Genomic DNA, 57,671 nt, shown 5'->3' on the forward strand with positions numbered 1-57,671 from the left:
CGGCCTGGGGGGGGGGGGGCGGGGGGGGGGGGGGGGGAGGGGGGGGGGGGGGGGGGGGGCCCCCCCCCCCACCGGCCCTTCACCGCGTCCCCGATGCTCAGAGGACCTTCGACAGGAACGACTTCGTCCGGTCGTGCTGCGGGTTCGTCAGCACTTCGCGCGGGTGGCCCGATTCCACCACCACGCCGTCGTCCATGAACACCAGCGAGTCGCCGACCTCACGGGCGAAGCCCATCTCGTGGGTGACGACGATCATCGTCATGCCGTCCTCGGCGAGGTCCCGCATGACGTCCAGGACCTCACCGACCAGCTCCGGGTCGAGCGCCGAGGTGGGCTCGTCGAAGAGCATCAGCTTCGGCTGCATGGCCAGCGCGCGGGCGATCGCGACGCGCTGCTGCTGACCGCCGGAGAGCTGCGCGGGGTAGTGGCCCTTGCGCGGGCCCAGTCCCACCCGGTCCAGCAGCCGCTCGGCGCGTTCCCGGGCCGTCGCCTTGGACTCGCGCTTGACCTGGACCGGCGCCTCCATGACGTTCTCCAGGGCCGTCATGTGCGGGAAGAGGTTGAAGCGCTGGAACACCATGCCGATGTCCCGCCGCTGTGCCGCCACCTCCCGCTCCTTCAGCTCGTGGAGCTTGTCGCCCTTCTGCCGGTATCCGACCAGGTCGCCGTCGACGTACAGCCGGCCGGCGCTGATCTTCTCCAGGTGGTTGATGCACCGCAGGAAGGTCGACTTGCCGGAGCCGGACGGGCCGATCAGGCAGAAGACCTCACGCGGGTTCACCTCCAGGTCGATGCCCTTGAGGATGTGCGCCAGCCCGAAGGACTTGTGCACGCCTTCGGCCTTGACCATGGGGCCGTCGCTCGTCCGGGCGACGTCCTTGCTGAGACTGCTCATCGGGCCACCTCCGGGCGGCGGAACGAACCGAACAGACGGAGGTTCTTCTTCAGGCGCTGGAACGGGGTCGGCGGCAGGCTGCGCGTCGAACCGCGGGCGTAACGGCGCTCCAGGTAGTACTGGCCGATGCTGAAGACCGTGGTCAGGATCAGGTACCAGATCGAGGCCACGAAGTACATCTCCACGACCGCCAGCGAGGTACTGGAGATGTCCGTGGACCGCTTCAGAAGTTCGGGGAACTGCACCGAGTAGGCCAGCGAGGACGTCTTCAGCATGTTGATGAACTCGTTGCCCGTCGGCGGAACGATCACCCGCATCGCCTGCGGCAGGATCACCCGGCGCAGGGTCTTGCCCTGCGTCATGCCCAGGGCGTGCGAGGCCTCCGTCTGGCCCAGGTCGACCGACTGGATGCCGGCCCGGACGATCTCCGACATGTAGGCGGCCTCGTTCAGACCCAGACCCAGCAGAGCCGCCAGGAACGGGGTCATCACCTGGTTCATCTCGTCCTTGTAGAACCCCAGGTTGAGGATCGGGAACACCAGCGAGATGTTGTACCAGAGCAGCAACTGCACCAGAACCGGGGTGCCGCGGAAGAGCCAGATGTACGCCCACGCCACGCTGCTGGTGACGGGGTTGGAGGACATGCGCATCACCGCGAGGATGATGCCGAGGGCGAGGCCCAGGACCATCGCGAGCACCGAGATGTACAGCGTGTGCCAGACACCGGACAGAATCGTTCCGTCCGTGAGGTAGTCCGGGATGATGCTGTAGTTGATGTTCGCGTTGGAGAAGGCGACGCCGATCAGCACCAGGATGGCGATGACGGCGACACCGGCCACCCAGCGGCCGTAGTGGCGCACCGGGATGGCCTTGATCTGCTCCGGCGGCACCGACGGCGCCGGAGTCTTGTCGACCGTGTCAGTCACAGTGACAGCCCTTCAATGTTGCCCGAGACTGTTCAGGAGCCGCCGTTGATCTTGGCCTCGGTGACCCCGCCCTGGGTGACGTTCCACTTCTCGAGGATCTTCTGGTACTCGCCGTTCTTGATGATGGCGTTCATGGCGGCCTGGATGGCGTCACGGAGCTGGGTGTCGTCCTTGCTGACCGCGATGCCGTACGGACCGGCCTCGATCTGCTCGCCGACCACCTCGAAGTCCTTGCCGCCGCCGGAGGTCTTGGCGTTGTAGGCGGCGACGGGGAAGTCGTTCAGGTCGGCGACGGACGCGCCCTGCTTCAGCCGGAGGAGCGCCTCGGGGTCGGTGTCGAAGGTCTGCAGCGTGATGGCCTTCTTGCCGTCCTTCTTGCACTTGGTGTTCTGCGCCTTGGCGATGCCCTCGGACGTGGTGCCGCGCTGCAGGGCCACGACCTGGCCGCACAGGTCGTCCAGCGTCTTGATGCCCTTCGGGTTGCCCTTCTGGACCAGGATCGAGGTGCCGGCGGTGAAGTAGTCGACGAAGTCGACGCCGTTGCCGACCTTCTTGCCGTTGTCGGAGTCGATGCCGTTCTGGCGGTCCTTCGTGTCGTTCATCGCGGACATGATCGAGTCGGCCCGGCCGCTCTGCAGACCCACGATGAGCTGGTCGAACTTGCCGTTCTGGAACTGGAACTTCACGCCGAGCTGCTTGCCGAGGGCGTCAGCGATGTCGGGGTCGATGCCGACGGCCTTGCCGCCCTGCATGTACTCGACCGGCGGGTATGCGATGTCGGAGCCGACCTTGATGACACCGGCCTTCTTGACGTCGGCGGGGAGCTTGTCGGCGAGCGGCGCGTTGGCGGAGGACGACGTGGTGGAGCCGTCGCCGCCCTTGTCCGTCTGGTCGCCGCAACCGGTGAGGATCAGTGCGCCGGCGACCGCGATCGCACCGACCGCTGCAGTCCGGGCGCGGGCGGGAGTACGACGGGTGGAGCTTGCGGTCATGGTGGTTCCTCCGGCGGGTGGAGAGAGGTGCCGATGGGTCGACGGAAACACACACCTTCGGGTGCCGCGACCTCGTGGGTTTACGGCATCTTGCCATTGGGGTTAGCCCATCCAGGGGAGTCGCAATGTCAAAATCGGATAACGGGTGAGGCTCCCGCCGCGTCAGGACAGGTCCTTCCCGGCCCCGCACCCCGGACCATCTGCGGAGATTCCGGCCCCCGGCCGCAAAAACTTCTCTCTGTCTCACCATGTGGTCAGTGAAGATCGTGGTTTTTCCCATCCAGCAGGGCTCTTGCCAACGGCGTGACCGTCCTGTCAGTCGCATGTCACCCCCGTGTGGCTTTCTGGTTCCCAGATGTGACCTTGCACCTAATGGACTCGTCGTCAGTGCCGTCCGTCCGGTAAGAAGGTTCTTTACACCCCTCATCCGGGGCTCAGGGCGCGTGTGCGGCGCGCCCGTCGCGCAGCCGCTCGTACGTATCGGTAACCGGGCCTGCGCGGTGCCCGCCCACCCCTCACCAGGAGTGGTCGACCCTCAAACCATGCATACCTAAGGGGTAAGACAAAGTGGCAGCGGAGATCGTCAATCCTCGCAGCGACAACACGGCGGATCAGGACGGGGCCGAGCCCCTCGATTCCTTCGATCCGGCGTTCGCGCTTCATCGCGGCGGCAAGATGGCCGTGCAGGCCACCGTTCCGGTCCGCGACAAGGACGACCTTTCCCTCGCGTACACGCCCGGCGTCGCGCGCGTGTGCACCGCGATCGCGGAGCAGCCGGAACTGGTCAACGACTACACATGGAAGTCCTCCGTGGTCGCCGTCGTGACCGACGGCACGGCCGTGCTGGGCCTCGGGGACATCGGGCCCGAGGCCTCCCTCCCCGTGATGGAGGGCAAGGCCATCCTGTTCAAGCAGTTCGGCGGAGTCGACGCGGTGCCCATCGCGCTCGACTGCACGGACGCCGACGACATCGTCGAGACCGTGGTCCGGCTCGCTCCCTCCTTCGGCGGAGTGAACCTGGAGGACATCTCGGCGCCCCGGTGCTTCGAGATCGAGCGCCGGCTGCAGGAGCGCCTGGACATCCCGGTCTTCCACGATGACCAGCACGGCACGGCCGTCGTGACGCTCGCGGCGCTGCGGAACGCGGCCCGGCTGAGCGGCCGCGAGATCGGACAGCTCCGGGCCGTCATCTCGGGCGCCGGCGCCGCCGGTGTCGCCATCGCCAAGATGCTGGTCGAGGCCGGCATCGGCGATGTGGCGGTGGCGGACCGCAAGGGCGTCGTGTCGGCCGGCCGGGAGGACCTGACGCCGGTCAAGCGCGAGCTCGCGTCCTTCACCAACAAGGCCGGCATCACCGGATCGCTGGAGGACGCCCTGGCGGGTGCGGACGTGTTCATCGGCGTCTCCGGCGGTACGGTCGGGGAGGCGGCGGTCGCCTCCATGGCCGAGGGAGCCTTCGTCTTCGCGATGGCCAACCCGAACCCGGAGGTGCACCCGGAGGTGGCGCACAAGTACGCGGCGGTCGTCGCGACCGGGCGCTCGGACTTCCCGAACCAGATCAACAACGTGCTGGCCTTCCCGGGTATCTTCGCGGGCGCGCTGCAGGTGCGGGCCACGCGGATCACCGAGGGCATGAAGATCGCCGCCGCGGAGGCGCTGGCCGCGGTCGTGGGCGATGACCTCGCCGCCGACTACGTCATCCCGTCCCCGTTCGACGAGCGGGTCGCTCCCGCGGTGACGGCTGCGGTGGCGGCCGCCGCCCGGGCCGAGGGCGTCGCCCGTCGCTGACGTCGTGCCGAATGGCCCCGCCCGAACGGGCGGGGCCATTCTTCTGCCCGGGGCACCGGGTCCCCGGCGCCCCGGCCGTGCTGGACGCGGCCATCCGGCCGTGCGCCCGCCCGTCCCGGGGAGCCCGGGCGGTGCCCGGAGGCGGGCGCGCCGTGCTGCGCCGGTCGGGTGCCCCTGCGCAAGAGGGCATGTGTCACAGCGCCCCGCGGTTCCGCCGGCTGCACGGCGCACCTATCGTCGAGCCCATGTTCGCTGCCTACGCCGCCCGAATCGACCGCGACCAGCCGCTCACCGGACTCGAGTTGGGGGAGCGTCCGGCCCCCGGGGCCCGGCCCGGATGGAGCACCGTGAACGTCCGTGCCGCCTCCCTCAACCATCACGACCTCTGGTCCCTGCGCGGTGTGGGTCTCGCCGAGGACAAGCTGCCGATGATCCTCGGCTGCGATGCCGCCGGGATCGACGAGGACGGCAACGAGGTCGTCCTGCACTCCGTCATCGGGCAGAGCGGCCACGGGGTCGGCCCCAGAGAGCCCCGCTCCATCCTCACCGAGCGCTATCAGGGCACGTTCGCCGAGCAGGTCGCCGTGCCGACCTGGAACATCCTGCCCAAGCCGAAGGAGCTGTCCTTCGCCGAGGCCGCGTGTCTGCCGACGGCCTGGCTGACGGCCTATCGGATGCTGTTCACCAACGCCGGGGTGCGGCCCGGTGACTCCGTCCTCGTGCAGGGCGCCGGCGGCGGTGTCGCCACCGCCGCGATCGTGCTCGGCAAGGCGGCCGGACTGCGGGTCTTCGCGACCAGCCGGGACGAGGCCAAGCGGAAGCGGGCGCTGGAGCTCGGCGCGGTCGAGGCGGTGGAGTCGGGAGCCCGGCTGCCGCAGCGCGTGGACGCGGTCATCGAGACCGTGGGCGCCGCGACCTGGTCCCACTCGGTGAGGTCCCTGCGGCCCGGGGGCACACTCGTGATCTCCGGCGCCACCAGCGGTGACCGTCCCTCGCACGCCGAACTGACCCGGATCTTCTTCCTCGAGCTGAAGGTCGTCGGCTCCACCATGGGCACCAAGGACGAGCTGGAGGACCTGCTCTCCTTCTGTGCCGCCACCGGCGTCCGCCCCGTCATCGACGAGATCCTCCCGCTGGACCGGGCCCGCGAGGGCTTCGAACGGCTGGCGTCCGGCGAGCAGTTCGGGAAGATCGTCCTGACGAACGAGTGATCGTGCCCGCGGCGGCGTGGTCCCGGTGAGGCCGGGACCACGCCGCCGTACGGGCCCCCGCAGCCGGTGGGTCAGACCCTCGGGCGCCGCAGTATCGCGCTGATGTGGGCCGCCGCCGCCGACAGGTGCCCGCGGACGTCCCGGAGCTGGTCGGCGGTGACGCCGTGGTCGCGGGCCGCGTCGCGGATGTCGTCGCGGAAGCGGTCCAGCAGGCGGTCCAGGTCGCGGGCCGGGTCGCCGGTGGGGGCCTCGTGCGCCCAGGACGGTTCGTACCCGGCCGGGAAGTCCTCCGGGGTCGTGGAGTACTCCGGCGCCGCGGAGGCCGGCTTGCGCGGGCCGGCGCCCGCACCCTCCGGGCTCCGGCCGAAGCCCCTGCCCTTGCCGGACTCCTTGCCGTACTCCTTCCCGAACTCGCCGAATTCCTTGGCGAGTTCGGTCAGGCCCTCGCGCACGCCGGTGGGCCAGTCGCCGTGGGTGAAGTGGTCCTGCACGCGTTCCTGGACCTGGTGGGCGATGCGCTGCACCTCCTCCTGCGCCTGCGCCCGCGCCCGCGCCTGGGCCTCCTGGGCCTGGTGGCGGGCCCGCTGGGCCTCCTCGCGGGCCCGACGGCTCTCGTCCTTCGCGCGGCGGGCCTGCTCCTTCCACTCCTGCTTGACCCGGCGCATCTCCTCCTTGGCGGCGCGCCAGGCCTCCTTGTCGCCGAGGTCGCCGCCCTCCCCGAGGGGGCCCGCCTCGCCGCCGCTCCTCCCGGAGCCCCGGCGGGCCTCGGAGGCGGCCGCGCGCATCTCGCGCCGCAGGTCGCCGGCCGCGCCGCGCACGTCGGCCTTGATCTCGGCGGCGAGCTCCGCCACGGACTCCCGGATCTCCAGCTCCAGGTCGGCCAGCTCACCGCTGCGGTCGGCGAGTTCGGCCCGGCCGGCGTCCGTGATGGCGTAGACCTTGCGGCCGCCCTCCGTGGTGTGGGTGACCAGGCCCTCGGCCTCCAGCTTGGCGAGCCGGGGGTAGACCGTGCCCGCCGAAGGGGCGTACAGGCCCTGGAAACGCTCCTCGAGAAGCCTGATCACCTCGTATCCGTGACGTGGTGCCTCGTCGAGCAGCTTGAGCAGGTACAGGCGCAGGCGGCCGTGGGCGAAGACGGGAGGCATGTCAGAGCACCTTCTTGTCGGTCGGACCATCGGTCGTGGCATCGGTCGTGGCATGGGTCGTGCCGTCGGCCGGGGCGCCGCTGCCCGACGCGCGCCGGGCGTCGGGCTCGTCCTCGCCCGCCGGGCGGCGCAGCAGGGCGATGGAGCCGGACACCGTCGTGGCCCTGAGTCTGCCGTTGCCCGCGCCGAGCCGGCCGGTGATCTTGTGGGCGCCCCACTGGCCGTGCACGCGCAGCCCGTCGAAGGCGTTGGAGATCGTGCCGCTCGCGGTGTTGGCCTCCACCTCCGCGTCCGCCGGATGGGGCAGGCGGATCGCGATCTCGCCGGAGACGCTGGTCAGGCCGACGTCGGTGGGGCCGTCCGGGTCAAGGTCGATGATCATCGAACCGCTGACCGAGTCGGCCCGGACGGAGGAGCCCGAACCCTCGACCACGGTCAGGTCGCCCGAGACCGAGTTGAACCGCAGGTCGCCCGTGACGGCCTGGGCCTCCAGGCTGCCGGACACCGTGTCCGCGCGGACCTGGCCGGAGTGGCCGACGAGGGTGGTGTCGCCGGTGACGCCCTTGATCACCGAAGGTCCGCTCATCCCGGAGACGACGGCGCCGGCGCCCACCACGCCCACCTCCACGCGGGTGTCGGCGGGGACCGCCAGGGAGACGACCGCGCTGCGGCGCCAGCCCTTGCGGTCGAGCCACTTGAGGAAGCCCTTCCATGGCAGGTCGTCGTAGGCGACGGTGAGGGTGCCGCCCTGATGGGTGACGATCAGGGGTGGGCCCTCGATGTCCGTGACCTCCAGGCGGGCGGAACCCTCGTCCGTGCCCACGACGTTCACCGTTCCGTTGACGATGCGTACGTGCAGCTCGTGCACCGGGGTGTCGAAGGTCAGCTTCTGGGGTTCGGCGATGGACCACTCGGACATGGGGCCTCCTTGGCCGGCGCGGACACGCCATATCGCGTCTCCTGTGAAACACGATATATCGCGGATGGGGAAAGTCAAGGCACCTTGTGCATAGGCTGTAGGGGACCCACACGGGCTGGATGTGTTCGCAGGAGAGGCAGTTCATGTACTTCACCGACCGCGGGATCGAGGAGCTGGAGAAGCGGCGCGGCGAGGAGGAGGTCACCTTCGAGTGGCTCGCCGAGCAACTGCGCGCCTTCGTCGATCTCAACCCGGACTTCGAGGTGCCCGTGGAGCGGCTCGCGACCTGGCTCGCCCGGCTGGACGACGAGGACGACGAGTAGCCCGTATCGTCCGTTGCCCCTCCCTCTCGCCCGTCACCGGAGTTAGCCTTCTTCTCCCATTCGGTGAACGGGGGCGTCATGGGTGGAGGAGTCGAACGCGTACGGCTCGACGACGGAACGGTCGTCTGGGCCAGGATCGGTGGACGGGACGACGAGGCGCCCGGCGGGGGCGGCTACTGGGACACGGGGTTCGGTGACCGCGTCGTCGACATGGCGGGCGGGCTGGCCGGCACGGTCGGTGGCGTCGTGCGCTCCTTGCGCGCCGGTCTGGACGCGCCGGCCGCGGTGGAGGTGTCCGTCAGCTTCGGAATCGAACTGACGGCGCAGTCCGGCAGCATCGTGAGCGCCATCGCGCAGGGCGGCGGCACGTCCTCCCTGACGGTGTCCCTGACCTGGACGGAACCGGCGACGGCCGCGGACGGCGCGGATCCCGCGCCACCCGGCGGCCCGGCCGTGCCCCCGCGCCCGCCGGCCCCGGGATCCGCATGAGCGCCTTCGACGAGATGGTGCGCCCCTCGCTCGTACGCATCGGCGCAACGGGTGACGGGTATGCAACGGACCGTGACCCGTACTGGGGATCGGGGTTCTTCGTCGCCCCTGGCTGGCTGTTGACCTGTGCCCATGTCGTGGGGAAGGGGGGAGCCGCGGTGTGCCGAGGGGAGAGCGCCTTACGCGTGACCTGGCAGGAACGCACTGCCGAACCCGCCGCCGCCCACGCCTGGGAGGAACGCTCGGGCAGCGGGACCGCCGTGCTCCTGGCGCCCCGGCCCGGGGAACCGGAGTCGTTCCGCGACCCCTGGCCGTTCCCCGACCTCGCGCTCGTCCGGGTCGAGGGCGCGGACGACGTGCGGTGCCTCTGGCTGGGCGACCGCGAGCCCGGCGTCCGCACACCGATCGGGCTGTACGGCTGGTCCCTGCAGACCGGCGAGCTGGGCGTCCGGCACGGCACCGGCGAGCTCGTCGGGTCCGACGCCCGCGCGCTGCTGCTCGGCGGCAGCCTGCCGATCGGCGGGCTGTCCGGCGGGCCCGTGCTCGACCTGCGGCACGGCTCGGTCGTGGGCGTCGTCAAGGGCCGCCGGCGGGAGGAGGGCGTCGCCGTCCCGGTCACCGCCCTGCACGAGCTGCTGGACCGGCGCGACACCTCCGGCGTCCTGCGCGAAGTGCTGCGCGCGCACGACCGGCACCATCTCCGCCTCCTGGACGACCCGTCGCCGTACGCGAACTGGACCACGCTGCAGGCCGGGCTGCCCGCACTCGCGCCACCCGTCTCCGGGATCACCGCGGAACTCCGCGCCCGGCTCTACGGCCACCTCGCCGAGCTGCCGCCGCCCGCCGGAGCGGGCGAGATCGTCCACCTGGTGGAGGAGGTCAAGGAGCGGGTGCGCGGCGAACGGCTGCGCTCACTGGTGCCGCGGAACGTGCGGACCTGGCGGGAGGGCGCGGCCCTGCTGCACGGACTGCGCACCCTGGACGCGGACGGCGGTGGCACGCTGGTCGATCTCGACGCCGTGCTGCTGTACGCGGCGAAGGTGGTGCGCAGGACCGCGCGGGAGCGCCCCGGCGAGATCGACCCGGCCCGGCTCGGCGCGTTCACGGACTGGCTCGGCGCGCAGGCCGGGCGGCATCGGCACTGGGCGGTGAGCGGGGCCGTCCGCGCCCTGCTGGACGGGATCGACGGCCGCGGGCCGGACGGGGATCCGGGTACGGTGACCGGCGGGGAACCGGGCGGAGCGACGGGTGGGGCCACCGCGGGAGGGCCGGGCGCCGGGCGCACCGCCGCGGTCGCACCGGCCGCTGCCGGTGCCGCTGCCGCAGCGCCCGCTCCCGTGACCGTGCCGTCCGCGGCCTCCGGACTCCAGGCCCCGGCCGCACCCTCGACCCCGGCCGTGTCCCCGATCCCACCCGCACCCCCGATCCCGGCCGCCCCCTCCATCCCGCCCGTGATGCCGATCCCGTCCGAGCTCCGGGCGGCGCCGGAGCCCCCGTTCGTCCCCGGCCCCCGGATCGCCCCGGAACCCCCGGCCGGGACGGCCGGCACGGTGGCCACCGGCCGTACGGACGTACTCGTCAGGGTCGGTGCCGCCATGTACGGCGGGCTGCACCCCTGGAGCGTGGAGCTGATCCACGACGGCCTCGACGTCACCCCGGTCGACGCCGACGACCGGGGGGTGCGCGTCGACGAACTCGAGGCGGCGCTGCGCGCGCCACTGGACCGTGCCCTGGACCTCGGGGACCACGGTGAGCATCTGGCCCGGATCGAGGTCTTCCTGCCCCGCAGGCTGTTCGACCTGCCGGTGGACGAGTGGCAGTTGCTGCCCGACCGCCCGGGCGCCCGCCGCGCCGACCGTGACCGGGAGCCGGGCGACGGCGGCAGCGGCCCCGGCGGCTGGGCCGGCGACGGCCACGACGAGGACGAGGACGAGGACTTCGTGGACGAGCGGTCCATGCCGCTCGGCATGCGCCGGACCGTCGTCATCCGGGACCTGCGGCGCAACGGGCGGCCCCCCTCCCCGGAGTGGCGCAGACGCTGGCGGGGCGTCGCCCGCGGACCGCTCGCGCACGAGCCGCTGCACGGCCGGGACCCGGCCGACGGCCACGTCGCCGTGGCCCGCTCGGGCGGCCGCTACCTGTACTACGGCACCCTGTCGGCGCTGGACGACACCTGTGTTCCGATCTACTGCGGTCCCGTGGCGAGCGGGGAGGGGCAGGCGGCGATGAGGGACGCCTTGATGGCGGGTCATCCGGTGGTGCTGTGGCGCCGGGACGAACACGATCACGACGAGTGCAAGGACTTCCATGAGCAGGCCGCCCACGCGGTGGGCGCCGCCCGGCACGCCGAGGGCCTGCACGAACGGGTGCGTGACCTGCGCATCCGGCTGTACGACACCGAGTCGGCCCGGGCCCGGGGCCTGCGCGGGAAACTGGCCGTGCTGTCCGATCCGCCGGACCGCCCGCCGCGCTCCGCCGGGACGATGCGGCCACCGCCGCCGGCCGCTCCCGACGGCTGACCCGGTGGACGGTCGCCCGGGCCCGGCCGACGGCCCGCGGCCGGTCCGCCCCGGCGCATCCGGACGTCCCGTCAACCCCGGTCCCTGGCACGGGCGTTCGGAAAGCCCGGAAGCGGACGCGGGGCCGTTCGAACCCCGGCGGGCACGGCCGCCTGACGGTAGCCTCGTGGACCAGATCGGATGGCCGGCCCGCTGCATGATCACCGGAATGGGGAGGAGCCCGAGGTGAACGACTGGCGAATCTACTGCGGAGTGGGTCAGTCGCACGACGGCATGCGGCGGTTGCCGCCCCCGCCGCCCTGGCGCGACTTCTCCGCCTCGCGGGGTGACGGCGCGCAGGCCGGCCCCGAGGACCCCAGCAGCGCCCGCCGGCTCGGCGTCCGCCGCCGGCTGGTGGAGAGCTACGCGCCCCGGCCGGCCGAGGTGGACGCGGTCAACGCGGCGCTGTACCTGCGCCGGCCGCTGCTGGTCACCGGCAATCCGGGCACGGGCAAGTCGACCCTGGCGTACGCCATCGCCCATGAACTCGGGCTCGGCAAGGTGCTGCGCTGGCCCATCGTCAGCCGCACCGGCCTCCAGGACGGGCTCTACCGCTACGACGCCATAGGCCGTCTCCAGGACGTCCAGCTCGAGCGGGCGCGCGGGGGCGAGGGCGGCACGGCCGCGCCCGGCATCGGCTCCTACATCCGGCTCGGGCCGCTCGGCACCGCCCTGCTGCCCGCCGAGCAGCCCCGCGTGCTGCTCATCGACGAACTCGACAAGAGCGACCTCGACCTCCCCAACGACCTGCTCAACACACTGGAGGAAGGCGAGTTCGCCATCCCGGAGCTGGAGCGGCTGGCCGACCGCGAACCCGTCGTGGAAGTACTCACCCACGACGGCGACCGGGTCGCCGTGCACGGCGGGCGGATCGCGTGCACCGCCTTCCCGATGATCGTCCTCACGTCCAACGGCGAGCGCGACTTCCCCGCCCCGCTGCTGCGGCGCTGCATCCAGCTCGAGCTCGACCCGCCCGGCGAGGAGCAGCTCACCGCGATGGTCGAGGCCCACCTCGGTACGGACGGTGTCGCCGCCGGGGCCGATCTCATCCGCAGGTTCCTGGAGCGCGAACCCGGCGAGGTGCTCGCCGCCGACCAGCTCCTCAACGCCCTGTTCCTCACCCGCCACGACCCGCGCGCGCAGAGCCTCACCCGGGAGCGGATCGCCGAGATGCTCATGCAGCCGCTCGACCGCACGAGGTGAGGGACGGATGCCCGGGATGCACCTGGACGAGCTGATCGGCAAGCTGCGCCAGGGCGGGCTCGACCTCACCGCGGAGGACGTGGCCGACGCGGTCTGGCTGGCCGGGCGCCTCGGCCCGGCCCCGCCCCGTGACGCCCCCGGACGGCGGTCCGCACCCGGTCCGGTGGACCCGCCCGCCGTCGGACCGGACGCGTTACCCGCCGGCGCGCAAGCGGCGAGCGACGCCCCCGAGCCGCCCCGGCCCCGGACGGACGCCCCCGCCGCCCCGGTGCCGCTGCTCACCCCCGGCCCCGCGGCGCGCCCGGACGGCGACGCCGCCGCCGTCGTGCCCGTCCGGGCGCCCGCCGCCGGCGCCCTGCCCGGACTGCTCGGCCTGGAGAAGGCGCTGCGCGCCCTCGGCCGCTACCAGGTCGCCGCCGCACCACCCCGGGACGAGCGGATCGACGAGGAGGCCACCGCCGAGCGGGCCGCCGCGAGCGGCATCCTGCTCCCGGTCACCCGGCCCGGCCGCGACCGCCGCTGCGACGTCCAACTGCTCGTGGACACCGGGCCCAGCATGGCCGTCTGGGGGCAACTGGTCGAGGAACTCCGGCAGGCCTGCCAGCAGTCCGGCGCGTTCGCCTCCGTCCGCGTCCACCACCTGCACGCCGACGACTCCGGCGTCCTCCTCGTCGGTACGACCGCCGGTCCCGGACGGCACACCCGGCTGCGGCCGGCCGAGGAACTGCACGATCCCACCGGCCGCAGGCTCACCTTCGTCATCAGTGACTGCGTGGGCCCGCTGTGGCGGAACGGCAGCGCGCAACGGCTGCTGCACCAGTGGTCGCGCACCGGCACGCTGGCCGTCGTCCAGCCGCTGCCGCCCCGGCTGTGGGGCCGTACCGAGCTGCCCGCCGAACCGGGCCTGCTGGTGCGCCCCGACGGGGTCGCCGCCCGGCTCGCCTTCGAGCCCGACGACGAGCCCTGGGAGGAACCCACGCCGCACGCCCGGCCGGTACCGGTGCTGCAGCCCACCCCGGAGGCCTTCGAGGTCTTCGCCCGGCTCCTCGGCGGCAGCGGCCCCGTCCGCGAGCGGGCCTGGGCGGCCCTCACCGAACCGGGCCCCGGTCCGGCGCCAGGGGGCCGCGCCGGTGCGGCCCCCGACGACGGCGATCCGTCGTACGCCGCCGGCCCGTCGCAGTGCGACGACCCCTCGGACGTCCACGGCCGAGAGCCCGTCCACGACGAGCCGCGCAGCGACGACGAGTTGCTGCGGGCCTTCCGTGCCGGAGCCTCGCCCGGCGCCGTACGGCTGGCGGTCTACCTGGCCGCGGCCCCGCTCACCCTGCCCGTGATGCAGCTCGTCCAGCGGGCGATGCTGCCGGACACCGGGCCCATGGAGCTGGCCGAGGTGCTGCTCGGCGGGCTGCTCAGACAGCTCCCCGGCACCGCGGGACAGCCCTGCTTCGCCTACTCGGGCCGGGTGCAGAACCTGCTGCTGTCCTCCCTCGACCAGGACACCGCCGGGCTCGTCCTCAAGCACTGCTCGGCCTACGTCGAACGGCACTTCGGCCGGGGCACCCGGAACTTCGCCGCGCTCGCCGCGGCCCGGCTCGCCGATCACGTCCCGTCCGCCGGGGCCGGTCGGGTCCCGCCGGACGCCGCCGCGCCGGAGGACGGCGGCGGGGTCGAGGCCGAGCTGTTCGCCCGTATCCCGGCCCGCGTCCTGCGCTTCTACCTGCCGGACCTCGTCACGCCCGATCCGCTCACCGAGGCCGAGCGGCTGCTCGACCAGTGGCACCAACTGCCCGACCCGGAGGTGCTGCGCCGCGCCCGTGAACAGGCCCGCGCCGCGACCGCCCCGGCCCCCGCGCTCCTCCCGGGCACCGGCGCCACCGTCCGGCCCCACCTGGTCCTCGGCCGCATCCTGCGCGCCGAGGCGGGTACGGCGGGCGCGCGTACGGCGGGACGCCGCGCCGAGCTGCTGCGCGAGGCGGTGGCCGAACTCGCCACCGCGCACGCCGCCGGCGCCGGCGGCCGCGAACATGCCGACGCGGCCCTGGAACTGGCCTCCTGCCGCCGTGAGTTGTGGAGCCTGACGGAGCAGGGCGACCAACTCGGCGCCGCCCTGGGGGTCCTGGTCGCCGAGACCGCTCCCTGGCCGCCCCTGGCCGAACGGGCACGGGCCTGGACCCGGACCGGGCACCGGGCCGGTCAGGACACCTCCGCGCGGCGCGACGGCACCGGGCCCGGCGCCCGGACCGGCCCGGAGACGGGGGACGGGACAGCGGCTGGCGGCACGGAGCGGGCCGCCCCGGACACGGACGGGACGGCCCGCCACGGCGGGCCGGCGGACACCGGCCAGGTGCCCTGGCCCGTCACCGCCCACCGGTCCCGGCTGCTGCTGCGCGGCCGGATCCTGCTCGACCTGCGGCGCCCCGCCGCCGCCGTCGGCGAACTCCGCGAGGCCTGCGCGACGCTGGACCTGGAGCGGTCCCCCGACGCCGTACGCGGACCCGCCCTGCTCGACCTGGCGCGGGCGCTGCGGGAGGCCGGGGCCGAGGAGGGCGAGGCCCGGCAGGCGCTGCTGCGGGCCCGGCGGGCCGCCGGGGACGACCCCGATCTGCTGCTGCCCACCCTGGCCGCGCTGGCCGCCTTCCACGACGCGGCGGGCGAGGCCCCGGAGGCCGACGAGGCCTACGAGCGGGCCGTGCTGCTCGCCCCCGCCGACGGCGCCCTGCGCTGCCGGCTCCTCACCTCCTGGGGCGAGTCACTGCTGCGGCGGGCCTCCGCGCGCGACGGCGCGCGGATCGTCGACCGGGCCGAGTACGTACTGCGCGAGGCCCTGCAGGCGCTGCCCGCCCGGTCCCCGCACCGCGGGCGACTGCAGGGCCTGGTCGGCAGCGCGCTCGCGCAGCGCTTCCGTCACCTCGGCTTCCTGCCCGACCTGTTCGAGAGCCGGCACCTGCTCGGCCAGGCGGTGCGCGCGGCCGCCGACGAAGCCGTACGGGCCGAGGCCTGGCTGCAGTTGGGCCGGGTGCGGCTGGAGGGCTGGCGCCGGGCCGGGGCGCCGGTGCTGATGGACGCCCTGCAGGCGTACGAGAACGCGGAGCGGGCGGCGCGGGCCGCGCACGGGGCGGATCCGGGCTCGGCGACCTCCGCCCGGGCCCGGCACGGCACCGGGGTGGTGCTGGCCCTGATGGGCCGGCCCGCCGCGGCGCGCGCGGCCTTCCAGGCCGCCGGGGAGCAGTGGCAGCGGCTGGTCGGGGCGCTGCGTCAGGTCGACTGGGCGGACGTCGAGCTGACCCGGCGGGCGGAGCCGGTGACGGGGGAGGAGCCGACGGGGGCGGTGCGGGGGCTGCCGGACGGGGAATGGGAGCGGATCGCTCCGCCCTGGTGGCCGTGGACCGGTCAGTGGGCGAACCGGTCGGAACCTGACCGGACTTGATCTGGTCAGGGTTTCCACTTCCGGGCTGTCGGGAAGAACTGGGCAGCCATGGCGACGGAGCGGGCCGTTCGCGGGCAGGGAGGAGCCGAGTGTGGCGGAGCAGTGGAGCGGGGTGGCCGCCCCCGGTCGGGCTGTCGGGCGTGCCGCGAACCTGTCCGACCTCACCGACGTCGACCTGCGTACCCTGCGGCTTCTCGACGATCCCGCCCTGACCGCCGCCGTCGACCGGGTCCTGCGGGATGCCACCGGGTGCCAGCAGGTCTGGCACAGCGGAGAGGGCGAGGGCGAGGTGCACCCGCCCGCCGTGGATATGTTTTCGGCCGGACTCGCCGAACCCGGCCGGCTCCCGGACGAGCGGAGATGACCCCGGCGCCGATACCCGCCGAGGACTTCGGGGCACTCGCCGGCACCCGCCCCGCCGCCCGGGGTACGCGGACACTGCGTGCCGCGATCCACGCACGTCGCATGCTGCTCCTCAAGTCCCTCCTGGTGCGCACCGACCGCCAGCGCCGACTCCTGGACCCCGCCGTGCGCCGGGACTTCGAGCGGGCCTGGGCACTGCTGACGGCCGCGGAACGGACCGGCCCCGCCGCGGTCCGTGAGGTGCTCGACTACCCGACGACCGGTGCCTGGCTGGCCGCCGCGCTCGCCGCACCCCAGGGTGCCGCGTTCGAACGCCACCTGGCCCACCTGGCCGGCGTCGCCGTCGCCGCGGCCGTCCGCGCGGGCCACCCGCCGGCCGGGACCCTGGCCGTGCCCACCGGTCTGCTCGCGCTGCCCGGCCTCGGCGTGCTGCGCTGCCCGTCGGGCCGGGTCCGGCTGGCCGGCGGGCCGGGCGGGGCGCGGATCGCGGACGACGGCGGACACACCGAGGCGGTCCTGCCGCACCCGGCGTCCCCGACCGGGCCCGGCGCGTCCCGGACCGCGGACGGGTCCGGCTGGAGCGCACTGCGCACGCTGCCCGGCGGCACCGTGCGCCTCGACGACCTCGATCCGTACCGCACCCCCCTGCCCGGCACCGGCCCGGGACCGCTGCGTGCCGCCGACCGCTGCGACTGCCCCTGGGGCACCTGGGCCCGGCGCTGGCGCCGGGCCCGCGAGCTGCTGACCGCGGTCGACGGGTGCCGCGCCGCCGAGACCGGCGCCGTACTGCGCGCCGTCGTACCGCTGGCCGCCCCGGACACCGGCGCCGCCCCGATGGGAGCCACGCTGAGGTCCGCGCCCGGCGCCGCGCTGCTCCAGCTCCCGGGCACGGCGCGGGAACTCGCCGAGTCACTGGTGCACGAGACCCACCACACCAAGCTGGCGGCGCTGGACGAACTGGTCCCGTTGTGCCGGCCGGGCAAGGGTGCGTCGCACCGGGTCGGCTGGCGCCCCGACCCCCGACCGGTACCGGCCGTGCTGCAGGGCGCGTACGCCCATCTGGCGCTCACCGACCTGTGGTGGCGGGTGCGCACCGGCGCCGGGGCGGCCCCGGCGTGGCGGCGCCGGGCGGGTGAGCGGTTCGAGGGACTGCGCGAGGAGGTGGGGCAGGCCTTGTCCCTCCTGCTGGAATCCGATGAACTTACCCCAGCGGGAAGGGAGTTCGTCCAAGGAATGGAACGCCATCACGCCGGCCTGGGTGTGACGGCCCAAAATGTGCTGTGACGCTCCGCAGGGGCGTAATTTCTGTGCGTTAGCGTGTGCCGTGAGAGTGCGGTGGCGGGAACAGGGAGCGTGCGATGGCGGAACAGCGGCGGTCGGGCGGGGACGGGGCCCCGGCATCCGAACGCGTCCTGGTGGTCTTCCCCGGCTACCACCGGGCCTGGGCGGCCTGGATCGCCCAGTGCCTGGAGAGCCACGGGCACCAGGCCACGCTGCAACGCTGGGACCCGCCGCGCGAGACCGCGCTCGAGGACTCCCTCGCCGACCTGCTGCTGGCCTCGGGCCCGGTGCTGCTCGTCCTGGACGACTGGTTCTTCGAACTCGGACCGCGCCCGCCGGGCGAGTGGAACGACGCCCTGCGCGGCTTCGTCGCGGCGAACGCCGACCGGTTCGCCGCCGTCAACCTCACCAACCGGTCACTGCTGCCGGCCACCGCGGTCCTCGAACCCGCAAGCCTGTGGGGCCTGAGCGAGGAGGCCGCCGAGGAGCGGCTGATGCGAAGGCTGGGCCTGGAACGCCGCCGGGTGCCGCGGCCGGTCGCCCACCGGGCCCGCTACCCCGAGAACCGGTGCGAGATCTGGGGCGAGATCCCGCGCCGCAACCCCCGCTTCACCGGCCGGGACGACCTGCTCACCGGCCTCCACCAGCAACTCGCCGACGCCGACCGGGGCGCCGCCGTGTGCACGCTGCTCGGCATGTCCGGCATCGGCAAGACCCAGCTCGCCGCCGAGTACGCGCACCGGTTCAGCACCGACTACGACGTCGTGTGGTGGGTCAACTCCGACGACCGCAACATCCAGCGCGACCGGCTCGGCGAACTCGCCGTGGAGCTCGGCCTGCGCGTCGGCAACGAACCCGGCGAGCGCATCCGGGCCGTCCGCGAGGCCCTGCGCCGCGGCGAGCCCTACGGCCGCTGGCTGCTGATCTTCGACGGCTGGGACGACACCGACGGCGTCGACACCCTGCTCCCGCAGGGCGCGGGCCACGTCCTCGTCACCTCCCGCAACCGAGGCTGGGGCGAGCACACCGACATCCTGGAGATTCCCGCGTTCCTGCGCGCCGAGTCCACCGCCTATCTGCTGCGCCGCGCGCCGCACATCAGCGCCGTCGAGGCCGACGAGGTCGCCGCCGAGTTCGGTGACGTCGCACTGCCGCTCGTCCAGGCCGCCTCCTGGCTCGGCGAGTCGCGCATGGAGGTGCCCGAGTACCTGCGCATGGTCCGCGAGCGCCGGCTGTCCACCGTGGACGAGCCCGCCACCGGTGAGGGCTTCCCGCGCTCGTCCATGACGTCCTGGTCGATACTGCTGAACCGGCTGCGCGGCGCCCAGCCGCAGACCATCGACATCCTCGGCCTGTGCACCTCGTTCGCCCCCGGGCGCATCCCGCTCGGTCTCATCCGCGCCTACCCGCACGCCGACCTGCCCGAGCAGTTGCGCTGGATGTCCAGCGACCTCACCGCCTGGACCCGGGCCCTGGACACCCTGGTCAACTACTCGGTGCTGACCCGGGAGACCCGCGGCCCGGTCGGCGTCGAGATGGGCCCGCACCAGGAGTCGGTCCACATGCACCGGCTGGTCCACGACATCGTCTCCAAGCTGACCAGCGAGGACAGCCGGGTGGTGCACCGCCAGGCGGTCCGCACCCTGCTGGCCCAGGCCGACCCCGGCAACCCGCTGGACAGCCGCAACTGGCCCCGGTACGCGGAGCTGCTGCCCCACCTGGAACCCTCGGGCGCCCTGAGCAGCGCCCAGCCGCGCGTCCAGGAGACCGTGCTGAACTGCCTGCGCTACTGCTACCGCAGCGGCGAGTACAAGGGCGGTCTGGACCTGGCCCGGCGCATCCGCGACCACTGGTCCCGGATCATGGACCCGCTGGCCCAGCCCATGCTCGACCTGACCACGCAGGAGAGCAACATCCTGCGGGCCAGCGGCCGGTTCCGCGACGCCTACGAGCTGGACCGCGCCGTCCACCAGCGCCTCGGTGACGCCGAGGCGCCCTCCGAACTGGCCGAGCTGTCCACCAAGGGCGCCATGGCCGCCAGCCTGCGCCACCTGGGCCGCTACGACGACGCGCACGAGCTGCAGACCGAGGTCCTCGACGGCTACGGCCGGCTGCTCGGCCCGGACGAGGGCCCCGCCCTGATCGCCCGGCACAACCACGGCGTCGGACTGCGCCTGCTCGGCCGCTACCAGGAGGCGTACGAACTCGACCTGGACACGCTCGCCCGCCGGGACAACGTCCTGCGCGCCCGGCACATCAGCACCCTGAACTCGGGCGGCGCCGTCGCCCACGACCTGCGGTTGCTGGGCCGGTACCGGGACGCGCTGGCCCGTCAGGAGACGGTGGTCCGGCTGAGCCTGCAGGTGCTCGGCGCGCGGCATCCGCAGACCCTGTCGGCCCGTGGCCAGCTCGTCATGTGCCGCCGCCGGGAGGGCGGCCACACCCAGGACCTGGGGCCCGAGATGGCGAGCCTCCTCGACCAGTTCGCCCAGGTGCACGGCCGTGAGCACTACCGGACGCTGGCGTTCACCACCAACTACGGCAACTACCTGCGGGAGCACGGTGACCTCGCCCAGGCCCGGGAACTGATCGACCGGGCCGAGGCCGGCTACCGCGCACTGCTCGGCCCGGCCCACCCGGTCGCCACCGGCATGCTCTCCAACACCGGTCTCGTCATGCAGGCCGCCGGTGAACGCGCCGAGGCCCTGTCCATGTTCGAGGCGTCCTTCGCGGGCCTCACCGCCACCCTCGGCGCGGACCACCCCTGGGTCCTCGGCTGCGCCCTCAACGCGGCCAGCGCCCGCAACCTGGGCGACCGGATCACCGACGCCGTGGAGCTGAGCCGGGAGACCCTGCGCCGGGCGCGGCACACGCTGGGGCACGAGCACCCGCTCACGCTCTCCTGCCAGGTGGCGCTGGCCGCCGACCTGCGGGCCGCGCGGGAGCACGAGGAGGCCGGAAAGCTGGAGGAGGACGGCATGCTCGGCCTGACCCGCACCCTGGGCGCCCAGCACCCCCACACCATCTCGGCCCGTCAGCGGACCCGCCCCTACTGGGACTTCGAGCCCTACCTGGGCTGAAGCACCTCGAAGGGCGCGGGGAACCGGGCGATCGACCCCACGCACCCGCAGCCGCGCACATTCCGGACGACCCTGCCTCATGAGCGAAGGGCCCGGCCCCGAGTCGCTGAGAACTCGGAGCCGGGCCCCATCCGCGGCTGAGCCGCCGAGGCCTACGCCTCGAACACCTCACGCACGAGCTGCTCCTGCTCGGCCTGGTGACGCTTCGCGGAACCCACCGCCGGGGACGAGCCGTGCGGACGCGAGATGCGCCGCAGCCGCTCGCCGGCCGGGATGTCCGCGCCGACCGCCAGGTCCAGGTGGTCGATCAGGTTGAGCGCGATGAACGGCCAGGCACCCTGGTTGGCGGGCTCCTCCTGCGTCCACAGGTACTTCTCGGCGTTCGGGTACTTGTTGACCTCCGCCTGGAGCTCCGCACCCGGCAGCGGGTACAGGCGCTCGATGCGGATGATCGCCGTGTCCACGGCGCCGCGCTTCTGCCGCTCGGCCTCGAGGTCGTAGTAGACCTTGCCGGCGCAGAAGACGACCTTGCGGACCGCCGCCGGGTCGACGGTGTTGTCGCCGATGACCGGACGGAACTCGCCCGAGGTGAACTCCTCCGCCTTCGAGGCCGCCGCCTTCAGGCGCAGCATCGACTTCGGGGTGAAGACGACCAGCGGCTTGTGGTGCGGGTTGTGCACCTGCCACCGCAGGAGGTGGAAGTAGTTCGACGGCGAGGTCGGCATCGCGACCGTCATGTTGTTCTGCGCGCAGAGCTGCAGGAAACGCTCCGGGCGGGCCGAGGAGTGGTCCGGGCCCTGGCCCTCGTAGCCGTGCGGCAGCAGCAGGGTGACGCCGGAGGTCTGGCCCCACTTCTGCTCGGCCGAGGAGATGAACTCGTCCACGACGGTCTGGGCGCCGTTGACGAAGTCGCCGAACTGGGCCTCCCACATCACCAGCGCGTCGGGACGGGCCAGCGAGTAGCCGTACTCGAAGCCCATCGCCGCGTACTCGGAGAGCAGCGAGTTGTAGACGTTCAGGCGGGCCTGGTCATCGGAGAGGTACTGCAGCGGCGTGTACTCCTCGCCGGTGCTGCGGTCGATCAGTACCGCGTGGCGCTGGCCGAAGGTGCCGCGCTGGGAGTCCTGGCCCGCGAGCCGGACCGGGGTGCCCTCCAGCAGCAGCGAGCCGACCGCGAGGGTCTCGCCCATGCCCCAGTCGATCGTGCCGTCCTCGACCATCGACGCCCGGCGCTGGAGCTGCGGCTGCAGACGCGGGTGCACGGTGATGTGGTCGGGGACGTTGACCTGGGACTCGGCGATCCGCTTCACGACCTCCGAGGAGATCGCGGTCGGGACCGCGACCGGGAAGCCGTCCTGCGGTGCGTGGGTGTCACCGGCGGCCGGCTGCGAGGTGGCCTCGCGGACCTCGGTGAAGACCTTCTCGAGCTGGCCCTGGTAGTCCTGCAGCGCCTGCTCGGCCTCTTCCAGCGTGATGTCGCCGCGACCGATCAGGGACTCGGTGTAGAGCTTGCGCACCGAGCGCTTCTTGTCGATCAGGTCGTACATCAGCGGCTGCGTGAAGGCCGGGTTGTCCGACTCGTTGTGACCGCGGCGGCGGTAGCAGATGAGATCGATCACCACGTCCTTGTTGAACGCCTGGCGGAACTCGAAGGCGAGCCGCGCGACGCGGACCACGGCCTCCGGGTCGTCGCCGTTCACGTGGAAGATCGGGGCCTCGATCATGCGGGCCACGTCCGTCGCGTACATGGAGGAACGCGAGGACTCGGGGGCCGCGGTGAAGCCGACCTGGTTGTTGATGACGATGTGGACCGTGCCGCCGGTGCGGTAGCCGCGCAGCTGCGACATGTTCAGGGTCTCGGCCACCACGCCCTGGCCCGCGAAGGCCGCGTCGCCGTGGATCGCCACCGGCAGGACGGTGAAGTCCGTGCCGCCCTTGTTGATGATGTCCTGCTTGGCCCGCGCGACGCCCTCGAGGACCGGGTCGACGGCCTCCAGGTGCGAGGGGTTCGCGACCAGCGACACCTTGATCTGCTCGCCGTCCAGGCCGGTGAAGGTGCCCTCGGCGCCCAGGTGGTACTTCACGTCGCCGGAGCCGTGCATCGACTTCGGGTCGAGGTTGCCCTCGAACTCGCGGAAGATCTGCGCGTAGGACTTGCCGACGATGTTGGCGAGGACGTTGAGCCGGCCGCGGTGGGCCATGCCGATGACGACCTCGTCCAGGCGGGACTCGGCCGCCGAGTCGATGACCGCGTCCAGCAGCGGGATGACGGACTCGCCGCCCTCCAGCGAGAAGCGCTTCTGGCCGACGTACTTCGTCTGCAGGAAGGTCTCGAAGGCCTCCGCCGCGTTCAGGCGGCGCAGGATGCGGAGCTGCTCCTCGCGCTCCGGCTTGGAGTGCGGCCGCTCGACGCGGTCCTGGATCCACTTGCGCTGCTTGGGGTCCTGGATGTGCATGAACTCGATGCCGGTGGTGCGGCAGTACGAGTCGCGCAGCACACCGAGGATGTCGCGCAGCTTCATCATGGACTTGCCGGCGAAACCGCCGACGGCGAACTCGCGCTCCAGGTCCCACAGGGTGAGGCCGTGCTCGGTGATGTCCAGGTCGGGGTGCTTGCGCTGCTGGTACTCCAGCGGGTCGGTGTCGGCCATGACGTGGCCGCGGACCCGGTAGGAGTGGATCAGCTCGAAGACGCGGGCGGCCTTGGTGACGTCGTCGTCGTGCGAGGCGTCGATGTCCTTGAGCCAGCGGACCGGCTCGTAGGGGATGCGCAGCGCCTCGAAGATGCCGTCGTAGAAGCCGTTCTCGCCGAGCAGCAGGTTCGCGACCTGGCGGAGGAACTCGCCGGAGGCGGCGCCCTGGATCACCCGGTGGTCGTAGGTCGACGTGAGCGTCATGACCTTCGAGATGCCGAGCTTGTTCAGCGTGTCCTGGCTGGTGCCCTGGAACTCGGCCGGGTAGTCCATGGAGCCGACGCCCATGATCACGGACTGGCCGGGCATCAGACGCGGCACGGAGTGGACGGTGCCGAGACCGCCGGGGTTGGTCAGCGAGACCGTCACGCCGGTGAAGTCGTCCATCGTCAGCTTGCCGTCGCGGGCGCGGCGGACGATGTCCTCGTAGGCCTGCCAGAACTCGAAGAAGTTCAGCGTCTCGGCCTTCTTGATGGCGGCCACGACGAGCTGGCGGTCGCCGTTGGGCTTCACCAGGTCGATGGCCAGGCCGAGGTTGACGTGCGGCGGCTTGACCAGGGTCGGCTTGCCGTCCTTCTCGCCGAACGCGTGGTTCATCGACGGCATGGCCTTGATGGCCTGCACCATCGCGAAGCCGATCAGGTGCGTGAAGGAGATCTTCCCGCCCCGGGCGCGCTTCAGATGGTTGTTGATGACGATGCGGTTGTCGAACAGCAGCTTCACCGGGACCGCGCGGACCGAGGTGGCCGTCGGCAGCTCGAGCGAGGCGTTCATGTTCTTCGCGACGGCGGCGGACGGGCCGCGCAGCGTCACGTACTCCGGGCCCTCGGGGGCCTCTGCGGCCGGGGCCGCCTGGGGCCTCGCCTGGGCCGGCGCCTGTGCGGGCGTCGCCGGCCTGGCCGGAGCGGCGGCGGGGGCCTTCGCCGCGGGGGCGGGAGCCGGAGCGGCGGCCGGGGCCGCGGCGGGCTTCGGGGCGGCCGCCGGCGCCTGCGCCGGAGCGGCCTGGGCCGGAGCGGCCGGCTGGGCCTGGGGAGCCTGGGTGGTGGTCCCTGCGGCCCCCGCGGCCGCAGTACCCGCCGGGGCCGACGCGGCAGGCGCGCCCGGCTTGTAGTCGGCGAAGAAGTCCCACCAGGCGCGGTCTACGGAATTCGGGTCCTGGAGGTACTGCTGATAGATCTCGTCGACGAGCCACTCGTTGGGACCGAACGCGGCGGCGGGGTTCTTCCCGGCTCGGTCGTCGGTCTTGCTGGGGGAGCTCGAGTTACTGGGGGACTGTGGCGACACGGCGGCAACCGCCCTCTTCCGCTTCACAAGGTGATGGACAGCGGGAATAAAGGCTACGCCTCCAAGACCGTGAAGGTCAGGTCGGGTCCGTCCATCGTCACGTAAGTCACATCAGAAATCTTGTTTCAGGGCTTGATATGGCGGGAAACAAGTGTGGTTCCGGATGTGTGAGCGGGTGTGCGGGATCGCCGGGCGGGGCCCGGTGCCGCCGGTCGGCGCGCGTCGTCGGGGCCCGTCCCTGTTCACACGTGTCCGGCTGCGCGGACGCTCGTGGATCTTGAGGTTCCGGTTCGGACCCTACGTCAACTTCGGAAGGAAGTCTCTCCCGGAAGGGTGACGATGATCCGGCAGCCCCGCTCGGATTCGGCCACGCCGATCCGGCCGTTGTGCAGATCGACGGCCCACCGGGCGATCGCCAGGCCCAGGCCCGTGCCGCCGTCGCTGCCCGGACCGTGCGGCCGGGTCACCGCGCCGCGGTTGAACCGCTCGAACACGCGGTGCCACTCCGAGCGCGGGATGCCCGGACCCTCGTCCAGCACCTCCAGCTCCAGCGAGTCCGGCTGCGGCCCGCGCCGTGCCCGCACGGTCACCCGCCCGTGCGGCGGGCTGTGCTTGACCGCGTTGTCGATCAGGTTGACGACCACCTGGTGGATGCGCTCGGGATCCGCGTGCGCGGTCAGCTCGGGCGGGGAGACATCGAGGTGCAGGTGCACGTCCGTGCGGGTGTGGTTGCCGGAGCCCGAGGCGAGGCCCGCGCGCGCCGAGGCGACCATGTTGGCCTCCTTCAGCACGCCCGACAGGTACGGCCACACCTCGAAGCGCCGCATCTTCAGCGGTACGACGCCGTTGTCGAGCCGGGACAGGTCCAGCAGGGTCTCCACGAGCCGGCCGAGCCGCTCGGTCTGCTTCAGGGCCGTCCGCATGGTCTCCGGATCGGCCTCGGTGACCCCGTCGACGATGTTCTCCAGCACCGCGCGCAGTCCCGCGATCGGGGTGCGCAGCTCGTGCGAGACGTTCGCCACCAGCTCCTTGCGCTGGCGGTCCTGGGCCTCCAGCTCGTCCGCCATGGCGTTGATGGTCACCGCGAGGCCGCCCAGCTCGTCCCGGCGGCCCTCGCTCACCCGGCGGGTGTAGTCGCCCTGCGCGATCGAGCGGGCGACCGCGTTCATCTCGTCCAGCGGGGCGGTGAGCGAATGGGCCACGAACTGCGTGATCAGCAGTGTGGCGATCATCGAGAAGACCGTGATGAAGCGCAGCTCCGTCTGCGTGTGCACCGCGATCATCGAGAGACCGGTGGTGATCAGCACCGAGATGACGACCAGCGCGCCCAGCTTGGTCTTGATCGAGAACGGGCGTACGCCGCCGCCCCAGGGGTCCTCCGCGGGGTTCCCGGGGCTCCTCCGTGCGGCCTCCCGCCCCTCGCTCATGGCGTCGGCGTCTCCAGTGCGTATCCGACACCGTGCACCGTGCGGATGCGCTCGGCGCCGATCTTCCGGCGCAGCGCCTTGATGTGGCTGTCCACGGTCCGGGTGCCGGAGGCGTCCGCCCAGTCCCAGACCTCGGCCAGGAGCTGCTCGCGGGAGAGCACCGCGCGCGGGGTGTTCGCCAGGCACACCAGGAGATCGAACTCGGTGGGCGTGAGGTGGACGTCCTCGGACCGCACCCGCACCCGGCGCTGCGCGTGGTCGATCTCCAGCTCGCCGAGCCGCAGGATGCCCGAGCGCGGCGTGGAGGCGGCGACGGCCGCCCGCTCCACCCGCCGCAGCAGGACGTGCACCCGCGCGGCCAGCTCCCGCATCGAGAACGGCTTGGTCATGTAGTCGTCGGCGCCGACGCCGAGCCCGACCAGCATGTCGGTCTCGTCGTCGCGCGCGGTGAGCATCAGCACCGGCACCGGGCGCTGGGCCTGCACGCGCCGGCAGACCTCCAGGCCGTCGAAGCCGGGCAGCATGATGTCGAGGATCAGCAGGTCGGGCTGCCAGGCCTCGGCGGTGTCCACCGCGGCCGGTCCGTCGGCCGCGGTCTGCACGAGGAATCCCTCCGCGCGAAGACGGGCCGCGATGGCGTCGACGATCGTGGAATCGTCCTCGACCACCAGCACCCGGCGCTGTGCGCCGGGGGTGGTCGTGGCCGCGCCGGTCTGGGAGGTGTGTGTCTGCTCCATCGCCCGCCCCTGTTGCTTTCCGGAATCAGTGGGGTGATCCCATGACTGCGATTGACGCTTGAATGATCCGCGTCAGGGCAGCACATTACGGGGACCGACCACGCCGTCGCTATCCAGGGCGGACGGCGAGGTGCACGGCGTCCGGAACGCCCCGGGCAACGGGCACCTCTTCGGTACGCACCTGACGGAATCCGGCATTCCGCAAGGTTCCTTCAAAATCCGGAGAGGGTGCGGCCGACCATACCGCGATCACCCCGTCGGGCTTCAACGCCCTTGCGCACGCGGCGAGTCCGGCGGGGGAGTAGAGACCGTCGTTGTCCTCGGTGACGGTCCAGCCCGGTCCGTTGTCGATGTCGAGGCACAGGGCGTCGAACGTGTCCGATGTCTCCTCGAGGTAGGTGAGGAGGTCCGCCTCGACGATCCGGGTGCGCGGATCGGCGAGCGCCTCGGCGGACAGTTCCGCCAGGGGCCCGCCGCGATGCCACCCGATGACGGCCGGCTCCCGCTCGACGACCGTGATCCGCCCCCAGCGTCCGCCGGCCGCGGCGTGTGCGAGCGAGAACCCCACGCCCAGCCCGCCGATCAGCGCCTCGGGCGCCGGACGCCCGTCCAGCGCGTCGTACGCGGCGTCCACCAGCAGCCGCTCCGAGCGGCCGTCGGAGGTGTCCATCAGGAAGCAGCCGTTGGCGATGATCTGCAGCAGTGCGCCGTGCCTGCGCAGCACCACCTCGCCGTACGGGCCTTCGCGACGGTCCAGGACCACGGGTGAGTCGTGCACGGCAGTCATGCGCCCATCCTGCTCCGATCCGGTGTCGCGGGCACCGTGATTTCGGTGATCGCTGACAGCGAACAGTGAGCCGGGAACAACAGCGAGGCGTCATGCATTGAGTCGGCATAGCTCAAGTTGACTGCCTAAGGGGAGATCATGGCTGCTGAGTCCACGGCGTTCACGCTCGTACTGCCGGTGCTGCCGCTCGACGACGAGGTCGTCCTGCCCGGCATGGTGGTCCCGCTGGATATGAGCGATGCCGAGGTACGCGCAGCGGTGGAGGCGGCGCAGGCCGCCGCCCGCTCGGAGCCGGGCAAGCCCCGGGTCCTGCTGGTGCCGCGCGTCGACGGCACCTACGCCAGGACGGGCGTGCTGGGTACCGTCGAACAGGTCGGCCGGCTGGCCGACGGCGACCCGGGCGCGCTGATCCGGGGCCGCGGGCGCGTGCGCATCGGCGCCGGCACGACGGGCCCGGGCGCGGCCCTGTGGGTGGAGGGCGCGCGGATCGACGAGACCGTGCCGGAGCCCCTGCCCGGCCAGGTCGCCGACCTGGTCAAGGAGTACAAGGCCCTGGCCACCGCGTGGCTGCGCAAGCGCGGCGCCTGGCAGATCGTGGACCGGGTCCAGGCCATCGACGACGTCTCCGCGCTCGCCGACAACTCCGGGTACTCGCCCTTCCTGACCACCGAGCAGAAGGTCGAGCTGCTGGAGACCGCCGACCCGGCGGCCCGGCTGAGGCTCGCCACCCGGCAACTGCGCGACCACCTCGCCGAACAGGACGTCGCCGAGACCATCGCCAAGGACGTCCAGGAGGGCGTCGACAAGCAGCAGCGCGAGTTCCTGCTCCGCCGCCAGCTCGAGGCCGTCCGCAAGGAGCTGCGCGAGCTGAACGGCGAGAGCGACGGCGAGGAGTCGGACGACTACCGTGCCCGCGTCGAGACCGCCGACCTGCCGGAGAAGGTCCGCGAGGCGGCCCTGAAGGAGGTCGACAAGCTGGAGCGGTCCAGCGACCAGTCGCCCGAGGGTTCGTGGATCAGGACCTGGCTGGACACGGTGCTGGAGATGCCGTGGAACGAGCGCACCGAGGACGCCTACGACATCCAGGGGGCCAGGGCCGTGCTCGACGCCGAGCACGCGGGCCTCGAGGACGTCAAGGAACGCATCACCGAGTACCTGGCGGTGCGCAAGCGGCGCGGTGAGCGCGGCCTCGGCGTGATCGGCGGGCGGCGCGGAGGCGCCGTGCTGGCGCTCGTGGGTCCGCCCGGCGTCGGCAAGACCAGCCTCGGCGAGTCCGTCGCGCACGCCATGGGGCGGAAGTTCGTCCGGGTCGCCCTCGGCGGCGTACGGGACGAGGCCGAGATCCGCGGTCACCGGCGCACCTACGTCGGCGCGTTGCCCGGCCGGATCGTCCGTGCCGTCAAGGAGGCCGGGTCCATGAACCCGGTGGTGCTGCTCGACGAGATAGACAAGGTGGGCTCCGACTTCCGGGGCGACCCTGCCGCGGCCCTGCTCGAGGTCCTCGACCCCGCGCAGAACCACACCTTCCGGGACCACTACCTGGAGGTCGAACTCGACCTGTCCGACGTGGTCTTCCTCGCCACCGCGAACGTCCTGGAGGCCGTCCCGGAGGCGCTCGCGGACCGTATGGAGATCGTCCGCCTCGACGGCTACACCGAGGACGAGAAGGTCGTCATCGCCCGTGACCACCTGCTCCCGCGCCAGCTCGAGCGGGCCGGCCTGGACCGGGACGAGGTCACGATCGACGAGGGCGCGCTGCGCAGGCTCGCCGGCGAGTACACCCGCGAGGCGGGTGTGCGGACCCTCGAACGGTCCCTGGCCCGGCTGCTGCGCAAGGTCGCGGCCCAGCACGAACTCGGCACACGCGAGCTGCCGTTCACCGTCCGGGACGAGGACCTGCGCGCGCTGATCGGACGCCCGCACCACGTGCCCGAGTCCGCCCAGGACCCGGCCGAGCGACGCACCGCCGTCCCCGGCGTGGCGACCGGCCTCGCGGTCACCGGTGCCGGCGGCGACGTGCTCTTCGTGGAGGCGTCCCTCGCCGACCCGGAGACCGGCGCGGCCGGGCTGACGCTGACCGGCCAGCTCGGTGACGTGATGAAGGAGTCGGCGCAGATCGCGCTGAGCTTCCTGCGCAGCCACGGCGCCGAACTGGAGCTGCCGGTGGGCGACCTGAAGGACCGGGGCGCGCACATCCACTTCCCGGCGGGCGCGGTCCCGAAGGACGGGCCGAGCGCGGGCATCACCATGACCACCGCCCTCGCGTCCCTGCTCTCCGGGCGGCTGGTCCGCACCGACGTGGCGATGACCGGCGAGGTCTCGCTGACCGGCCGGGTGCTGCCCGTCGGCGGGGTGAAGCAGAAACTGCTCGCCGCCCACCGCGCCGGGGTGAGCACCGTCATCATCCCCAAGCGCAACGAGCCCGACCTGGACGACGTCCCGGCCGAGGTGCTGGACCGCCTCGACGTCCACACCGTGACCGACGTGCGCCAGGTGCTGGAGCTGGCCCTCGCGCCCGCCTCGAACGGCGCGGAGCCGGAGGTTCCGGTGGCGGCGTGACGGACGCTCCCGGATGAGGGAGGGCCCGGGTCCCGCACGGGACCCGGGCCCTCACCGCTTCCGCCGGCGGGGCGGCGCCGCCCTCAGCCCGCGGCCAGCGACTGCTCCGCCCACACGGTCTTGCCCACCCTGTCGTGCCGGGTGCCCCAGCGTTCGGAGAGCTGGGCGACCAGCAGCAGTCCCCGGCCCCCCTCGTCGTAGATCCGGGCGCGCCGCATGTGCGGGGTGGAGCCGCTGGCGTCGTAGACCTCGCAGATCAGGGTCGCGTCCTGGTGGATGAGGCGCAGCCGGATGGGCGGCCGGCCGTAGCGGATGGCGTTGGTGACCAGCTCGCTGACCATCAGCTCGGTGGTGAAGGAGGCTTCCTCCAGCCGCCACGCGGCGAGCTGGTCGCTCGCGTGCCTGCGGGCCCGGGCCACCACCGTGGGGTCGCTGGTCAGCTCCCAGCAGGCCACCCGGTCGGCGTGCAGCGCGCGGGTGCGGGCGACGAGCAGGGCGACGTCGTCCTCGGGGCGGTGGCTGAGCAGTTCGGTCAGGACCCGGTCGCAGACCGCGTCCGGCGTCGGCGCGGGCCGGGCGAGGGCGTCGAACATCTGGTCCAGCGCCTCGTCGATGTCGTGGTCCCGGGCCTCGAGCAGTCCGTCGGTGTAGAGGACGAGCATGCTGCCCTCGGGCAGCTCGGTCTCCAGGGCTTCGAAGGGCAGCCCGCCGAGGCCGAGCGGCGGGCCGGCGGGCACGTCGAGAAGGCGCACGGCTCCGTCCGGGGTGACCACGGCGGGCGGGGGATGGCCGGCCCGGGCGAGGGCGCAGTGGCGCGAGACCGGATCGTAGACCGCGTACAGACACGTGGTCCCGATGCCTCCCGCCGCCTCGGCGGCCGGGTGTCCGCGCTGCCCTCGTCGGCGGCCAGCCGCAGCACGAGGTCGTCGAGATGGGTGAGGAGCTCGTCCGCCGGGAGGTCGACGTCGGCCAGGGTGCGCACCGCCGTGCGCAGCCGGCCCATGGTGGCGGAGGCCCGCGTCCCGTGCCCGACGACGTCCCCGACGACCAGGGCGACCCGCGCCCCGGACAGCGGGATCACGTCGAACCAGTCACCGCCCACTCCGGCCCGGGTGGCCGCCGGCAGGTACCGGCCGGCGATGTCCAGCGCCGCCTGGTCGGGAAGGGGGTGCGGCAGCGTGCCGCGCTGCACGGCCAGGGTGGTGCCGTGGGTCCGGGAGTAGCGCCGCTCGTTGTGCAGGCCGGTGGCCGCCCGGGCGGTCAGTTCCTCGGCCAGCCGCAGGTCCTCCGGGCCGAACGGCTCGGTGCGCCGGTCCCGGGTGAACAGGGCGACGCCGAGGGCGGCTCCCTCGGCGAGCAGCGGCACCACGATCAGCGAGTGCGTGCCGGACGCGCTCAGCCACGCGGCACCGGGGTCCACTTCCACCCACCCCGAGATCACCGGGTCCGAGGCGTCGTGCAGGACGGACCGGCCGCTGGCCAGGGACCGGGCGGGCGGCGTCCCCGGCTCGTAGGCCACCGTCCCGCCCACCCCGGGCCCGGCCGGGGGGCCGCCGTTGTCGGACTCGGCCCGCACCGCGGCGCGGCGCAGGACGACCGGGTGGGTGCCGCCGGCGGAGGCGTCCTCCGGGCCGCCGGGGGCGCGCGGGGAGTCGAAGAGGTCCACCGCCATGAAGTCCGCGAGCCGGGGCACCGCGGCGTCGGCCAGTTCCCGCGCGGTGCGCTCCAGGCCCGGGGCGATGGGATCGTGCGCGGCGTTCCGGTCCGGGGCGCGCTCCCGGGCCGCGGGGCCCGGGGAGTGCCGGTGGGTGGCGAGACAGACCGCGCGCACCGTGCCGGTCCCGTCCTTGAGCGGGGTGAGGACGGTGGGCCGGTCGAGGTCGGGGCCGAGCACGGCCCGCATCTCGTGCGGCTCCCCGGTCTCCAGCACCTGGCGCATGGTCCGCTCGGCCTCGTCCCGCTCCGGCCCGGGCGCGATGTGCGTCAGCCGCAGCCCGCGCATCGCGTCCTCGGGCAGGGACAGCGCCCGCTCCAGCCGGCGGTTGGCACGCATCAGCCGCAGTTCGGTGTCGAAGATCGCCAGCGGGAAGGGGGACTGGATGAAGGTCCACTCCTCCAGCGGCTCACCGCGCGGCTGCGGCCGGTCCGCCACGGCGGTGACCACGAGCCAGTCGGCCTCACCGGCCCGCGGGGTGCGGCGGTGGGCGAGCAGCCCCTGCTCCAGTCGCCGGCCGTCACGGTGCCGCAGCGCCACCGTGCCGTGCCAGCGGTCCTGCCCGGCCGGGGGGTGCCGGACGGCCGTGCCGTCTGCGGCGGCGAGCAGCGCGGCGGCCGGACGCCCGACGACCGCCGCGGCCTCGTAACCGAGGAGCCTGCGGGCGCCTTCGCTCCAGCCGGTGAGGATGCCCTGCTCATCGATGGTGGCCGTGGCCGTGTACGTCGACTGTCGCTCCATCGCCGCTCATCCCGCCGTTGTCCGCAGGCTCTCCCTGACCAGCATGATCCCGGGCGGCGCGGAGCACCAACGCAGCGGGACGGCGGCCGCCCGACGACGGCCGCCGTGCCGGAACACGGGGCGGGGATCAGCCGTTGGCCAGTGCCTGCACCCGGTCCAGCGCGCCGTTGAACCTGTCGTGGTCGCCGACGGTCGGGCCGGACGAGGTGTACTGCCACATCGTGTAGTACGACCATCCCGCCGGCAGTGTCCCCACGGTCGAGGCGTAGCGGGCGATCCACAGCGGGTTCCTGGTGGCGAAGCCGCCGTAGTCGCCGGTGCAGTCGCTCCACCAGCTCGTCGCCGTGTAGATCACCGCGTCCCGGCCGGTGCGCGCCCTGTAGGTGTTCAGGAAGTCGGAGATCCAGCTGACCATCCCGCCGGCCGTCTTGCCGTAGCAGGCGGCGCCGTAGGGGTTCCACTCGATGTCGAGCACTCCGGGCAGGGTCTTGCCGTCCCGCGACCAGCCGCCGCCGTGGTCCACGAAGTAGTTGGCCTGGGTGGCGCCGTTCGTGGTGTCCGGGGTGGCGAAGTGGTACGCGCCGCGGATCATGCCGACGTTGTACGAGCCGTTGTACTGCTGGGCGAAGTACGGGTTCGTGTAGTACGTGCCCTCCGTGGCCTTGGTGTAGGCCCAGCGGACGCCGGTGTTCCAGAGGGTGGACCAGGCGACGTTGCCCTGGTGGCCGGAGACGTCCACCCCCTCGGTGGGGGTGGCGTCACCGGTGCTGGGGGTGCCTGACCGCCCGTCGTGGGCGGCCACCCCCATGCCCATGGACGCCGAGCCGCGGCCGGGGGCGGCCGCCGCCCGGGCGGAGGTGAGCGGAAGGGCGAGGCCGAGCGCCGTGAGCAGGGCCGTGACGAGGACGGCGAGCGGGCGTGGACGGAGGGAGACGGGTCTGTGCGCGGGCATGACGTGCCTCCGGGGAGAGGAGTGGGGGGATCGTGGGGTGACCGCTGAACCACTGGTGTGGGCATGTCAGTGCTTGCCTGCCACTGAAGCTACGCACGTAGATGACACCGTGGGAAGGGGGGCCGGATGCTGCCGTTGGTCTAAGCCTGCGAAATACTTGAAGAGCTGCGGCTATGACGGCGGTTGGCGAAAACTTTCAGGACGGCGAAACCGATCAGGGGTGCTGACGTGCACGAGGACGCAAACGGCGACGTACGCGGTGTCACCGGGCAGGTGACGCCCAGTGGTGCAGACCAGGAGTTCCTGGCACTGGAACGCGAGTTGACCGTGCTCCTCAGGCGGGCGCGGGCCAACCAGGGCGAGATGGCCCGCGAGGTCCACCCCGACCTGGAGTCCTCCGCGTACGGTCTGCTCATCCGCCTCGACGAGCTCGGCGGCCAGCGCGCCACCGAGCTCGCCGCCTACATCGGCGTGGGGAAGGCCACCATGTCCCGCCAGCTCCGGGCCCTGGAGGAACTCGGGCTGATCGCCCGCGAGCCCGACCCGGCCGACGGCCGCGCCTGGCTGGTCACCCTGACCGACGAGGGCCGCGGCCGCGTCGGCACGGTCCGCGAGGCCCGCCGCGCCCGCTACGTCAGCCAGCTCGCCCACTGGGACCGCCGCGAGGTGTCGGAACTGGCCAGACTTCTGCATGAGTTGAACGGCGTCATGGAGCGCTGAGGGCAGAGCACCGGGCGCGGAACGCCGGCCGTGGGTGCCGGGCGCGGGCGCCGCGCCCCGTGCTCACAGCTCGGCGTACACCACCGTCGCGTCGTCGTGCGTCTTGCCGCGGCCCAGGTACGCCCGCTCCTCCCGGTCCGAGGCCTCCAGGGCGCGCACCCGGTCCACCAGCGAGCGGGCGCCCTCCTGCGCGACGAGGGTGAACAGATCGGCCCAGTCGCCCTCCCCGAAGCGCTCCGTCCAGCGGGTCGCGCCGTCCGACAGCGCCGCCAGCGCCCGGACCCGGTCCCGCGGGAGGGTGCCGGCGACCGCGCGGCCCGCGACGGAGGGGTCGGCTGCGGCCGTGAAGAAGCCGCCCTCCCGGTTGCGCAGGTCGGCGTCGACCAGCGCGTCGCTGGCCAGGGCGGAGCGGGGCAGCCGGGCCAGCCGGTCGTCCAGCACCGCGGTGACCGTGCCGTCGGGGGCCTGCAGGAGCAGGGCGGCGTCGGACAGCACCAGGTACTCCACCAGGTCGGCGGACCAGCGGGCCAGCGCCACGGTTGCCTGCGGCGTGCGCGGGTGAGAAAGGTCACAACCGTCCGCGTGGGCCCCGGCCGTCCGGGCGATACCCCGCGACAGGACCTCCCGCAGCGTCAGATCTCGGCCGGAAACGGCCAGCTCGGTCAGCGCCCCGCCGAGCCGTGACGTGAACCAGGGGACGGAGTGCCCGCAGCCCGTGCCGCCGCGTGGCGGCGTCACTCCGTCCAGCAAGATCACACAACCACCCTGACCGGAGGCCGGGAGTCCGACGCCCGCGAAGTCCTCGTTGGGGCGGTTCGCGTCGCCGGGCTCCGAAACGAGATCAGTTCGCATCCGGCCAGTCTGCACCAGCCCTTCACAGCCTCCGCCAAAGGCTGCCAACCATCGCCGAATTGGCACCCCCTCGCAGGTCAGGTGCCTGCTTTGGGGGTAAATGACGCACTCCGGAAAGGCGTGGTGGCGAATACTGCCAAAGCCTGCCGCGCGCGTCCAACCGGCCCGCCGCACCCACGCGGCGCACACGCCGCTGGAACTTGCCCGCCAACTCCCCTCCGATGTTCACTCCTTCGAGTGGCGGGTCAGGTGATGCGCGACCACTGCCCACCGGCGCTGGGAGGGTCGGGAACCGTATGAACCGGGTGTACGCACCACTTGGCCCCGAGACAACGGGGCGCCACCCGGGCCCTTGAGCAGACGAGTTCAGGAATGCGAGCACCGGTGCAGAAGAAGTGGCCTCGGCGCACAGGCAGGCAGACGACCCCCGAAGAGGGCGTCGAACAGACCCCCGTGGGCACCGGCCGCCCCCGTCACGTGCGGAACCGGCTGATCGTGGCCGTCGCCGTGGTGGCCGCCGCCATCGCCGGAGCGGGAGCACCCTCGCTGCTCGCCGCCTCCCAGGACGTCAGTGAATCCCAGGACCTGGTCACCCTGTCCGCCCGTACCCAGGACGCCCTCGCACTCGCCCACTCGCTGGCCGACGAGCGCGACGAGGTCACCGCCTACATAGCGGCGGGCCGTCCCAAGTCCAAGGCGCCCACCGAGCAGCGCAGCGCCCGCGTCGACCGCCAGGCCGAGGACCTGCGCGCCGACCCGGACACCCCGGCCGCCCTGCGCACCGCCCTCGACCGGATCGCCGTCGACCGGCACGCCGCGCTCACCGGCAAGTCCGACGCGCTCAAGACCCACCAGGCGTACTCGGGGACCATCACGGAACTGCACCGGCTCGCCGGTGAACTGGCCGAGCGGATGCCGCCGCGGGCCGGCTCCGGCGGCCACGCGCTCGCCGAACTGGACAGCGCCGTCCAGCAGTCCGCCGCCACCCGGGGCCTGCTGCTGGCCGCACTCGGCATCCCGTCCACCCCCCGGACGGTCGTCGACCCCGCCACCGGCCTGCCCACCACGACCAGTGAGCCCACCGAGGACGGCCGCAAGCAGCGCGACGCGCTCACCGCCGCCGCCCAGCGGGCCCGGCTGCGGGCCGACGCGGCCCTCGCCGACTTCCGGGAGACCGCCCCCAAGGCGTCCGTCGCCGCCTACGACTCCACGGTCACCGGTCCCGAGGTCAACTCCGCCGACAAGTACCTCGCCGCCCTGACCGACCAGCCCACCCTCACCGGCAGCGACCCCGCCACCAGCTCCCGCAAGCTGGACGCGGCCCTGTCCGCCCGGGTGGACCTGATGCGGGGCGCCGAGTCGGCCCTGTACGACCACCGCACCAAGGACCTCGAGCAGCTCCGGGACGACGACGTCACCGCGCTGGAGATCCGCATCGCCGTCCTCGGTGCCCTGATCCTGCTCACCGTCGGCATCGCCACCGCGATGGCCCGCACCCTCACCCGCCCGCTGTCGGTGCTGCGCCGCGGCTCGGCGCGGCTGGCCGAGGCGGAGGACCCGGCCGGCCAGGAGCCGGTCGCCTTCACCGGCCGCAACGACGAGTTCGCCCAGGTCGTCCGTTCCGTCAACGCCCTGCAGGCGCGGGCGGCCGCCCTGCAGGAGCGGGTGGCCACGCTGGAGACCGACCGCAAGCACCTGGTCGGTCAGCGGCAGAAGATGGCCGACGCCCGCGAGGAACTGCGCGCCGAACTCGACACGTCCGCCGCCCAGCTCGACCGGCTGCGCACCAGCATCGGCGGCACCTTCGTCAGCCTCGCCCTGCGTACCCTCGGCCTGGTCGAGCGGCAGCTCGCCGTGATCGAGGGACTGGAGGAACGCGAACAGGACCCCGAGCGGCTCGCCACCCTCTTCAAGCTCGACCACTTCGCCACGGTCATGCGCCGGCACAGCGAGAACCTGCTGGTCCTCGCCGGTACCGAGCACGTCCAGCAGTCCCACGGACCGGTCCCGCTGGTCGACGTGGTCCGCGCGGCGGTCAGCGAGATCGAACGCTACGAGCGCGTCCGCATCGCCGCCCTGCCCCCGCACGCCCACGTCGTCGGCTTCGTCGCCGACGACCTCTCCCACCTGCTCGCCGAGCTGATGGAGAACGCCGCCTCGTTCTCCCCGCCGGACCTGCCCGTCGAGGTCTCCGGCTGGCTGCTGGAGTCCGGCGAGGTGATGCTGTCCGTCCAGGACGAGGGCATCGGCATGACCACCGAACGCCTGGACCGCCTCAACTCCCGCCTCGCCGAGTTCGACCCCGAGTCGGCGTACGACCAGGAGGGCGACGACGGCCTCGGTCTCGGCCTGTACGTCGTGGCCCGGCTCGCCCACCGCCACGGCATCCGCGTGCAGCTGCGCGAGCAGAAGCAGGGCGGGGTGGCGGCGGTCGTCGTCGTGCCTCGGACCCTGCTCGCCGAGGCGCCCGCGGCGGCGGTCCCGCACCCGGCCACCGCCGCGGACACCCAGAGCTTCTCCCTCCCCGGCGCCAACGCCGAGGTCAACTCCAACGTCCTGCGCACCCGCACCACGGACGCCGACCCCCTGGTCGCCCTCGCCGAGCAGACGGCCCGCGAGGCCGGGGAGGAGGCCGCTCCGGCGGCGGACTCCGAGGTCCACGCGCGCGCGGAGGCGGCGGAGCCGACCGCCGAGGAGGCCGTGACCCGGCCGAAGGAGCCCGCGGAGACCTTCGCCGAGACGACGATGGAGCTGCTGCTCCCGGAGGTCGCCTCGCCGCCGGCGGCCGCCGACCGCGAGGCCCCCGCACCGGTGCCACCCGCGCCCGGCGACGAGAGCCGTACGGACGGCGCGGGTGGAGACGAACCGGCCGACGCCGAAGACGAGGCGCTCACCAGCAAGGGCCTCCCCAAGCGCACACCCAGGATCACCGCTCCCGCCGCCGCCCAGCCCCGCCGGCGCGGAACGTCCGTCGACGCCGACGCCCTCCGCCGCAGGCTCGGCGGCTTCCGTCAGGGGGCGCAGGCCGGCTACCGGGACGTAGAGGCGGAGATCTCAGAGCGTTCCGAAGACACCACGGGGGGCACCGTCGAGGAGGCAAGCAGTTGACCGCGCCCAGCACCTTCGGACTGAGCAGGGAGGCCCGCAACCTGCACTGGCTGCTGACCAACCTGGTCGAGGAAGTCCCCGGCATCCAGTCCGTCGCCGTGGTCTCCTCGGACGGCCTGCTGCTCCTGTCGTCCGACCCCGGCCACGCCGAGCAGTCCCGCAGGTCCGGCCCGGTGAAGGGCCCCCGTGGCTCCGCCGCCGACCTCGCGACCGTCGTCTCGGGCATCGGCAGCCTCACCCTCGGCGCCGCCAAGCTGATGCAGTTCGGCGGGGTCAAGCACACGATGGTCGCGATGGACGAGGGCAGCCTGTTCGTGATGTCCGTCAGCGACGGCTCGCTGCTCGGCGTGCACGGCTCCGCGGAGTGCGACATGAGCGTCGTGGCGTACCACATGGCACTCTTCGTCGGCCGGGCCGGCCATGTCCTGACCCCCGAACTCCGCAGCGAGCTGCGCAAGTCACTGGAAGCCGAGCCGACGGGGGGCGCCCGATGAGCGGCACACCGAACAAACTTCCCGTGCGCGGCGGCGAGCGCAAACCCGCCCGTGTCCGCCCCTACTCGCTCACCGGCGGCCGTACCCGCTTCGGCCACGTCCTCCTCGTGGAGACCTTCGTGGCAGCGCTGGAGGCTCCCGAGGAGCGCAAGGAACTGACGAATGGCTCCCTCGCCACCCGGGTCATGCCCGAGCTGCGGGCCATCGTCGAACTGTGCCGCCGTATGCGCACGGTGGCCGAGATCGCCGCGCTGCTGAAGATGCCGCTCGGTGTGGTCCGCGTGCTGCTCAGCGATCTCGCGGACCAGGGAAAGATCCGTGTGTACGGCACCGGAACCGGTCACGGCACCGGCCGTCCGGACCGCGCTCTGCTGGAAAGGGTGCTGAGTGGACTCCGCCGTCTCTGACGCCACGGGCGTCGCCCCCCTCGTCGCCGGGTTCAGCGAACCCGACGAGGACCTGAAGGCCTGGCAGCAGGACCGCACGCAGGCCCCCGTCGCCACGAAGATAGTGGTGGCGGGCGGCTTCGGCGTCGGCAAGACGACGCTGGTCACGGCTGTCTCGGAGATCACGCCGCTGCAGACCGAGGCGCTGATGACCGAGGCGAGCGAGGGCACCGACGACCTCACCGCCACCCCGGGCAAGTCGACCACCACCGTGGCCATGGACTTCGGCCGCCTCACGCTCGACGACGACCTGGTGCTCTACCTGTTCGGCACGCCGGGCCAGCAGCGGTTCTGGTTCATGTGGGACGACCTGGTGCGCGGTGCGATAGGCGCCGTCGTGCTGGCCGACACCCGCCGCCTGAAGGACTGCTTCCCCGCACTGGACTACTTCGAGAGCTGCGGACTGCCGTACGTCGTCGCGGTCAACCACTTCGACGACAGCGAGCTGTTCGAGCCGGAGGACGTACGCGAGGCGCTGACCATACCCGCGCACATCCCTGTATTGACCATGGACGCGCGGCGCCGGATCTCGGTGATCGAGACCCTTCTGGCCCTCGTGGGCCACGCGCTGGACGAAACCCCCGAGTAGTCCCGACCTAGGAGCACCACCCGCATGCGCAAGATACTCGTCGTCGGAGCCGGCCAGTCCGGGCTCCAGCTCGCCCTCGGCCTGCAGTCGCACGGCTACGAGGTCACCCTGATGTCGAACCGGACCGCGGACGAGATCCGCTCCGGGCGGGTCATGTCGACGCAGTGCATGTTCGACACGGCCCTGGGGCACGAGCGCGACCTCCAGCTCAACTTCTGGGAGTCCCAGGCCCCGAGGATCGAGGGCCTGGGCGTCTCGGTCGCGGCCCCCGGCTCCTTCGACCCGGGCCCCTCCCAGCGCGCGATCGACTGGGTGGGCAGGCTGAACGGGTACGCGCAGTCCGTCGACCAGCGGGTGAAGATGGCCGGCTGGATGGAGACCTTCGCCCAGCGCGGCGGCCAGCTCGTCATCCACGGCGCGGCCGTCGGCGACCTCGACTACTTCTCCCGCGCCTACGACCTCGTGCTGGTCTCGGCCGGCAAGGGCGAGCTGGTGTCGATGTTCGGCCGCGACCCCGAGCGCTCCCCGTACAGCGAGCCGCAGCGCGCCCTCGCGGTCTCCTACGTGCACGGGCTCGGCCCGCGTCCCGAGCACCCGGACTTCGACGCGGTCCGCTGCAACCTCGTCCCCGGGGTCGGCGAGCTGTTCGTGATGCCGACCCTGACCACCTCGGGCCGCGCCGACATCCTGTTCTGGGAGGGCGTCCCCGGCGGCCCGCTGGACGTCTTCAACGGCGTCAAGGACCCTGCCGAGCACCTCTCCCTGACCCTCCGGCTCATGGAGAGGTTCACGCCCTGGGAGTACGCGCGCGCGACGAAGGCCGAGCTCACGGACGCGGGCGGCACCCTGGCCGGCCGCTACGCCCCGACCGTGCGCAACCCCGTCGGCCGCCTGCCCTCGGGCGGTCTGGTCCTGGGCGTCGCCGACGTGGTCGTGGCCAACGACCCGATCACCGGGCAGGGGTCCAACTCCGCGTCCAAGTGCGCCGCCGCCTACCTCGCCTCGATCCTCGAACAGGGCGACAAGCCGTTCGACGAGGACTGGATGCGCGCCACCTTCGACCGGTACTGGGCCACGGCCCGGCACGTCACCAAGTGGACGAACGCCATGCTGGCGCCGCCGCCGGAGCACATCCTGAACCTCATCGGCGCGGCCGGCCAGATCCAGCCCGTCGCCGACCGGTTCGCCAACGCGTTCAACGATCCCGCCGACTTCGAGAACTTCTTCTACGAGCCCGAGAAGACGGCCGCCTACCTGGCCTCGTTCGCCGGGGCCTGACGGGCTTCCGAGCCGGGCTTCGACCGTCGTCCTCCGCCGTTGTCGGTCGACGCCGGCCACCCTCGCACGGCCCGCGGACGGCCCCGGAGACAGCTCTCCGGGGCCGCCGGCGTCATGGCGTTCAGCCCCCGGCGCGAACCACGGGCGGGGCGGTCGCCGACGCCCGTGCAACGGATCAGTCGGTCGACGGGGACTGCAGGCGGTCGGCTGGAGTCCGCGGCGTCGCCGTGTCTCGCCGCGGTACCGCAGTCGCGAGGCAGTCGCTCAGGGCGCGGCGGCACACCGGAACGAGGGACGGGTCCGACAGCCCACGCTTGGGCAGCGCGACAGCGGGTCTGCCCGAGCGATCCATCAGGACGAACTGGCGCTCGTACTCCTTCAGTTCACTGAAATTCGACCAGGCGTAAGTGTGCGTGACGCCTTCCGTGCTCACGGTCAGAGCCGCCTCGGTGATCTCCTCCTCGTGGAGCCGCCGCAGGGCGGGGGATCGGTTCCAGACCCTGCGTGCCCTGCGGCGGAGGCCCCAGCGCGAGGACAGCGTGATCACCCGGTAGCCGTAGCCTACGAACATCACCGCACAGGCCACCGTGATGAGCGAGACGTCGGGCTGATCGCCGGAGCTCGTCCAGCACGCGCCGAAGACCACCGTCAGCACGAGGCTCACGCCTGAGTTGACCAACGCCCTGTTGCGCGAGCGGCGCCGCGTGGGGGATCGGGCGGCCAGTTCCGCGATGTCGTCGCTCTCCGGCACGTAGCTCAGTGTCAGCGCCTGCATGCCCTCGCCTCAGTGGTCCCGATGCTGTGAATTACGGATCATAGGGGTCTTCGGGCGGACCCTTCGGCTCTACGCGCACCTCATGCCGACTGGCCGGGAGCGAACCCGTACGGCGATCGCGACGGTCCGTGCCAGGGCCCGACGTCCTGCCGGACGGCCCACGGCACCATGGGGGGCGACCAGCTCGACAGCAGGCGCCGGCGGCAGCCCCGTAGGGCCGTGAGCCTGCTTCTGCGAGCCCGGGAAGACGTCCGCCTACCCGGCCTCGCTCGCCTGATCCCGCGCGGGATCGTCCGGGCGTACGGCGCCGAGGACCGGAGCGGACGCCAGGGGGGAGACCTCCACCCGCCGGCCCGGCCGCGGTGCCTGTACGACCCGGCCGCCCCCGACGTACAAGGCCACATGGGTCGCCCCGGGGAAGTAGACCACCAGATCGCCGGGGCGCAGCCCGTCCAGCGGGACCTTGGGCAGCCGGGCCCACTGCTCCTGGCTGGTGCGCGGGATCGGGGTGCCGGCGTGGTCCCAGGCCTGCGAGGTGAGCCCCGAGCAGTCGTACGACTCCGGGCCCTGTGCCCCCCACTGGTACGGCTTGCCGACCTGGGACAGCGCGTAGCGGACGGCCCGGGTGCCCTCGCCCGACGGCGGCTTGTCGTCGCCGAGGGCGCCGGAGGCCGTGAGCCGCTGCTGCGCCTCGGTCACGCCGGTCCGCTCCAGCGCCGCCACCGCGGCAAGCTGCTGCGGGGTCAGTGAGGCGAGGAGCCGCTCGACGTCGCCGAGCCTGTTCGTGACGTCGTCGCGCTGCTTCCGCTGCTTCTCGGTGAGGGTGAGCTGCTCGTCCAGGGCCTCGCGGGCCGCTCTGGCCAGCGCGTCCCGCTTCCGTTCGGTGCCGGTGAGCCGGTCCACGGTCTCGGCGCGCTCGTGGGCGAGCCGTCCGATGACATGGCCCTCGTCCAGCGCGTGCTGCGGGTCGCGGGCGAGCAGCAGACGGACGTAGGGGGAGAGGTCGCTGCTGTTCTGGTACTGCTGCCGGGCCAGGCGCCCGGCGTCGATCCTGCCGTCCCGCAGCGCGAGCCTGGCGCGGGCCAGTTCGCCGTCGAGGCGGGTCACCTCCGCGCGCTGCCGCTTCAGCCGCTCCGCGGTCGCGTTGTAGGACTCGGTGGCCTCCTCGGTCTGCCGGTAGAGCCGCTGAAGGTCCGTCAGCAGCTCGGAGACGGACCGGGGCGGTGCGGGTTCGGCCACCGCGGGCACGGGCGCGAGGACGGCCTGGGCCGCCACCGCGGCCGTACAGGCCAGGCGCAGGAACACTGCTGACACGTCATCACCTCCGGTGCGGGGCGGACGGTCCCTCCGCCCGCATCCGCATGGTGATATTCAGACGTGTTCATGGGCTTGTGTGCCGATTGTGGGCCGGACGGCCCAACGCTCTCACCCGGCGGGGTCGTCCGGCTTGCGGGACGGCCCGCTGTCCGGCCTGGACCAGGGCCACCTGAGCCGTTCGGTGGGGGCGCCCTCCGGGTCGTACAGGTACTTCCAGCCCCGCACCAGACCGAGCCGCTTGCTGTGCCCCCTCGGAACGCGCCGGTAGACGTGCACGGTGGGCGGGCCGCCGGCCGCGTCCGGCACCGGAACGCGGTACGCCTTCGGGGGGTGGCCGGTCGGGCCCAGCAGCACCGGCAGCACGCGCCCGTCCAGGGGCCCGCCCTCGAACGGGGTGTCCTCACTCTTCATCGCCCGGCCCTCAGCCTTCCTCGGCGAGCGCGCCGACCACGTCAGCCGTCTGCGGGTCCCGCGCGGCGGTCACGGCCAGGACGGCCACGAACTGCTCGACCAGCCAGTCGCGCAGCTCCTCGACCGGCGGCTGCTTGTCCTCGTCCAGCCAGATCAGCGAGGCGGCCTCCACCGCCGTGATCCAGGTGCGGACCGTCATGCGCAGGCGTGACCCCGGCGCGGCGACGCCCAGGTGGCTGTAGATGTGCTCGGCCGCGGCCCGGCGCACGCCGTCCACGATGGCCGTCGTGCGCGAGGTCTCCACCACGCTGCCGCCCTGCAGCAGCGCGCTGAAGCCGGTGCCGTGCTGGTCGACGAAGGCCAGGTAGCGGTCGAGCACGCGGGACAGGCGGGGCAGCAGGGGACCGAGCCGGGGCTCGTCGAAGCAGTGCTGGAGCTCCTCGCCCGCCGATCTGAGCGCGGCCTCGTAGAGCTGCTGCTTGCCGCCGGGGAAGTACCGGTACACCAGCGGACGGGAGACTCCCGCAGCCTCGGCCACGTCGTCCAGCGACACGTCCTCCGGCGCGCGGTGTGCGAAGAGCGAGAGAGCGGCGTCGAGGAGCTGGCTGCGCCGTTCCTCGACACTGAGGCGACGATAGGCGGGGGTGGCGGCCTGCGGGGTCATGCCAAGCAGCGTAATCGGCCCGCGGACGAGCCGCGCAGGCACGGCCGGACCCGGCCGTGCCCACACCCCGCGCGAGCGGACGCGCCCCGCGCCCCGCCCCCGGTCCCGCGGGCGCTTCAGGCGAGCAGCCCCGACGCCTTCCACAGCCGCCGGCCCACACCCCGCAGCACGCCGATGTCGTCCAGGAAGTCGGTGAGGCGCCTGGCGCCGGTCTGCATGACCTCCCGCCGGTGCCCGCTCGCCTTCACCTGGGCCATCGCCTCCCGCTTGTCCAGTCCCACGTTCGTGTAGACCTCGGGGTTGATGAACGCCACCGAGAACACCCGCGCGAACTCTCCGGACGTGACCCGGGTGAACTCCTGCGACCACTTCGGTGCCGTCAGCATCTGGCGCCGCAGCTCCTCACGCGCGTACCGCACGTGCCGGGCCTCCTCCACCACGTGGATGCGCGTGACGCCCCGGATCAGCGGCTGCACCCGCTCGTCCGGGAAGGTCAGCCGCTGCATCCAGTCCAGCACCTCCTCGCCGAGCAGCGTGGCCGTGAAGGAGCCGGGCGTGGTGGAGACGGTCTTGAACAGCCGCCCGAGGTTCTGGTGGGCCCGGCTCACCGGGTACCAGGGGGTGCCGCCGTGCGAGATCAGCCGCGCGAACATCTTCGAGTGCCGGCACTCGTCCTCGATCTCGGTGAGGGCGTACCGCACGTGCGCGCTCGTCGCCGCCTTGTCGTAGACGTGCCGGACGAGGAGCTGCATCAGGATCAGCTCGAACCAGATGCCGAGCGAGGCCAGCGCCGCGGCCTCGTGCCGGGAGAGCAGGATCCGCTGCTCCTCGCTCATCCGCTGCCACATCGGTGTGCCGTAGAGCGAGACGAGCTCGGGCGGCCAGAACCACTTGCCCTCCTCGAAGGGCGCGTCCCAGTCCAGTTCCTCGTCCGGGTCGAAGGAGTGCTTGGCGGAAGAGACGAGCAGCCGCTCGGCCACCTGTTCGCGGTCCTTGAGCAGGCCGAGCGCGTCGCGCAGTCCGTCCAGCGCGTCCGCTTCCGTCAGGGTCGTCATGGCTCCCTCACCTCGTTGCCCGGGGGTACGTTCCGCCTCTTATGAGACTGCCTGTCAGCAAGCTCGTCAATCCCTTGCACATGACTTGTTGACTCGGCGTCTACGTGTGAGCCTGCAAGGTATGCCGACGCATGACCTGTACACCGACGAGCCGGGAGACTCCCCCTGGCAGGTGCCCGCGAGCGGGGCGGCCAGGTTCAGCTGGGAGTACGACGGGGGCCGCGACCGCCTGCTGGCCCTGTACCAGAAGGGCAAGGACAAGCAGTGGGACGGGCAGCGGCGCATCGACTGGGAACTGGAGGTCGATCCGTACGACCCGCTGGGCACCCCCGACGAGGCGATGTCCCTCTACGGCACCCCGCACTGGGACAAGCTCACCGACCGGGACAAGGGCGAACTGCGCAAGCACTACGCCTCCTGGCAGTTCAGCCAGTTCCTGCACGGCGAGCAGGGCGCGATGATCTGCGCGGCACGGATCGTGGAGTCCGTGCCGGACATGGACGCCAAGTTCTACTCGGCGACCCAGACCATGGACGAGGCCCGGCACGCCGAGATCTACGGCCGCTTCCTGCACGAGAAGATCGGGATGCTGTACCCGATCAACGACAATCTCCGGTCCCTGCTCGGCGACACCCTGCGCGACAGTCGCTGGGACATGCCGTACCTCGGTATGCAGGTCCTGATCGAAGGGCTGGCGCTCGCCGCCTTCGGCATGATCCGGGACACCACGAACAAACCGCTGCCCAAGCAGATCCTCGCCTACGTGATGCAGGACGAGGCCCGGCACGTGGCCTTCGGCCGCATGGCCCTGCGGGACTACTACAAGCAGCTCACCGACGCCGAACTGCGGGAGCGCGAGGAGTTCGTCATCGAGGGCTGCTACCTGATGCGGGACCGGCTGCGCGGCGTCGAGGTGCTGGAGAACTTCGGCGTCGCGCGCGCCGAGGCCGAGCGGATCAGCGAGGACTCCGAATTCCTCCAGCTCTTCCGCAAACTGCTGTTCAGCCGCATCGTGCCCTGCGTGAAGGACATCGGCCTGTGGGGCAGGCGGCTCCAGCAGGCCTACGTCGACATGGGCGTCCTCGAGATGGGCGACTCCAGCCTGGACCTGCTGATGGCGCAGGACGAGGAGATCGCCGAGCGGCTGGACGCCGAGCGCTTCGCCGCGGAGGAACGGCAGCGGGTGGCCGAGGTGGAGGAGGCGATCGAGTCGGGGGCGGCCGAGGCATGAGCCCCACTCCCGGTGCAGTACGGTTCTGGCGTGTCCATGCCTCCGCCTCCCCAGCAGCCGCAGTACCCGTACGGCCAGCAGCCCCCGGGGCCCTACGGCGGGCAGGCTCCGCCGGCCCCGGGCCCGTACGGCTCCCCGTACCCGCAGGCGCAGCCGTACCCTCCCCAGCCGTACCCCCAGCAGCCGTACCCCGGCTGGGGCGTGCCACCGATGGGTCCGCCCCCGAAGAAGCGCGGGCCGGGGCTGGCGCTGGGGATCGTGGGCGGGGTCATCGGTCTGGTCGTGCTCGGTTCCGTCGGCGTCGGGACGGTGCTCCAGACCGGCTTCCCGGCCGCCGAGAACGAACTGACCCTGCCCCACCAGCTGATGGACGAGAAGTACGAACTCGCCGAGGACCTCTCCGACACCGAGGGGCGGAAGGTCGAGGACGAGGCCGACGGCGCCTGGGACGCCAAGGACATCAGCGCCGTGGTCGGCCGCTACAGCCCGGGCGGTGACGACACCAAGGGCATGCTGCTGGTCTCCGGCATGTACGGCCGGTTCAAGAACGAGGCGGACGTCCGCGGTGGCATGCTCAAGGGCGCCGGCGAGGCCGGCGGCGTGACGGTCACCGAGCCCGCGCGGGACGTCACCCCGGCGGGGGCGGACGTCACCGTCTCCTGCGAGGTGCTCACCCAGAGGCGGGCCCTGGTGACGATCACCTACCCGGTCTGCGCCTGGGCTGACGGCAACACGGCGGCCGTGGTGGGCGAGGTCGACCTGCGGCGGAAGGACTCCGCCGACATCGACCTGGACACCGCCGCGCGCAACACCCTGAAGATCCGCTCCGAGATGATCAGGCCGGTCGGCTGACCGGCCCCCGGTGACGCCGTCTCACAGGCCGAGGACCGCCCGCATCACGTCCTTCGCGATCGGTGCCGCGTCCCCGCCGCCGCTGATCTCACCCCGGTCCGCCGAGGCGTTCTCGACCACCACCGCGACCGCGACCTTCGGCTCCGGGTCGTGGTCCGCCCGCGCCCAGGAGACGAACCAGGCGTACGGCACACCGGCGTTGCCCAGGCCGTGCTGGGCGGTGCCGGTCTTGCCGCCGACCGTGGCGCCGCGGATGGCCGCGTTGGTGCCGGTGCCCTCCCGGACCACGTCGGTCATCAGCTCCGTCAGCCGCGCGGCCGTCGACGGGCGCATCACCTGCCGGTCCGGCCGCATCCCGTCGCCGGTGAGCGACTCGCCGCCCCGGCGCACGACCGACTCCACCAGGTACGGCGTCCGCAGCCGGCCGCCGTTGGCGACGGCGGCCGCCACCATCGCCATCTGCAGCGGAGTCGCCCGGGTGTTGTACTGGCCGATCGAGGACAGCGCGAGCTGTGCCCTGTCCACCCGGGTGTCGAAGGTGCTGGGGGACACCGCGAAGGGGATCCGCAGGCCGGTGTCGTTGAAGCCGAACGCCTCCGCGGTGGCCGACATGCCCGGCACCCCGACGTCCACGCCCAGCTTGGCGAACACCGTGTTGCACGACCACTCGAACGCCTCCCGCAGGGAGGCGTCCCTGCAGCCGTCGCCCTCGTTCGTCAGCCGGGTCCTGGTGCCGGGCAGCCGGTAGGGGTCGGGGGAGCGGGTGAGCGCGTCCAGGTCCCCGACCACCCCCGCGTCCAGTGCCGCGGCCGCGGTGACCACCTTGAACGTCGACCCCGGCGGATAGGTCTGCCGCACCGCCCGGTTGAGCATCGGCTTCTCCGGGTCGTGGCCGAGCCGGGCCCACGCCGAGGCCGTCGCCTCGCTGTTGCCGGACAGCTCGGCCGGGTCGTACGACGGCGTCGACACCAGCGCCAGCACCCGGCCCGTGGCCGGCTCGATCGCGGCCACCGCGCCCTTGCGCCCGCGCAGCCCGTCGTACGCCGCCCGCTGCGCGTTCCGGTCCAGGGTGGTGACGACGTCGCCGCCCGCACCGGTGCCCCGCGTCACGTCGTTCCACAGCGGCAGCGGCGCCAGCCTCGGGTCGGTGCCGGACAGCACCCCGTCCTCCGCGGCCTCCAGGAACGTGGTGCCGTAGAGCTGCGAGGCGTGCCCGGTGACCGGGGCGTACAACGGGCCGTCGAGGTAGGTGCGTTCGTAGCGCAACTGCTCACCGGTGTCGGTGGATCCGGTGACCGGCTCGCCCCCGACCAGGATGTCGCCGCGGGGCTGCTGGTAACGGGCGATCGCGGCCCGCCGGTTGGCCGGGTTGGCCGCGTAGGAACCGGCCTGGACCACCTGCACCCGGGCGGCGTTGACCAGCAGCGCCGTCAGCAGCAGGGCGCAGAAGGCGGAGGCGTGCCGGATGTACCTGGTCATGGTCGGCCCACCGCCGTACTCGGTCACGCCGCCTCCTGTCGCTCGCGTCCGGTCACGGCCCCTCCGGTCCTCCCGCGTCCGGTCACGGCCCCTCCGGTCCTCCCGCGTCGGGTCACGGCGCCTCCGGTCCTCCGGCGTCGGGTCACGGCGCCTCCTGGCCGTCGTACTGGCTGCGGGCCGAGTCGCTGACCCGGATCAGCAGCGCCACGATCGCCCAGTTGGTGACGACCGAGGAGCCGCCCTGGGCGAGGAACGGCATGGCCATGCCGGTCAGCGGGATCAGCCCGGTGACCCCGCCCGCGATCACGAACACCTGCAGGGCCAGGATCGAGGCCAGCCCCACCGCGAGGAGCCGTCCGAACGGCTCGCGCAGGGCGAGACCGGCCCGGTAGCCGCGCTCCGCGAGCAGGGCGTACAGCAGGAAGATCGCCGCGAGGCCGGCGAGGCCCAGCTCCTCCCCGGCCGTCGCCAGGATGAAGTCCGACTTGACGGCGAAGCCGATGAGCACGGAGTGCCCGAGCCCCAGCCCGGTGCCGAGGATCCCGCCCGCCGCGAAGGCGAACAGGGACTGGGAGAGCTGGTTGGGGCCCTGCCCGGCCTCGATGGTGGCGAACGGGTGCAGCCAGTCCTCGATCCGGCCGCCCACGTGCGGTTCGAGCCGGCCGACGGCGACCGCGCCGAGCACGGCGAGCAGCAGGCCCACCGCGATCCAGCCGGTGCGGCCGGTGGCGACGTACAGCAGGACGACGAACAGACCGAAGAAGAGCAGCGAGGTGCCCAGGTCCCGCTCCAGGACCAGCACGCAGACGCTCAGCAGCCAGATCGCCACGATCGGGCCGAGCACCCGCCCGGTCGGGAACTGCAGCCGCCACAGCCGGCGGCCGGTGTAGGCGAGCGCGTTGCGGTTCGCGGCCAGATAGGCGGCGAAGAACACCGCGAGCAGCACCTTCGCGAACTCGCCCGGCTGGATGGAGAACCCGCCGATCCTGATCCAGATGCGCGCGCCGTTCACCGCGGGGAACAGGATCGGCAGCAGCAGCGCGACGAGGGCGGCGACCACGCACACGTAGGAGTAGCGCTGCAGCACCCGGTGGTCGCGCAGCATCAGCACGACCAGGATGAACAGACCCACCCCGAGCGTCGACCACACCAGTTGGGCCGGCGCCGCCCGGTCGCCCGGGGTCTCCAGGTCCAGCCGGTAGATCAGCACGAGGCCGAGCCCGTTGAGCAGCACACCGATCGGCAGCGGGAGCGGGTCGGCGTACGGCGCCCGCCGGCGGACCGCGACGTGCGCGAACAGGGCGAGCACCCCCAGCCCGGCGCCGTAGCCCGCGGCCCCCGGCGGGACGGTGCCGCTCCTGGCCAGACCCACCGCGCAGTAGCCGTACACGGACAGCAGGACGGCCAGCACGATCAGCGCGAGCTCGACGCCACGGCGCCCGGGCAGGCGTGGGCCGTGCGCGGGTGCCCGCGACTCGGCCACGGCGGTTCCGGCCTTGGTCATGACCGGAACTTACCCAAACGGGACAGCCCGGGCGGGCAGGCGCCCCGGTCCGCGGAGTGCCGCGGGGCGCGGTGCCGCGCCGCGAGCGGCTCCGCCGCGCGGCCGCGCCGGGCCGCGCCCGGCCCGCGGCCCGTGGAGCTCGCGTGCCCCCGGTGCCGGGACCGGAGAGGTTCACCGGCGCGCGACGCCCGGCTCGGCGCCTCGCCGCGTCGCCCGGGTACGTCCACGCCCGGTACGCGGGCGAAGCCCCGCCTCGCGACGCACCGCACCCAACGCCGCGGGGTTTCCGGCGGACCTTCCCGCTCATGGCACCAGCCCCCGCCGGTCCTACTCCTCGGGCAGTGCCAGCGTCGCCACGGCGCCCCCGTCCGCCGCGTTGCCGAACGTCAGCCGCGCGCCGAGCACCTCCGCCTGCCCGGCCGCGATCGTCAGCCCCAGCCCGTGCCCCTTGGCGCCGCCCTCGGTCCGGAACCGCTGCGGGCCGTGCGCCACCAGATAGTCCGGATAGCCGTCCCCGTGGTCCCGCACCGTCACCACCGGACCGTCCACCGTCAGCACCACCGGTGCTCGCCCGTGCTTGTGCGCGTTGGCCACCAGGTTGCCCAGCACCCGCTCCAGGCGCCGCCGGTCCGTCTCCACCCGGGCGTCCCGCACGATCCGCACCTCGGTGTCCGTCGCCGAGGCCCGCACCACCCGGCCGGCCAGCGCGCCCAGCTCCTCGAAGTCCAGCTCGCGGCGCTCCCGCCGGGTGTCCAGGCGGGAGATCTCCAGCAGGTCCTCGGTGAGCGTGCGCAGCGCCGCCACCCGGTCCCGGACCAGCTCGGTCGGCCGGCCCGGCGGCAGCAGCTCGGCCGCCGCGTGCAACCCGGTCAGCGGGGTGCGCAGCTCGTGCGCCACGTCCGCGGTGAACCGCTGCTCGCTCAGCAGCTTGCCCTGCAGCGACGAGGCCATGGAGTCCAGCGCGGCGGCGACCACGGCCACCTCGTCCTGCGGCCGCGTCCGGTCCTTGGTGCGCGGGTCGTTCACCCGGGCGTCCAGATCGCCCGCGCTGATCCGCCGGGCCACCCGCGCGGTGCCGTTCAGCCGCCGTGTCACCCGGGTCACCGCGAACGCGCCGACCAGCACCGTCGCCCCGATCGCCAGCGCCGACGACCACAGGATCGACCGATCGAGCCCGGCGATGGTCCGGGCCTGCTGGGAGTAGTCGACCTCCACCGCCAGCGCGCGGTGGCCGTCGGCCGGACCCGCCGCCCACATCGTCGGCCGCCCCAGGTGCGAGGAGACCATCGTGCCGCGGCTCCCGGCCACCGCCAGCGTCCGCAGCCGAGCGGGCAGCCCCTCGGGGTCCAGGCCCGCCCCCGGCAGCAGCGCGTCCCCGGCCTCGTACGCCGCCGTGGCGTCGTCCAGCCGGGACAGCGCCAGGTCACGGGCCCGGCCGACCGTCTGGTTGGTGACCGACACATGCACCAGCACGCCGAGCAGGGCGGCCAGCGCACAGCTCATCACCGTGATGAACGCCGCGGCCTTCACCGCCAGCGCCCCGGCCCAGCGGGGCAGCGCGAGCCTCATGAGCCGCTCGCCGACGCGCCGGGGGAGGCCGACGGGGACGGCGTCGCGGACGGTGGCGGGGCCGCGGATCCGGAGACCGACGGGGACGGCGCACGGCCGTGCGGGCCCTTGCCGGTGCGCAGGAACTCGTCCCGGGAGAACACCATGGCGCGCCGGTCCTGATCCCAGGTCCAGGTGGTCCGGTACTCGTATCCGGCGATCCCGGCCGGAGAGCGCTCGATCAGGGCCCGGCCGGCCAGCTCCACCCCGATGATCGCGTCGTTGTCGGCCAGCACCTGCACCAGCCGGTGCTTCTCGACCGTGTAGACCCGCACCGCGGTCTGGTTGGTCGGGTACAGCCGGAAACCGAGCGTCATGTCGTCCCGGCCGTCCCCGGTCAGGTCCCGGTAGTACGCCCTGAGCAGCGGACACCGGGCCCGTACCCCGCCCGGACGGCACTCGCCCATCCGCTCCTCGGTCGTGTGGTACGCCCCCTTCGGCCCGTAGTCGTCCGGGTGCGCCGCGATCTCCGCCCGTACGACGTCCGCCGGATCGACCTTCCGGATGTCGTCGCCGGGCACCGTGATGCCCTTGACGGTCTCCCGGGTCGCCACCGCGTACGGGTAGGCGGGGCTGGACGCCGGCCGCAGATCCGGCCAGAGCCGCGCCGGACTGACCGCCGTCGGCGTCGCCCCGGCACCCTCGAGCTCGCCCCGGTCCCCGCAGCCCACCGCCGCCACCGCCAGAAGGGCGGCGACGGCCGCGGCACGGGCGGTGCGACGGGCTGGCCTGCGGGCTGACACGGGGCTCCTGGTGCTTCGGGGGACGGTGAGGACGGGCGTGACCGCCGGGGCCGGTACACCCTATGCGCAACTCATAGGAAAGTCCTTTTTGCGCACTGGTCCCTCCGTGGGCCGCGAAGGCCCCTCCCTCGAGCCGCGGCCTTCCTGTCTGCCCTGCCCTGGCCTTGCCCTGCCCCGGCCTGTCCTGCCCCGGCCTGTCCTGCCCCGGCCTGTCCTGCCCGGGCCCGTCCTGCCCCGGCCTTGCCCTGCCGGGCCCAGCCCGGGCTCCACCGGGCCCCGCCCTCCGCGGCCGACCTTGTCCTTGCCGTCGCCGCGCCCGCCTGTTCCCATGGGCAGGGGGGTGATGCACGCATGAGCGGCACGAGCGGCACTGGCGGCGAGGGCGGCATGAACGGACTGCGCGTGGTGCCGGCCGGGCAGCGGGGCCACGAACTCCTCTACGTCTGCGGACCCGACGGGGCGAACGCCGCCTGGTACGACCGTGACACCGGCCGGGTGAACCTGATCGCGGCGGACCGCGAGGCGGACGTGCTGGACGCCCTCAAGCCGTTCCTGACCGGCCCGGTGACCGTGGGGCCGCCCCCCGTGCCCACCCCCGCCGAACTGGCCCGGCTCGCCCTGCACCCCGACGACGACCTCGCCCCCAACCGCCCCGGCGAGGCCCTGCTCGTCGCCCTGGACCGCGACCCCGGACCCGCCCACCGCCTCCGTCCCGACCCGCGCCGCCGCGCCCTCGCCGCCGAGCAGGCGACCGGCGAGGCCCTGGACCGCCTGGAGGGCGCCGGCTGGCACGCCCTGCACTCCGTGCTGCTTCCCGGTGGCGACCGCATCCACCACCTGCTCATCGGCCCCGGCGGCCTCTTCGCCGTCCACTCCCTGTACGCCCGCAAGCAGCGGGTCCTGATCGCCGATCCGACGGTCGCCCTGGGCCGTCACGACCCCGAGCCGGTCCTGCGCCGCCTGCGCGCCGCCGCCGACCGTGCCTCCTACGCCCTGACCGCCGAGGTCCGCCCCCTCCTGGCCCTCCTGGACCCCGCCGGCATACGCACCCCCACCCCACCCCGGGGCGTCCGCATCCTCCGCACCGCGGACCTGCCGACCCTGGCCCGTCCGGGTGCCGTACTGAAGCCGGCGGACGCCGACGCCCTCCACGCGGCGGCCCGCGACCGGAGGACGTGGGCGAGGCTGTAGCCCGGGCACCCGGAGGGTGAGGCGGGCCCCGGTCACAGCACCAGCGAGGGTCCGGCGACGTCAGCCCGTCCGGTGCCCGGGAGCGAGGTCCGAAGGCGCCGGAGTGAGGGGAAGGCACGCGGCGCGTGCGGCGGGACAGCCCTCAGGGCAACCGCCCGGCCCGCCGCCCCTCCACCAGCCCCCGCATCAGATCCCCGGACTCCCGCACCCGCCCCACGACGTCCCCCGCCGAGAACTCCAGCTCCTGCGCACCGCGGCACCCCTCCACCTCCTCCCACGTCACCGGCGCGGAGACCAGCGGGGCGACCCGCGCCCGCACGGTGTAGGGCGCCGCCGTCGTCTTACGTCCCGCGTTCTGGCTCCAGTCCACGAACACCCTCCCCGGCCGCAGACTCCTCGCCATCCGGTGCACCACCAGCCGCGGCAGGGCCCGCTCCGCCTCCACCGCCAGCGCCTTCGCGTACTCACTCGTCCGCTCCGGGGAGCTCCCCCATACCGCGGCCAGCAGATGCAGCCCCTTCGACCCGGCCGTCTTCGCGTAGGCCTCGATCCCGTCCGCCGCCAGCCGGTCGCGCAGCCACAGCGCCACCTCGCAGCACTGGACGACCGTCGCCGGTGCCCCGGGATCCAGGTCGAAGACGAGCCGGTCGGCCTCACCGGGGGACTGCACCAGCCACTGGTGCGTGTGGAACTCGGCGACCAGGTTCGCCGCCCACACCAGGCTCGGCAGATCCCGCACCACCACCATCCGCGCCGGCCCCTCCGACCGGGGCACCTCGGCGGTCATGACCCAGTCGGGCGTACCCGGCGGAACGTTCTTGGTGAAGAACACCTGCCCGTCCGGCCCGTCGGGATAGCGCAGCAGCGACACCGCCCGGTCCCGCAGGTGCGGCAGCATCACGTCGGCCACGCTCGCGTAGTAGTGCAGCAGCTCCCCCTTGGTGAAGCCGGTCTGCGGATACAGGACCTTGTCCAGGTTGCTGAGCGGAACCCTGCGGCCCTCCACCTCTGTGATTGGCGTCATAGGATGACAATCCCAGACATAACGGCCCATGAAGCCGTGCGACAGATGTAACGCCCGATCGGAACGGAGGCCGCGGCACGTGCGATCCATCTGGAACGGAGCCATCTCCTTCGGGCTCGTCAGCATTCCGATCAAGCTGGTGAACGCCACCGAGAGCCACTCGATCTCCTTCCGCCAGATCCACACCGAGGACAGCGGCCGCATCCGCTACCGCAAGGTGTGCGAGCTCGAGGACCGCGAGGTCAGCCAGGCGGAGATCGGCAAGGCGTACGAGGACGCCGACGGCACGATCATCCCGATCTCCGACGAGGACCTGTCGCACCTCCCGATCCCGACCGCCCGGACGATCGAGATCGTCGCCTTCGTGCCGGCCGACCGGATCGACCCGCTCCAGATGGACGCGGCGTACTACCTCGCCGCGAGCGGCGCCCCGGCCGCCAAGCCGTACACCCTGCTGCGCGAGGCACTCAAGCGCAGCAACAAGGTCGCCATCGCCAAGTACGCCCTGCGCGGCCGGGAACGCCTGGGGATGCTGCGCGTGGTGGGCGACGCCATCGCCATGCACGGACTGCTCTGGCCGGACGAGGTACGCGCCCCGGAGGGTGTCGCCCCGGACGGCGACGTCACCGTCCGGGACAAGGAACTCGACCTCGCGGACGCGCTGATGGACACCCTCGGCGAGGTCGACCTGGAGGACCTGCACGACGAGTACCGCGAGGCACTGGAGGAGGTCATCGCGGCCAAGGCGGCCGGCGAGACCCCGCCCGAGGCCCCCGAGCCCGCCGAGGGCGGCACGGTGCTGGACCTGATGGCGGCCCTGGAGAACAGCGTCCGTGCCGCCCGCGAGTCCCGGGGCGAGCGGCCGGCCACCGCGCGGACGGAGGAGGCCGAGGTCAGACCCCTCACCCGAGGTCGCTCGGCGCCCAAGGAGACGGGCGGCAAGAAGTCCACCGCGACGACCGCGGGGAAGGCGCCCGCGAAGGGGACCGCGGACTCGAAGAAGTCGACGGCGAAGCCCGCCCGTAGTGCGAAGAGGACCACGTCGGCGCGGAAGGCCGCGCAGTCCAAGGGACCGGCCGCCTCGTCCTCGTCCGCCTCCTCGGCCGAGCCCCCTGCCGAGTCCGGGTCAAGGTCCGCTGCCGGGTCCTCCGCCAAATCCACTCCCGGGTCCGCCGCTTCGGCCCGCCGGACGGCGAAGAAGACCCCGGCGAGGAAGACGGCCTCCCGGGGCCGATCGGCCTGACGGCGGGGCGGGACCGGGGCCGCGGCGCGCCCGGGGCGGGGAATGGACCGGTATTCCCTCCCCTCGTGCGGGACGACTCGGGCACGATGTGGGCGTGACTTACGTGGTGACCGTGACCATGGCCCCTGCCAAGGGCGCTCCGGAACTCGACGCGCTGCAGCGGGAGGGCGTCGCCTTCCTGCTGCGGAAGGGATTCGACTCGCTCGAAGCGGTCGAGGGACCGGACGGTATGGAGATCGAGCTGATGGACGACGTCATAGCCGCCCATGCCGGTGGCGCCCTGCTCAAACTCTTCGTGGACGCGCCGGCGCTGGAGTTCGCGGAGGACGCCGCCCGTGAGGTCGTGGCGGAACTGCTGGAACGCACCGAACCGCTCACCGACTGGCAGATCACCCGCTGCGCGGTGGAACTGAACTCCGCGCTCCTGCAGGAGAGCCTCGACGCCGCCGACGGCCCCGACGCCCCGCCCGCCGACCCGGCGGAACGCGCCCGCCGCCACGCCGCGGCCGAACCCGCGCCGGAGCAGGGTCGCCTCGACCCGGCCGAGGTCGAGGCCATGCGCGCGCGACTGCGCACCCTGGCGCCGGCCCTGAGGGCCTTCCCCCTCGACCTGTTCGGCTTCCACGACGACGAGGACGAGCGCGCGGTGTCCCGCGAGGCGGCCGAGGTCGCCGCGGGCGCGCTCGTCTTCGCCATCGACCTCCTGGTGGACGAACTCTTCACCGACCTGGCCGGCCTGGAGGAGGACGGCCCCACGGTGGCCGAGAGCGACGCCACCTTCATGCTCCTGGACGACCTGCCCTCGCAGTACGCCGACGAGTACACCGTCCTCTTCGCCCGCCGCCTCACCGTCACGGCGGTCACCCTGACGGCCCGCCTCACCCAGCCCCACTTCACCGGCCCCCACTGCGTGGCCGAGGACATCCTGCTGAGGGTCCTGCTCACCCAGGCCGAGGTCACGGCCGACCTCTACGACCTCCTCAGCGACGAGGTCACCACGGCCTTCGAGACCCTCACGGACACCCTCGACGAGGACCCCGCCCACGACCCCCTGGACCATGCCCCACCCGGAGTGGAGAACTGGTTCACCCCCTTCGACGCCGAGAGCCCCGTCCATCCGTACGCCACGAACGACGACGAGGAGTCCCTCCAGGGCCGGTGACCACGCCCGCCGGCGGCAGCCCCCGGCCGGCTTCCCCGACGAGCGCCGTGCGGGAAACCGGCTCAGTGCCGCATCAGCCAGGGTCCGCCCCGTCCGGGCCACCGCCCGGCCCCGTGGCGGACGGCCGCGGCGGCGGCCGCAGCTCCCACGACCTGGACATCGACATCCTCGGCGAGGCGGGCGCCCTCGAACGCCGATGCCCGCGGCCCGCGCGGCGATCACCACTGCCGGCAGGATGGCGCCATGGAACGTGTGCTTGGAATCGGTGGGTACTTCCTGCGGGCCGCCGACCCGGCGGCCCTCGGCGCCTGGTACCGCGACTGCCTGGGCCTGGACGCGGACGAGCACGGCATGTGGCGACAGCAGGCGGGCCCGACGGTCTTCGCGACGTTCGAGTCCGGCACCGACTACTTCGGCTCCCGCACCCAGCG

General features: G+C 73.0%; 44 protein-coding genes and 1 pseudogene (1 of these 45 running past the window's edge). 23 read left to right on the forward strand and 22 right to left on the reverse strand.

Translation table 11 applies throughout. The features are described 5' to 3' along the window. Window positions 1–97: 97 nt before the first annotated feature. The 3 genes from MXD57_RS08490 to MXD57_RS08500 are packed head-to-tail and all read right to left on the reverse strand — an operon-like array spanning window position 98 to window position 2,813. Complete coding sequence (locus tag MXD57_RS08490) at window positions 98–895, reverse strand: amino acid ABC transporter ATP-binding protein (RefSeq protein WP_284505277.1); 798 nt, start codon at window positions 893–895, stop codon at window positions 98–100. Beyond that, the gene (locus MXD57_RS08495; RefSeq protein ID WP_250400710.1) at window positions 892–1,821 is read right to left on the reverse strand and encodes an amino acid ABC transporter permease; all 930 of its coding nucleotides are present in this window, start codon (window positions 1,819–1,821) and stop codon (window positions 892–894) included. The genes MXD57_RS08490 and MXD57_RS08495 overlap by 4 nt, the downstream gene beginning before the upstream one ends. 32 nt (window positions 1,822–1,853) lie before the next feature. Beyond that, complete coding sequence (locus tag MXD57_RS08500; protein ID WP_250400711.1) at window positions 1,854–2,813, reverse strand: ABC transporter substrate-binding protein; 960 nt, start codon at window positions 2,811–2,813, stop codon at window positions 1,854–1,856. A gap of 567 nt (window positions 2,814–3,380) precedes the next feature. On the opposite strand from MXD57_RS08500, the gene MXD57_RS08505 reads away from it, so the two are divergent. After that, on the forward strand, window positions 3,381–4,601 hold the full coding sequence (locus MXD57_RS08505; RefSeq protein ID WP_250400712.1) for an NAD(P)-dependent malic enzyme: 1,221 nt from the start codon (window positions 3,381–3,383) through the stop codon (window positions 4,599–4,601). A 245-nt stretch (window positions 4,602–4,846) separates the two neighbouring features. Next, entirely contained in the window at window positions 4,847–5,812 is a 966-nt protein-coding gene (locus tag MXD57_RS08510) for a zinc-binding dehydrogenase (protein ID WP_250400713.1), read from the forward strand. Window positions 5,813–5,883: 71 nt separating this feature from the next. Here the strand turns inward: MXD57_RS08510 and MXD57_RS08515 are convergent, their stop codons facing one another. Together MXD57_RS08515 and MXD57_RS08520 are read right to left on the reverse strand one after the other, a co-directional pair. Beyond that, a complete protein-coding gene (locus tag MXD57_RS08515; protein WP_250400714.1) occupies window positions 5,884–6,957 on the reverse strand; it encodes a PadR family transcriptional regulator in 1,074 nt (357 codons plus the stop codon). A 1-nt stretch (window position 6,958) separates the two neighbouring features. Then, the gene (locus MXD57_RS08520; RefSeq protein WP_250400715.1) at window positions 6,959–7,876 is read right to left on the reverse strand and encodes a DUF4097 family beta strand repeat-containing protein; all 918 of its coding nucleotides are present in this window, start codon (window positions 7,874–7,876) and stop codon (window positions 6,959–6,961) included. 143 nt (window positions 7,877–8,019) lie between these two features. Between MXD57_RS08520 and MXD57_RS08525 the strand changes: the two genes are divergently transcribed. The 8 genes from MXD57_RS08525 (at window position 8,020) to fxsT (ending at window position 20,600) form a co-directional block, all read left to right on the forward strand. Continuing rightward, complete coding sequence (locus MXD57_RS08525; protein WP_153482227.1) at window positions 8,020–8,199, forward strand: DUF6104 family protein; 180 nt, start codon at window positions 8,020–8,022, stop codon at window positions 8,197–8,199. A 78-nt stretch (window positions 8,200–8,277) separates the two neighbouring features. Then, window positions 8,278–8,688 carry a CU044_2847 family protein gene (locus MXD57_RS08530; protein ID WP_250400716.1) on the forward strand — a complete coding sequence of 137 codons (411 nt, stop codon included), beginning with the start codon at window positions 8,278–8,280 and terminating at the stop codon, window positions 8,686–8,688. A gap of 14 nt (window positions 8,689–8,702) precedes the next feature. Further along, on the forward strand, window positions 8,703–11,207 hold the full coding sequence (locus MXD57_RS08535) for a VMAP-C domain-containing protein (protein WP_250400825.1): 2,505 nt from the start codon (window positions 8,703–8,705) through the stop codon (window positions 11,205–11,207). Between the two features lie 225 nt (window positions 11,208–11,432). Further along, window positions 11,433–12,449, forward strand: coding sequence for an AAA family ATPase (locus tag MXD57_RS08540; RefSeq protein WP_250400717.1), 1,017 nt, complete (start codon window positions 11,433–11,435; stop codon window positions 12,447–12,449). Window positions 12,450–12,456: 7 nt separating this feature from the next. Next, window positions 12,457–15,876 carry an SAV_2336 N-terminal domain-related protein gene (locus tag MXD57_RS08545; protein ID WP_250400718.1) on the forward strand — a complete coding sequence of 1,140 codons (3,420 nt, stop codon included), beginning with the start codon at window positions 12,457–12,459 and terminating at the stop codon, window positions 15,874–15,876. Between the two features lie 91 nt (window positions 15,877–15,967). After that, window positions 15,968–16,240: a hypothetical protein gene (locus tag MXD57_RS08550; protein ID WP_250400719.1), complete on the forward strand. Its 273-nt coding sequence runs from the start codon at window positions 15,968–15,970 to the stop codon at window positions 16,238–16,240. Next, complete coding sequence (locus tag MXD57_RS08555) at window positions 16,237–17,523, forward strand: aKG-HExxH-type peptide beta-hydroxylase (protein ID WP_250400720.1); 1,287 nt, start codon at window positions 16,237–16,239, stop codon at window positions 17,521–17,523. The genes MXD57_RS08550 and MXD57_RS08555 overlap by 4 nt, the downstream gene beginning before the upstream one ends. Before the next feature lie 74 nt (window positions 17,524–17,597). Further along, complete coding sequence (gene fxsT, locus MXD57_RS08560; RefSeq protein ID WP_250400721.1) at window positions 17,598–20,600, forward strand: FxSxx-COOH system tetratricopeptide repeat protein; 3,003 nt, start codon at window positions 17,598–17,600, stop codon at window positions 20,598–20,600. Window positions 20,601–20,752: 152 nt separating this feature from the next. On the opposite strand, the gene MXD57_RS08565 is transcribed toward fxsT, so the two are convergent. The 4 genes from MXD57_RS08565 to MXD57_RS08580 form a co-directional block, all read right to left on the reverse strand. Further along, on the reverse strand, window positions 20,753–24,577 hold the full coding sequence (locus MXD57_RS08565) for a multifunctional oxoglutarate decarboxylase/oxoglutarate dehydrogenase thiamine pyrophosphate-binding subunit/dihydrolipoyllysine-residue succinyltransferase subunit (RefSeq protein ID WP_250400722.1): 3,825 nt from the start codon (window positions 24,575–24,577) through the stop codon (window positions 20,753–20,755). A 302-nt stretch (window positions 24,578–24,879) separates the two neighbouring features. Then, the gene (locus tag MXD57_RS08570; protein ID WP_250400723.1) at window positions 24,880–26,004 is read right to left on the reverse strand and encodes a HAMP domain-containing sensor histidine kinase; all 1,125 of its coding nucleotides are present in this window, start codon (window positions 26,002–26,004) and stop codon (window positions 24,880–24,882) included. Further along, window positions 26,001–26,741: a response regulator transcription factor gene (locus MXD57_RS08575; protein WP_250400724.1), complete on the reverse strand. Its 741-nt coding sequence runs from the start codon at window positions 26,739–26,741 to the stop codon at window positions 26,001–26,003. Before MXD57_RS08575 ends, MXD57_RS08570 begins: the two co-directional genes overlap by 4 nt. A gap of 109 nt (window positions 26,742–26,850) precedes the next feature. Further along, complete coding sequence (locus MXD57_RS08580; protein ID WP_250400725.1) at window positions 26,851–27,528, reverse strand: spermidine synthase; 678 nt, start codon at window positions 27,526–27,528, stop codon at window positions 26,851–26,853. Between the two features lie 138 nt (window positions 27,529–27,666). Between MXD57_RS08580 and lon the strand changes: the two genes are divergently transcribed. Next, entirely contained in the window at window positions 27,667–30,087 is a 2,421-nt protein-coding gene (gene lon, locus MXD57_RS08585) for an endopeptidase La (RefSeq protein WP_250400726.1), read from the forward strand. Between the two features lie 83 nt (window positions 30,088–30,170). Here lon and MXD57_RS32155 read toward each other — a convergent pair. Together MXD57_RS32155 and MXD57_RS08595 are read right to left on the reverse strand one after the other, a co-directional pair. Beyond that, window positions 30,171–32,542 (reverse strand): annotated as a pseudogene (locus MXD57_RS32155) (SpoIIE family protein phosphatase). 127 nt (window positions 32,543–32,669) lie between these two features. Further along, window positions 32,670–33,494 carry a lysozyme gene (locus MXD57_RS08595; protein ID WP_250400727.1) on the reverse strand — a complete coding sequence of 275 codons (825 nt, stop codon included), beginning with the start codon at window positions 33,492–33,494 and terminating at the stop codon, window positions 32,670–32,672. 228 nt (window positions 33,495–33,722) lie between these two features. Between MXD57_RS08595 and MXD57_RS08600 the strand changes: the two genes are divergently transcribed. After that, on the forward strand, window positions 33,723–34,214 hold the full coding sequence (locus MXD57_RS08600; protein ID WP_250400728.1) for a MarR family winged helix-turn-helix transcriptional regulator: 492 nt from the start codon (window positions 33,723–33,725) through the stop codon (window positions 34,212–34,214). A 63-nt stretch (window positions 34,215–34,277) separates the two neighbouring features. On the opposite strand, the gene MXD57_RS08605 is transcribed toward MXD57_RS08600, so the two are convergent. Then, a complete protein-coding gene (locus tag MXD57_RS08605; protein ID WP_250400729.1) occupies window positions 34,278–35,066 on the reverse strand; it encodes a protein phosphatase 2C domain-containing protein in 789 nt (262 codons plus the stop codon). A 384-nt stretch (window positions 35,067–35,450) separates the two neighbouring features. Between MXD57_RS08605 and MXD57_RS08610 the strand changes: the two genes are divergently transcribed. From MXD57_RS08610 to MXD57_RS08630, 5 genes are read left to right on the forward strand one after another with little or no spacing between them, the layout of a single operon-like run. Beyond that, the gene (locus MXD57_RS08610) at window positions 35,451–38,174 is read left to right on the forward strand and encodes a sensor histidine kinase (protein ID WP_250400730.1); all 2,724 of its coding nucleotides are present in this window, start codon (window positions 35,451–35,453) and stop codon (window positions 38,172–38,174) included. Continuing rightward, window positions 38,171–38,668: a roadblock/LC7 domain-containing protein gene (locus MXD57_RS08615; protein ID WP_250400731.1), complete on the forward strand. Its 498-nt coding sequence runs from the start codon at window positions 38,171–38,173 to the stop codon at window positions 38,666–38,668. The genes MXD57_RS08610 and MXD57_RS08615 overlap by 4 nt, the downstream gene beginning before the upstream one ends. Next, window positions 38,665–39,075, forward strand: a complete 411-nt coding sequence (locus MXD57_RS08620) for a DUF742 domain-containing protein (protein ID WP_250400732.1) — start codon at window positions 38,665–38,667, stop codon at window positions 39,073–39,075. Before MXD57_RS08615 ends, MXD57_RS08620 begins: the two co-directional genes overlap by 4 nt. Beyond that, on the forward strand, window positions 39,056–39,703 hold the full coding sequence (locus tag MXD57_RS08625; RefSeq protein WP_250400733.1) for a GTP-binding protein: 648 nt from the start codon (window positions 39,056–39,058) through the stop codon (window positions 39,701–39,703). Before MXD57_RS08620 ends, MXD57_RS08625 begins: the two co-directional genes overlap by 20 nt. 24 nt (window positions 39,704–39,727) lie before the next feature. Beyond that, window positions 39,728–40,981 carry a styrene monooxygenase/indole monooxygenase family protein gene (locus MXD57_RS08630; protein WP_250400734.1) on the forward strand — a complete coding sequence of 418 codons (1,254 nt, stop codon included), beginning with the start codon at window positions 39,728–39,730 and terminating at the stop codon, window positions 40,979–40,981. Window positions 40,982–41,156: 175 nt separating this feature from the next. Here MXD57_RS08630 and MXD57_RS08635 read toward each other — a convergent pair whose 3' ends face one another. The 5 genes from MXD57_RS08635 to MXD57_RS08655 all read right to left on the reverse strand — a co-directional run bounded on the left by MXD57_RS08635 (window position 41,157) and on the right by MXD57_RS08655 (window position 45,203). Then, window positions 41,157–41,756, reverse strand: a complete 600-nt coding sequence (locus MXD57_RS08635) for a YcxB family protein (RefSeq protein ID WP_250400735.1) — start codon at window positions 41,754–41,756, stop codon at window positions 41,157–41,159. Between the two features lie 255 nt (window positions 41,757–42,011). Continuing rightward, the gene (locus MXD57_RS08640; protein WP_250400736.1) at window positions 42,012–43,070 is read right to left on the reverse strand and encodes a C40 family peptidase; all 1,059 of its coding nucleotides are present in this window, start codon (window positions 43,068–43,070) and stop codon (window positions 42,012–42,014) included. 111 nt (window positions 43,071–43,181) lie between these two features. Beyond that, a complete protein-coding gene (locus MXD57_RS08645; RefSeq protein ID WP_250400737.1) occupies window positions 43,182–43,484 on the reverse strand; it encodes a hypothetical protein in 303 nt (100 codons plus the stop codon). Between the two features lie 10 nt (window positions 43,485–43,494). Next, window positions 43,495–44,148, reverse strand: coding sequence for a TetR/AcrR family transcriptional regulator (locus MXD57_RS08650; protein ID WP_250400738.1), 654 nt, complete (start codon window positions 44,146–44,148; stop codon window positions 43,495–43,497). A gap of 116 nt (window positions 44,149–44,264) precedes the next feature. After that, window positions 44,265–45,203, reverse strand: a complete 939-nt coding sequence (locus MXD57_RS08655; protein WP_250400739.1) for an AurF N-oxygenase family protein — start codon at window positions 45,201–45,203, stop codon at window positions 44,265–44,267. 121 nt (window positions 45,204–45,324) lie between these two features. Between MXD57_RS08655 and MXD57_RS08660 the strand changes: the two genes are divergently transcribed. Next, window positions 45,325–46,434 carry a ferritin-like domain-containing protein gene (locus tag MXD57_RS08660; protein ID WP_250400740.1) on the forward strand — a complete coding sequence of 370 codons (1,110 nt, stop codon included), beginning with the start codon at window positions 45,325–45,327 and terminating at the stop codon, window positions 46,432–46,434. A 36-nt stretch (window positions 46,435–46,470) separates the two neighbouring features. Then, entirely contained in the window at window positions 46,471–47,286 is an 816-nt protein-coding gene (locus MXD57_RS08665; protein ID WP_284505295.1) for a hypothetical protein, read from the forward strand. A 21-nt stretch (window positions 47,287–47,307) separates the two neighbouring features. Here MXD57_RS08665 and MXD57_RS08670 read toward each other — a convergent pair whose 3' ends face one another. The 4 genes from MXD57_RS08670 to MXD57_RS08685 form a co-directional block, all read right to left on the reverse strand. Beyond that, entirely contained in the window at window positions 47,308–48,765 is a 1,458-nt protein-coding gene (locus MXD57_RS08670) for a penicillin-binding transpeptidase domain-containing protein (protein ID WP_250400826.1), read from the reverse strand. Between the two features lie 142 nt (window positions 48,766–48,907). Beyond that, window positions 48,908–50,269: an FtsW/RodA/SpoVE family cell cycle protein gene (locus tag MXD57_RS08675; protein WP_250400742.1), complete on the reverse strand. Its 1,362-nt coding sequence runs from the start codon at window positions 50,267–50,269 to the stop codon at window positions 48,908–48,910. A gap of 327 nt (window positions 50,270–50,596) precedes the next feature. Next, on the reverse strand, window positions 50,597–51,838 hold the full coding sequence (locus MXD57_RS08680; protein ID WP_250400743.1) for an ATP-binding protein: 1,242 nt from the start codon (window positions 51,836–51,838) through the stop codon (window positions 50,597–50,599). Beyond that, entirely contained in the window at window positions 51,835–52,620 is a 786-nt protein-coding gene (locus MXD57_RS08685; RefSeq protein WP_250400744.1) for a hypothetical protein, read from the reverse strand. Before MXD57_RS08685 ends, MXD57_RS08680 begins: the two co-directional genes overlap by 4 nt. A 387-nt stretch (window positions 52,621–53,007) precedes the next feature. On the opposite strand from MXD57_RS08685, the gene MXD57_RS08690 reads away from it, so the two are divergent. After that, entirely contained in the window at window positions 53,008–53,811 is an 804-nt protein-coding gene (locus MXD57_RS08690) for a nuclease-related domain-containing protein (RefSeq protein WP_250400827.1), read from the forward strand. Between the two features lie 142 nt (window positions 53,812–53,953). On the opposite strand, the gene ligD is transcribed toward MXD57_RS08690, so the two are convergent. Continuing rightward, on the reverse strand, window positions 53,954–54,835 hold the full coding sequence (ligD, locus tag MXD57_RS08695; RefSeq protein ID WP_250400745.1) for a non-homologous end-joining DNA ligase: 882 nt from the start codon (window positions 54,833–54,835) through the stop codon (window positions 53,954–53,956). 79 nt (window positions 54,836–54,914) lie between these two features. On the opposite strand from ligD, the gene ku reads away from it, so the two are divergent. The 3 genes from ku to MXD57_RS08710 form a co-directional block, all read left to right on the forward strand. Continuing rightward, window positions 54,915–56,078, forward strand: coding sequence for a non-homologous end joining protein Ku (ku, locus tag MXD57_RS08700; protein ID WP_250400746.1), 1,164 nt, complete (start codon window positions 54,915–54,917; stop codon window positions 56,076–56,078). 94 nt (window positions 56,079–56,172) lie between these two features. Continuing rightward, window positions 56,173–57,240, forward strand: a complete 1,068-nt coding sequence (locus MXD57_RS08705) for a hypothetical protein (protein WP_250400747.1) — start codon at window positions 56,173–56,175, stop codon at window positions 57,238–57,240. A gap of 243 nt (window positions 57,241–57,483) precedes the next feature. Further along, a protein-coding gene (locus tag MXD57_RS08710; protein WP_250400748.1) for a VOC family protein crosses the window boundary here: on the forward strand, window positions 57,484–57,671 show its 5' portion. The gene runs 166 nt beyond the window's last position; the window shows 188 of its 354 coding nt (coding positions 1–188); the start codon lies at window positions 57,484–57,486; its stop codon lies off the right edge, out of view.

The organism is Streptomyces cellostaticus (assembly GCF_023630175.1).
In the GTDB taxonomy this organism is placed as follows: Bacteria; Actinomycetota; Actinomycetes; order Streptomycetales; family Streptomycetaceae; genus Streptomyces; species Streptomyces cellostaticus_A.

Coding starts and splice junctions, on each gene's coding strand:
- MXD57_RS08490 (WP_284505277.1), bottom strand. CDS start 895: ATGAGCAGTCTCAGCAAGGACGTCGCCCGGACGAGCGACGGCCCCATG.
- MXD57_RS08500 (WP_250400711.1), bottom strand. CDS start 2,813: ATGACCGCAAGCTCCACCCGTCGTACTCCCGCCCGCGCCCGGACTGCA.
- MXD57_RS08510 (WP_250400713.1), top strand. CDS start 4,847: ATGTTCGCTGCCTACGCCGCCCGAATCGACCGCGACCAGCCGCTCACC.
- MXD57_RS08515 (WP_250400714.1), bottom strand. CDS start 6,957: ATGCCTCCCGTCTTCGCCCACGGCCGCCTGCGCCTGTACCTGCTCAAG.
- MXD57_RS08520 (WP_250400715.1), bottom strand. CDS start 7,876: ATGTCCGAGTGGTCCATCGCCGAACCCCAGAAGCTGACCTTCGACACC.
- MXD57_RS08525 (WP_153482227.1), top strand. CDS start 8,020: ATGTACTTCACCGACCGCGGGATCGAGGAGCTGGAGAAGCGGCGCGGC.
- MXD57_RS08530 (WP_250400716.1), top strand. CDS start 8,278: ATGGGTGGAGGAGTCGAACGCGTACGGCTCGACGACGGAACGGTCGTC.
- MXD57_RS08535 (WP_250400825.1), top strand. CDS start 8,703: ATGGTGCGCCCCTCGCTCGTACGCATCGGCGCAACGGGTGACGGGTAT.
- MXD57_RS08545 (WP_250400718.1), top strand. CDS start 12,457: ATGCCCGGGATGCACCTGGACGAGCTGATCGGCAAGCTGCGCCAGGGC.
- MXD57_RS08555 (WP_250400720.1), top strand. CDS start 16,237: ATGACCCCGGCGCCGATACCCGCCGAGGACTTCGGGGCACTCGCCGGC.
- fxsT (WP_250400721.1), top strand. CDS start 17,598: ATGGCGGAACAGCGGCGGTCGGGCGGGGACGGGGCCCCGGCATCCGAA.
- MXD57_RS08570 (WP_250400723.1), bottom strand. CDS start 26,004: ATGAGCGAGGGGCGGGAGGCCGCACGGAGGAGCCCCGGGAACCCCGCG.
- MXD57_RS08575 (WP_250400724.1), bottom strand. CDS start 26,741: ATGGAGCAGACACACACCTCCCAGACCGGCGCGGCCACGACCACCCCC.
- MXD57_RS08580 (WP_250400725.1), bottom strand. CDS start 27,528: ATGACTGCCGTGCACGACTCACCCGTGGTCCTGGACCGTCGCGAAGGC.
- lon (WP_250400726.1), top strand. CDS start 27,667: ATGGCTGCTGAGTCCACGGCGTTCACGCTCGTACTGCCGGTGCTGCCG.
- MXD57_RS08595 (WP_250400727.1), bottom strand. CDS start 33,494: ATGCCCGCGCACAGACCCGTCTCCCTCCGTCCACGCCCGCTCGCCGTC.
- MXD57_RS08605 (WP_250400729.1), bottom strand. CDS start 35,066: ATGCGAACTGATCTCGTTTCGGAGCCCGGCGACGCGAACCGCCCCAAC.
- MXD57_RS08620 (WP_250400732.1), top strand. CDS start 38,665: ATGAGCGGCACACCGAACAAACTTCCCGTGCGCGGCGGCGAGCGCAAA.
- MXD57_RS08630 (WP_250400734.1), top strand. CDS start 39,728: ATGCGCAAGATACTCGTCGTCGGAGCCGGCCAGTCCGGGCTCCAGCTC.
- MXD57_RS08635 (WP_250400735.1), bottom strand. CDS start 41,756: ATGCAGGCGCTGACACTGAGCTACGTGCCGGAGAGCGACGACATCGCG.
- MXD57_RS08645 (WP_250400737.1), bottom strand. CDS start 43,484: ATGAAGAGTGAGGACACCCCGTTCGAGGGCGGGCCCCTGGACGGGCGC.
- MXD57_RS08650 (WP_250400738.1), bottom strand. CDS start 44,148: ATGACCCCGCAGGCCGCCACCCCCGCCTATCGTCGCCTCAGTGTCGAG.
- MXD57_RS08655 (WP_250400739.1), bottom strand. CDS start 45,203: ATGACGACCCTGACGGAAGCGGACGCGCTGGACGGACTGCGCGACGCG.
- MXD57_RS08660 (WP_250400740.1), top strand. CDS start 45,325: ATGCCGACGCATGACCTGTACACCGACGAGCCGGGAGACTCCCCCTGG.
- MXD57_RS08665 (WP_284505295.1), top strand. CDS start 46,471: ATGCCTCCGCCTCCCCAGCAGCCGCAGTACCCGTACGGCCAGCAGCCC.
- MXD57_RS08670 (WP_250400826.1), bottom strand. CDS start 48,765: ATGACCAGGTACATCCGGCACGCCTCCGCCTTCTGCGCCCTGCTGCTG.
- MXD57_RS08675 (WP_250400742.1), bottom strand. CDS start 50,269: ATGACCAAGGCCGGAACCGCCGTGGCCGAGTCGCGGGCACCCGCGCAC.
- MXD57_RS08680 (WP_250400743.1), bottom strand. CDS start 51,838: ATGAGGCTCGCGCTGCCCCGCTGGGCCGGGGCGCTGGCGGTGAAGGCC.
- MXD57_RS08690 (WP_250400827.1), top strand. CDS start 53,008: ATGAACGGACTGCGCGTGGTGCCGGCCGGGCAGCGGGGCCACGAACTC.
- ligD (WP_250400745.1), bottom strand. CDS start 54,835: ATGACGCCAATCACAGAGGTGGAGGGCCGCAGGGTTCCGCTCAGCAAC.